The 44772-nt window shown below is 64.2% G+C and carries 39 protein-coding genes, 2 pseudogenes and 2 riboswitches; of the genes and pseudogenes, 23 read left to right on the top strand and 18 right to left on the bottom strand.

From position 1 onward, the window contains the following. Positions 1-69: 69 nt before the first annotated feature. A complete protein-coding gene (locus BMW49_RS16095) occupies positions 70-1158 on the bottom strand; it encodes a 3-deoxy-7-phosphoheptulonate synthase (protein WP_069519411.1) in 1089 nt (362 codons plus the stop codon). A gap of 269 nt (positions 1159-1427) precedes the next feature. After that, entirely contained in the window at positions 1428-1559 is a 132-nt protein-coding gene (locus tag BMW49_RS25350; RefSeq protein ID WP_256540660.1) for a hypothetical protein, read from the bottom strand. Between the two features lie 120 nt (positions 1560-1679). Here BMW49_RS25350 and BMW49_RS16100 point away from each other — a divergent pair, with 120 nt between their 5' ends. From BMW49_RS16100 to BMW49_RS16125, 6 genes are all read left to right on the top strand, one after another. Further along, positions 1680-2696, top strand: a complete 1017-nt coding sequence (locus BMW49_RS16100; RefSeq protein WP_069519448.1) for a magnesium chelatase ATPase subunit I — start codon at positions 1680-1682, stop codon at positions 2694-2696. 2 nt (positions 2697-2698) lie between these two features. After that, positions 2699-3430 carry a vWA domain-containing protein gene (locus tag BMW49_RS16105; RefSeq protein ID WP_083251758.1) on the top strand — a complete coding sequence of 244 codons (732 nt, stop codon included), beginning with the start codon at positions 2699-2701 and terminating at the stop codon, positions 3428-3430. 16 nt (positions 3431-3446) lie between these two features. Then, positions 3447-4208: a precorrin-6A synthase (deacetylating) gene (gene cobF, locus BMW49_RS16110; protein ID WP_069519413.1), complete on the top strand. Its 762-nt coding sequence runs from the start codon at positions 3447-3449 to the stop codon at positions 4206-4208. Positions 4209-4276: 68 nt separating this feature from the next. Further along, positions 4277-4621 carry a toxin gene (locus tag BMW49_RS16115; RefSeq protein WP_069519414.1) on the top strand — a complete coding sequence of 115 codons (345 nt, stop codon included), beginning with the start codon at positions 4277-4279 and terminating at the stop codon, positions 4619-4621. Further along, entirely contained in the window at positions 4618-4932 is a 315-nt protein-coding gene (locus tag BMW49_RS16120) for a helix-turn-helix domain-containing protein (RefSeq protein ID WP_069519415.1), read from the top strand. Before BMW49_RS16115 ends, BMW49_RS16120 begins: the two co-directional genes overlap by 4 nt. A gap of 306 nt (positions 4933-5238) precedes the next feature. Further along, complete coding sequence (locus BMW49_RS16125) at positions 5239-5646, top strand: hypothetical protein (RefSeq protein ID WP_208600974.1); 408 nt, start codon at positions 5239-5241, stop codon at positions 5644-5646. Between the two features lie 344 nt (positions 5647-5990). Here the strand turns inward: BMW49_RS16125 and BMW49_RS16130 are convergent, their stop codons facing one another. The 6 genes and pseudogenes from BMW49_RS16130 to BMW49_RS25165 all read right to left on the bottom strand — a co-directional run. Then, positions 5991-8132, bottom strand: a complete 2142-nt coding sequence (locus BMW49_RS16130; RefSeq protein WP_069519417.1) for a TonB-dependent receptor family protein — start codon at positions 8130-8132, stop codon at positions 5991-5993. Positions 8133-8218: 86 nt separating this feature from the next. Then, positions 8219-8497, bottom strand: a complete 279-nt coding sequence (locus BMW49_RS16135) for a helix-turn-helix transcriptional regulator (RefSeq protein WP_170829055.1) — start codon at positions 8495-8497, stop codon at positions 8219-8221. 8 nt (positions 8498-8505) lie between these two features. Continuing rightward, the gene (locus BMW49_RS16140; protein WP_069519419.1) at positions 8506-9825 is read right to left on the bottom strand and encodes a type II toxin-antitoxin system HipA family toxin; all 1320 of its coding nucleotides are present in this window, start codon (positions 9823-9825) and stop codon (positions 8506-8508) included. A 335-nt stretch (positions 9826-10160) separates the two neighbouring features. Further along, a complete protein-coding gene (locus tag BMW49_RS25155) occupies positions 10161-10562 on the bottom strand; it encodes a nucleotidyltransferase family protein (protein WP_244168359.1) in 402 nt (133 codons plus the stop codon). A gap of 58 nt (positions 10563-10620) precedes the next feature. Then, positions 10621-10785 (bottom strand): annotated as a pseudogene (locus BMW49_RS25160) (nucleotidyltransferase family protein); the annotation flags it as partial. Positions 10786-10873: 88 nt separating this feature from the next. Further along, positions 10874-11008 (bottom strand): annotated as a pseudogene (locus BMW49_RS25165) (hypothetical protein); the annotation flags it as partial. Between the two features lie 235 nt (positions 11009-11243). On the opposite strand from BMW49_RS25165, the gene BMW49_RS16150 reads away from it, so the two are divergent. Together BMW49_RS16150 and BMW49_RS16155 are read left to right on the top strand one after the other, a co-directional pair. Next, positions 11244-12671, top strand: coding sequence for a Fic family protein (locus BMW49_RS16150; protein ID WP_069519420.1), 1428 nt, complete (start codon positions 11244-11246; stop codon positions 12669-12671). Positions 12672-12768: 97 nt separating this feature from the next. Continuing rightward, a complete protein-coding gene (locus tag BMW49_RS16155) occupies positions 12769-13932 on the top strand; it encodes an ATP-binding protein (RefSeq protein WP_069519421.1) in 1164 nt (387 codons plus the stop codon). Positions 13933-14029: 97 nt separating this feature from the next. On the opposite strand, the gene cobJ is transcribed toward BMW49_RS16155, so the two are convergent. From cobJ to cobG, 4 genes are all read right to left on the bottom strand, one after another. Beyond that, complete coding sequence (gene cobJ, locus BMW49_RS16160) at positions 14030-15691, bottom strand: precorrin-3B C(17)-methyltransferase (RefSeq protein WP_069519422.1); 1662 nt, start codon at positions 15689-15691, stop codon at positions 14030-14032. A gap of 146 nt (positions 15692-15837) precedes the next feature. Beyond that, positions 15838-16590: a precorrin-2 C(20)-methyltransferase gene (locus BMW49_RS16165; protein ID WP_090391002.1), complete on the bottom strand. Its 753-nt coding sequence runs from the start codon at positions 16588-16590 to the stop codon at positions 15838-15840. Further along, complete coding sequence (locus BMW49_RS16170; RefSeq protein WP_069519424.1) at positions 16587-17213, bottom strand: precorrin-8X methylmutase; 627 nt, start codon at positions 17211-17213, stop codon at positions 16587-16589. Before BMW49_RS16170 ends, BMW49_RS16165 begins: the two co-directional genes overlap by 4 nt. Then, positions 17206-18561, bottom strand: coding sequence for a precorrin-3B synthase (gene cobG, locus BMW49_RS16175; protein WP_069519425.1), 1356 nt, complete (start codon positions 18559-18561; stop codon positions 17206-17208). Before cobG ends, BMW49_RS16170 begins: the two co-directional genes overlap by 8 nt. A gap of 94 nt (positions 18562-18655) precedes the next feature. After that, positions 18656-18855: riboswitch (cobalamin riboswitch) on the bottom strand. Positions 18856-18913: 58 nt separating this feature from the next. Between cobG and BMW49_RS16180 the strand changes: the two genes are divergently transcribed. From BMW49_RS16180 to BMW49_RS16210, 7 genes are all read left to right on the top strand, one after another. Continuing rightward, on the top strand, positions 18914-20116 hold the full coding sequence (locus tag BMW49_RS16180; RefSeq protein ID WP_069519426.1) for a bifunctional cobalt-precorrin-7 (C(5))-methyltransferase/cobalt-precorrin-6B (C(15))-methyltransferase: 1203 nt from the start codon (positions 18914-18916) through the stop codon (positions 20114-20116). Further along, on the top strand, positions 20113-20826 hold the full coding sequence (locus BMW49_RS16185) for a cobalt-precorrin-6A reductase (protein ID WP_069519427.1): 714 nt from the start codon (positions 20113-20115) through the stop codon (positions 20824-20826). Before BMW49_RS16180 ends, BMW49_RS16185 begins: the two co-directional genes overlap by 4 nt. Before the next feature lie 144 nt (positions 20827-20970). Beyond that, positions 20971-21672, top strand: coding sequence for a (2Fe-2S) ferredoxin domain-containing protein (locus BMW49_RS16190; protein WP_069519428.1), 702 nt, complete (start codon positions 20971-20973; stop codon positions 21670-21672). A 238-nt stretch (positions 21673-21910) separates the two neighbouring features. Next, positions 21911-22104, top strand: a riboswitch (cobalamin riboswitch). A 438-nt stretch (positions 22105-22542) separates the two neighbouring features. Further along, complete coding sequence (locus BMW49_RS16195) at positions 22543-24603, top strand: TonB-dependent receptor (protein WP_244168365.1); 2061 nt, start codon at positions 22543-22545, stop codon at positions 24601-24603. Continuing rightward, the gene (locus tag BMW49_RS16200) at positions 24603-25370 is read left to right on the top strand and encodes an ABC transporter ATP-binding protein (protein ID WP_069519430.1); all 768 of its coding nucleotides are present in this window, start codon (positions 24603-24605) and stop codon (positions 25368-25370) included. Before BMW49_RS16195 ends, BMW49_RS16200 begins: the two co-directional genes overlap by 1 nt. A 251-nt stretch (positions 25371-25621) precedes the next feature. Next, entirely contained in the window at positions 25622-26554 is a 933-nt protein-coding gene (locus BMW49_RS16205) for an ABC transporter substrate-binding protein (RefSeq protein ID WP_069519431.1), read from the top strand. After that, positions 26551-27570, top strand: coding sequence for a FecCD family ABC transporter permease (locus BMW49_RS16210; RefSeq protein WP_090391004.1), 1020 nt, complete (start codon positions 26551-26553; stop codon positions 27568-27570). The genes BMW49_RS16205 and BMW49_RS16210 overlap by 4 nt, the downstream gene beginning before the upstream one ends. 49 nt (positions 27571-27619) lie before the next feature. Here the strand turns inward: BMW49_RS16210 and cynS are convergent, their stop codons facing one another. Genes cynS through BMW49_RS16230 form a run of 4 tightly spaced genes read right to left on the bottom strand, consistent with a single transcriptional unit; the run spans position 27620 to position 31181 of the window. Then, a complete protein-coding gene (gene cynS, locus BMW49_RS16215; protein WP_069519432.1) occupies positions 27620-28060 on the bottom strand; it encodes a cyanase in 441 nt (146 codons plus the stop codon). Further along, the gene (locus tag BMW49_RS16220; protein WP_069519433.1) at positions 28053-28964 is read right to left on the bottom strand and encodes an ABC transporter ATP-binding protein; all 912 of its coding nucleotides are present in this window, start codon (positions 28962-28964) and stop codon (positions 28053-28055) included. Before BMW49_RS16220 ends, cynS begins: the two co-directional genes overlap by 8 nt. A 4-nt stretch (positions 28965-28968) precedes the next feature. Beyond that, entirely contained in the window at positions 28969-29802 is an 834-nt protein-coding gene (gene ntrB / locus BMW49_RS16225; protein WP_069519434.1) for a nitrate ABC transporter permease, read from the bottom strand. Between the two features lie 2 nt (positions 29803-29804). Then, positions 29805-31181 (bottom strand): CmpA/NrtA family ABC transporter substrate-binding protein, encoded by a 1377-nt coding sequence (locus BMW49_RS16230; protein WP_244168360.1) that lies wholly within the window; start codon positions 31179-31181, stop codon positions 29805-29807. 296 nt (positions 31182-31477) lie between these two features. Here BMW49_RS16230 and BMW49_RS16235 point away from each other — a divergent pair, with 296 nt between their 5' ends. From BMW49_RS16235 to BMW49_RS16270, 8 genes are all read left to right on the top strand, one after another. Next, positions 31478-33400, top strand: coding sequence for a sigma 54-interacting transcriptional regulator (locus BMW49_RS16235; RefSeq protein ID WP_069519436.1), 1923 nt, complete (start codon positions 31478-31480; stop codon positions 33398-33400). A gap of 77 nt (positions 33401-33477) precedes the next feature. Further along, on the top strand, positions 33478-35232 hold the full coding sequence (locus tag BMW49_RS16240) for a sensor histidine kinase (RefSeq protein WP_069519437.1): 1755 nt from the start codon (positions 33478-33480) through the stop codon (positions 35230-35232). Between the two features lie 144 nt (positions 35233-35376). Further along, positions 35377-36720, top strand: coding sequence for a sigma-54-dependent transcriptional regulator (locus BMW49_RS16245; protein WP_069519438.1), 1344 nt, complete (start codon positions 35377-35379; stop codon positions 36718-36720). A gap of 346 nt (positions 36721-37066) precedes the next feature. Beyond that, the gene (locus BMW49_RS16250; RefSeq protein ID WP_069519439.1) at positions 37067-38020 is read left to right on the top strand and encodes a TAXI family TRAP transporter solute-binding subunit; all 954 of its coding nucleotides are present in this window, start codon (positions 37067-37069) and stop codon (positions 38018-38020) included. Between the two features lie 207 nt (positions 38021-38227). Beyond that, on the top strand, positions 38228-40255 hold the full coding sequence (locus BMW49_RS16255; RefSeq protein WP_069519440.1) for a TRAP transporter permease: 2028 nt from the start codon (positions 38228-38230) through the stop codon (positions 40253-40255). Continuing rightward, positions 40252-40653 carry a DUF1850 domain-containing protein gene (locus BMW49_RS16260; RefSeq protein ID WP_069519441.1) on the top strand — a complete coding sequence of 134 codons (402 nt, stop codon included), beginning with the start codon at positions 40252-40254 and terminating at the stop codon, positions 40651-40653. The genes BMW49_RS16255 and BMW49_RS16260 overlap by 4 nt, the downstream gene beginning before the upstream one ends. 184 nt (positions 40654-40837) lie before the next feature. Continuing rightward, the gene (locus BMW49_RS16265) at positions 40838-41296 is read left to right on the top strand and encodes a GNAT family N-acetyltransferase (RefSeq protein WP_069519450.1); all 459 of its coding nucleotides are present in this window, start codon (positions 40838-40840) and stop codon (positions 41294-41296) included. A 65-nt stretch (positions 41297-41361) separates the two neighbouring features. Then, positions 41362-41886 carry a DUF3617 domain-containing protein gene (locus BMW49_RS16270; protein WP_069519442.1) on the top strand — a complete coding sequence of 175 codons (525 nt, stop codon included), beginning with the start codon at positions 41362-41364 and terminating at the stop codon, positions 41884-41886. 77 nt (positions 41887-41963) lie between these two features. Here BMW49_RS16270 and BMW49_RS16275 read toward each other — a convergent pair whose 3' ends face one another. Next, entirely contained in the window at positions 41964-42695 is a 732-nt protein-coding gene (locus BMW49_RS16275; protein WP_069519443.1) for a substrate-binding periplasmic protein, read from the bottom strand. 278 nt (positions 42696-42973) lie between these two features. Continuing rightward, on the bottom strand, positions 42974-44419 hold the full coding sequence (cls, locus tag BMW49_RS16280; protein WP_069519444.1) for a cardiolipin synthase: 1446 nt from the start codon (positions 44417-44419) through the stop codon (positions 42974-42976). Positions 44420-44772 lie beyond the last annotated feature (353 nt).

The following is a 44772-nucleotide window of genomic DNA, read 5'->3' on the forward strand; positions in this document are numbered from 1 at the left end:
CATTTCCGTTCTCCCGGGTGTCGCTGCGCTCGACCCAGGCTACGGTGTCGGTTGAGCGTGAGGCGAGGCTTACACCAGATGCCGCATGCGCACGGCCGCATCGACCAACATGCGCTCTGTGCCCTCCCAACCGAGGCAACCATCGGTGATCGACACGCCGTAGCGCAGTTCGCCGCCGAGGCTCTGGGCGCCGTCGAACAGGTGGCTTTCGATCATCACCGCGCGCAGGGCGCCGTCGCCGTCCAGGCGCTGGTCGAGCACGCTGCGCAGCACTTCGGGCTGGCGCAGCGGGTTCTTGCCGCTGTTGGCGTGGCTGCAGTCGACCATGATCCGTGGCGTGATGCCTTGGCGCTCCAGCTCGGCGCGCGCGGTGGCGATGCTGGCGGCGTCGTAGTTCGGCGCGCCATGGCCGCCGCGCAGTACCAGGTGGGTGTCCGGGTTGCCCTGGGTCTGTACCAAGGCCGGGTGGCCGTGGCCATCGACGCCAAAGTGCTGATGGGCATGGGCCGCCGAGCGCATGGCGTCGCAGGCGATGCCGAGGCTGCCATCGGTGCCGTTCTTGAAGCCCACCGGCATCTCCAGGCCGCTGACCAGCTCGCGGTGCACTTGCGACTCGCTGGTGCGTGCACCAATCGCCGCCCAGCCGAGCAGGTCGTCGAAGTAGCCCGCCACCAGCGGCTGCAGGATCTCGCTGGCCAGTGGCAGGCCCAGCTCCAGCAGACGCAGCATCAGTTGCCGCGAGCGACGCAGGCCTTCGCCCATATCGCCGCTGCCATCCAGCGCCGGATCGTATACCAGGCCCTTCCAGCCCACCGTGGTGCGCGGTTTTTCGACGTAGGCGCGCATCACCAGCAGCAGGCGATCACCCACCCGTTGGCTGAGGGCGGCCAGGCGCTCGGCGTATTCGAGTACGGCGGTATCGTCGTGCAGGGAGCAGGGGCCGACCACCACCAGCAGGCGCGGGTCGTGGCCATCAAGAATGGCGCGGATCGAGTGGCGCTGTTGCTGCACCTGGCGCGCGAGGGCGGCAGAAAGTGGCAGCGCTTCGCGCAACTGGCTGGCGCTGGGCAGGGGCGAGGTCTGGCGACGGGCAGGCGTGGCGACCAGGTGCAGGTCGACGGATTTGGCGGTGGAGCGGGCATTAGCGGCTACGGACATGTTGGTTTCCTCGGCCGGCGCGGACGTTACCGCGCGCGGCGCACTATCTGATTCGATGGGGTGTTCGCATAAGTGATTGGCCGGTGCGGCCGCCGGTAAATCGCCAGTCGTAGCGGTAATAGGATTGGTAGGTGGTGTATGCGGTCATGGTGAAATCCTCTGTGAAAATCTGTGTGCCAGAAAAAACAAAACCCCCGGTCGGGAGGCCGACCGGGGGTTTCGAGAAACTGTCTGGTGGCGACCCTGAGTGCTAGGGCGCCTGTGGGGTATCAGGCGCGCATGCGGCTAAACCAATACCCATAAAAATACGCAGCCGCTGCCACCACCAATACCTGGGCACGCGCAACCGCACTGCTCAGGGCAGCGAGGCGGGTGATCAGGAATAGGGTGCTGTGGGACATGGTTAACTCCGTGCGATGGCCAGACGTTACTGCATCGCGCCTGGCGGATCAAGCCACGCGCCGCAGCCAGATGCCGCGCTGCTTGTTACCATGGCCGCCTGCGTACTGGTGGACCCTTGCATGAGCGACATGACCCATTTTCCCCTGGCGGCCGTGGTTGCGGCTGACGACCTCAAGCTGGCGCTGTGCCTGGCGGCCATCGACCCGGCGATTGGCGGCGTGCTGATCGAAGGCCCGCGCGGCATGGCCAAATCGACCCTGGCCCGTGGCCTGGCCGACCTGCTCGATGGCGGGCGCTTCGTCACCCTGCCGCTGGGCGCGAGTGAGGAACGCATCGTCGGCACCCTGGACCTGGACGCCGCGCTGGGCGAGGGCCGCGCGCAGTTCTCGCCCGGTCTGCTGGCCCGCGCCGATGGCGGCGTGCTCTATGTGGATGAAGTCAATCTGCTGCCCGATCACCTGGTCGACCTGCTGCTCGATGCGGCGGCCAGCGGGGTTAACCATGTCGAGCGCGACGGCATTTCCCATCGCCACGCCGCGCGCTTTGTGCTGATTGGCACCATGAACGCCGAGGAAGGCGAGCTGCGCCCGCAACTGCTCGACCGCTTCGGCCTCAACCTGGCCCTGGATGCGCAACCGCAACCGGCCCAGCGCGCTGAAATCGTTCGCCGCCGTTTGGCCTTCGATGCCGACCCGCAAGCGTTTCTCGAGCGCTGGCAGGGCGAGCAGACCGAGTTGCACGAGCGCTGTCAGCGCGCCCGTCAGAGCCTGGCGGCGATCCCCCTGGATGACGCGGCCCTGGAGCAGATCAGCCAGCGCTGCTTCGCCGCCGCTGTCGATGGTTTGCGCGCCGACCTGGTCTGGCTGCGCGCCGCCCGCGCCCATGCTGCCTGGCGCGGCGCTGCATGTATTGAACCTGTGGATATCGACGCGGTGGCCGAGTTCGTTCTGCGTCACCGGCGCCGGCACACTCCGCCGCCGGCTGCGCAACCGCCACAAAACCAGCCCGAATCGCCGCCCAGCCATAACGCGCCTAGCGAGCAGCCGCAAGGCGAAGGCCAGTGGGGCGAGTTGCCCGCCCAGGCGCAAAGCCCAGGCCCTCGGCGTGAACCGCCGCGCTGGACAAAAAAGCCCTAGGCATCCGCCCGCGCAAAGCCCCAGGCGCGGATGCCCGGGCCGTTCCCGGAACCCTGGGCGGTGGTCGCAGCGGTGCCAGTCGCAGTGGTGCGGCTGGGCGTATCGACTGGCCGGCGAGCCTGCTTAAAGGCCGCCCGCGCAATCGTCAGGATCTCGTGCTGCGCCCCCGCAGCGCCAAGCCTGCGCAGCTGTGGCTGGTGATCGTTGATGCCTCGGCCTCGACCCGCCGCCACGGTGCCTTGAGCAAGGCCAAAGGGTTGCTTAGCGAAGTCTTCGAGCAGGCCCGCCGCCAGCGCGCACGCCTGGCCGTGCTGCACGCCACCGGGCGCCAGGCACAGTGGCTGTGGCAAGGGCAAAAAGCCTCCCAGGCGTTGCAGCACTGGCTGAATGAGCTGGGAGCGGGGGGCGGCACGCCGCTGTTCGACGCCTTGCAGCAAGCCGCCGATTGGCAAGCGCGGCGTCAGCGCCTGCGCCCGGCCGAGCGCCAGCGCGTGCTGATCATCACCGACGGCCGCTTGCGCGCCTGGCCCGCCCTGGCCCCCAGCGCCTGCCCGGCAGTGCTGGTGGATATCGAAAGCGCACCGATCCGCCTCGGCCGTGCCCGCCAGTTGGCGGACGAGCTGGGCGCCGACTATCACCACATCGACGAACTCCCACCCGGTAGAAGCCCGCTTGCGGGCGAGCCAGTGGACCGCACATTGATCGCCGGCAAGCCGGCTCCTACGGGTCTTTAGTTGTCTGGAGAATTGAATGAAAACCCTGCTGCTGGTCGGCATTGGCGCCGGCGACCCGGACTACATCACCCAACAGGCGATCAAGGCCCTGCGCCGTAGCGACGTGATATTCCTGCTCGACAAAGGCCCGGCCAAACACAAGCTCAACGCCCTGCGTCGGGAAATCTGCGCGCGTTTTCTCGATGGCCACAGCCCACGTTTCGCCGAAGCGCAGCAACCGGAGCGCGAACGCGATGCCGCCGACTACCGTGCCAGCGTCGATGAGCTGAACCGCGACAAACAGGCGGTGTTCGAGCAACTGATCGATGAGCAGATGAGCCACGGCGAAGTCGCCGCCTTGATGGTCTGGGGCGACCCCTCGCTGTACGACAGCAGCATCCGCATCGTCGAAGGCATTGTCGCCACACGGCGCGACTTCGATTATGAGGTGATCCCCGGCATCACCAGCCTGCAAGCCCTTACCGCACGCCACCGCATCCCGCTCAACCGCATCGGCCGCGCCGTGGAAATCACCACCGGCCGCCTGCTCGCCGACGGCTGGCCGCAAGGCGTGGACAGCGTCGCGGTAATGCTTGATGCCAAAGATACCTACCGCCGCTTTGTCGGCCACGGCCTGCATATCTACTGGGGCGCCTACGTCGGCACTGCTGATGAAATCCTGATTGCGGGTCCGTTGGATGAAGTGGCCGAACGGATTGCCAGTACCCGTGCCGAGGCGCGGGAGAGGAATGGGTGGATTATGGACAGCTACCTGCTGCGCAAAGACGGTAAGGGGTGAGGCAGTAGCAGCGATACCTGGCAACCTTGGCATTGCGCAAAGCTAGGCAGAGTGCCTACACTTTGGCCATGAAAGCGCTCTTTCTAGAAACCACCACGTTTACTGCTACCGTGGCTGATTACCTGACGGATGAGCAGTATCGCGAGCTACAGGCAGCGATGTTGGGCAACCCCTTGGCGGGTGATGTCATGCCGCGTACGGGTGGGTTTCGCAAGCTGCGCTGGACGGACAGTCGGCGTGCCAAGGGCAAACGCGGCGGGTTGCGCGTCATCTACTACTGGCTGTTGGGTGATGGCCAGTTCTGGATGTTCGCCATCTACGACAAGGACGAACTGGAAAACCTGACCGCCGAACAGGAAAGAGCCCTGAAGCACGCCATCACCCAAGAGCTGAAAGCGCGAGGTGCCCCATGAAAAAACGTGATCTGTTTGCCGAGATGATCCAGGGCGTGGCGCAGATGGCTGCCCATCGTGAGGGCAAGATCACCCTGCGCACCTCGACCCTGGAAGACAAGCCTGCGCCCGAGGTGTCGGCCGCGGAAATCGTCGCACTGCGCAAGAAACTGCGTATGTCGCAGGCGGTATTTGCACGACGCATCCGTACCAGCACCGAGACACTGCGTAACTGGGAACAGCAAAAATCCAAGCCCAACACCCAGGCTGCACTGCTGATCAAACTGGTCGAGCAGTACCCGGATATGGTGGAGCGGCTGGAGGCGGTGTGACGCCCAGGTGAGCCCCGGCTACCCGCGGGCGAAGTGGTCGAACTGCTGGCTTCACTCCAGGCAAAACGATGCCGGTTTTTCGGCAATGTCTGGCCGCTCTTCGCCGATCTATTGTCCGTATACGAAGCCTGTCCTCTGTTGTTCCTGCACACGATGAGCGCGGATACATAGGCAAAGTAAGGCCTCTGCTCATTGGATTGATTGGGTACACAGCCTTGGCGCAAGTTTTGCGAGGGATGGTCCTGTCATTAACGTGCCGGAGGCATGGTTTCGATGAGAGTTGATACAGGAATAAGCTACCCATACGTGAGTCAGCGCCAGCAGGCTTTATCCGCCGATCATTCAGTCGCGACGTCCTTTTCGGCCCCGCTGACTGCCCCGCAGGCCGGCGCTACCAATCAGAATAATTTCACCAGCATGACCCGTCAGGAAATGCGTGACTGGGTCAACACGCAAATCAGCAGCGGGGAAATGTCACTCGACGACAGCCGGCCTTTTATGGCGATGACCATGAAAATTTCGGTAGACAGCCTTGGCGGCGAGATGCCGGCCGAAAGCGATGCAACGCGGTACGACTTCACGCAGAAGATTCGTGATGGCATCGAGGGCGCGCAGTCACGCAATGACGAAACGACGTTGAAGATGCTGGAGTCTGCCATGCAAATCATCCAGCGGTCTCAGGGGCAGGCCACAAGGGTTGATGTGCGGGCCTAGGAGAAACGGAGATAAATGTAGCCGGTGGATAACCCGTATAGCGGTTTTGCTCGATTGACTCTTCAGGCTATTGGCTTATTTCAGAAATAACTAAAAGTAAAATAACGATAAACACAGCTATAAAAATAAAGCCAACCAAAATAGGTAGTGATTTCAGATAGCTGTTGTTTTCGGGGAATCTGCCAAACGTAATTACTCTAAGTATCCCAAGGCCAATTCGATACATAACGGTACTTAAAATAAAATCTACTATGAAATCCATAAAAGTCCCGTGGGTAATCAGCGAGTGTGTTCCCTAGGGCGTAGGGTGGAAACCGCACAGCGTTTTCCACCACCCCGGCGGCTTACAACCAACTCCACGAAACCCCCGTATACACCCCAAACCCTTCCCCCGGTGTGGAGCGCGCGGCGTCCGTACCATTGTCGTCATACGCCGGCGTAACGGTCGCCGCATAACGCTTGTTGGTCAGGTTGCGCAGGTCGAGCCAGGTTTGCCAGTCGTCCTTCGGTGATGCGTAGCCGAGGGTGGCGCCGAAGGTGACGTAGGCATCGGCGTAGTAGGAGTTGGCGTAGTCCACCGCCACCTTGGAGGCGTACTGGGTGTTGAGGCCGGCGTAGAAGCCGCTGGGGAAGTCATGGCGCAGTTCGGCCTGGTAGGTGTGGCGCGGCAGGCCGGGCAGGCGGTTGTCGCCGAATTGGTCGTCATCGCGGTAGTGGAAGTCACTGAAGGTGTAGGCCTGGCGCAGGCTCAGGGTGCCGGCGGTGCTTTGCCAGAGTGGGCTGCTTAGGCCGGCTTCGATGCCTTGGTGGATGGTCGGGCTGGCGTTGGATTCGGCGACCACGTTGGTCTCAATCTCTACGGCTAGCAGCTCGTGGCGCACCTGCGAGTAGTAGTAGGCCAGGTCCCATTGGCCGATGGCCGCATCGCCCCGGGCGCCGACCTCGAAGGTGGTGGCGGTCTGGTTATCCAGGCTGACGGCAGCGCGCTGGCGACCACTCCAGGGCTGATTGCTGGCCGGGAAACGCAGCGGCGAGCCCCAGAGCATCGACCAGGCATGGGGCGGTTCTACCGAACGGCTGAGATTGCCGTAGACCTGCACCTGCGGGTTGAGCCGATAACGCAGGCCGATACGCGGTGCGTAGTCCCAGGTGTGCTCGCTGATGCGCTCGGCGTTGCTCGGCCAGGTCACTTCGGCTTCGCGGCGGGTGTAGATCAGCGCCAGGCCGGTGGTCAGCCACAGGTCGGGGGCCAGTTCCAGGTCGTTGCTGGCGTGCAGCACGTTGTCCGAGCCCTGGTGGATATAGTCGCGCGTTTGGGTGCCGGCGGGGTAGGCGGTGGTTGGACCTCCGCTCGGGCCGACGCTGATTGGCTGGTAGGTTGTCTCCCGCGATTTTGTACTGGGCAGGTTGACCGTGCTGCGCCAGCCGATGGTGGTGTTGCTGTCCAGACCGAACAGGCTGTGCTGTCGCTTGTAGGTGAGGCTGCCGCTGACGTCGCTGTAGTCGACGCGGATGCGGTAGTTACTCTCCTTCAGGTCCATGGGGTAGTGATGGTAGGCCAGGCCGACTTCCAGGCTGCTGGCGTCGTCCAGTTGCAGGGTGGTTTTGTTCGCCAGCCAGGTGCTGCCGGGCTGGTCGCGCTGGGCGTCGATGCTGCGGTTGAAGGCGCTGGCCTGGCGCGGGTCGTCCTTGAGCTGGGCTTTGGTCAGGCGGCCGGGTGTTTCGTGCTCAGTCTCGCGGTAGCGCAGGTAAAAGCGCGTCTCCAGATTCTCGTTGAGGCGATAGCCGAAGTTGGCGGTCACGCCCTTGCCTTTACCCGACGCGTGATCCTGATAGCCGTCGGTATGGCTGTCGGTGAGGGCGAGGTAGTAGTCGAAATCGCCCAATACCTGGCCCGAGCTGATGCTGCGCTTCTGGTAGCCGTGGCTGCCGGCCTCGTAACGCAGTTGCAGTTTGGCCGCGTTGTAGCCGGTGCGGCTGATGTAGTCCACCGCGCCACCCAGGGCCAGGGCGCCGCGCTCAAAGCCGTTGGCACCGCGCAGCACCTCGGCGCGACTTATCCACAGGGGCTCCAGCAACTCATAGGGCGTACCGCCGGAGCCAGTCAGCGGCAAGCCGTCGAGCAGCACATGGGTGCCGGAGGCATGGGCGCCGGGGCCACGGTTGATCCCCGAGCCGCGGATGCTGACCTTCACCCCCTCGTTGCCCGGCGACTGAGCAAAAACCCCCGGCTGGTAAGCCAGCACATCGGCTACGCCGGCCACCCGGCCCTGCGCGACCTTGTCCATATCCACCACATTACTGGCGCCGGGCACCTGTTGCAGGGCTGCCTGTGCCTTGGCTGCCTCGTCCTGTTGCCCAGCGGTGACCTGCATGGCGTCGAGCTGCAACGGCTCTTCGGCGGCCAGCGCGTAGGGTGTGGCGGCGCAGGCCAGCAGCAATGGGGCCAGGCGCATGGGGCGGTTGGGTAATGGCAAAGAGGGCATGGTCAGGTCCGGTAAGCGGGTGTCGGCAGGATGGCTGTGTGATGAGGCGTGCGGGGGATTGGTCACCGCTGCGGCATGGCGGGCGATCAGTCGGGCAGCGTTACCGGCTTACGCCGCAGCGCGACGATGCCCACCTGCATGCCGAACAATTTGAACACGCTGTTGAGGGTGTCGACGGTCGGGTTGGCGGCGTCCTGCTCAAGCAAGCGCAGGGTACGCATGGAGAGTTTGCACATCAGGGCAAAGTTGGCTTGGTTGAGCCCGGTGACCTGGGTCCGCAGCCGGCGAATGGCTTCGCCGAAGGTGATGGATCCGTCCGCCAGTTGCTGGCGAATGTCCTCTAGCACGGTCTCGCGGTCTTGCATTGGCTTGCTCACATCAATCCCCAGCGGCGCAGTGTTTCGTCCAGGCGGTTCAGCACAATGGCGGGGGCCTTCCAGGTTTCTTGCGGGAGCCCCAGGTCGGTCAGCAGGTCGGGTAGTGCCCGCAGCAACTGGGCGTCCTCGTGCAAACGCGCCAACAGCCACTCCGGCTCAGCCCTGTGTGCCAGGCGTGCGCAGGCCGCTTGCCAATCAACCGTGTTCAAGCGCTCGATAGCGGCCGGCCATTTGCTGGTTCGCACAATCCCCTCAGGGTCCATCACCATCGGCGCCAGGTCGTAGATCGGGGCAAAGCGGATGCGCTCGTGGGTGCGCAGGATGGATAGGTTGCGGCCATGGTTGTCGGTGTTGCCGAGGATCTGGTTGATCAGATCCCGGCGCAGGTATTCGCTGACCATGGCGGGTATTTCATCCGCCTGGCCCGCGGCGGCCCAGGTATCTGCCAGGCGGTCGACGACGGCGAGATGGTCCATGCGACTTCCCGCACGGGTGACCCCGCACAGGGAATAGATGGACTCGACGGCGGTGCGTTCTACGCCATGGGGCGTCACCTGACGGTCAAAACGTGGCATCCACAGGCTGGGTTTTTCGGCCACTTCGTAGGCCAGGCCATCGCTGGCAATGGTGTCGATGCCCAGTTGGCCCAGTGCCCGGTAGTAGCAGTATTCGCTGTGCAAAATGTTCCGGTCTGTTGCGCCTGCAGCGTTGCGCGGGAACTTGATAAACCAGTGCCGGCGCACCTGCGCGTCCGGCAGTACGGCATCGGGATACAGATGCCCGTCGCCATCCTCGACCAGCAGCAGTTTCGGCGCCTCACCGCCAGCACCCGTGGCCCCGCCAATCGCTGCACCGCGTTCGTGGGCATAGTCGAGAAAGTGCGTATCGCGGCGAATAACTTCCTCACGGGGGAAGCCGATCACCTCGCCTTGGGCGAGGATGCCGTCGACAGATTCCTTGACCCGCAGATGGCCAATGGGCGCAGCACAGCAGCGCTGCAGCAGAAAGAATTCCTCAATGCTATCCAGCGGCACGGCCATTCTGGCCAGAATGTGCCGCCGCGCAGCCCCTGCGGGAATGATGTCATGCAGAAAGGCCGGCGCCAGGTCGCGGCGAACGTCCCAGGACAGGGGGAAGTCCGCGCTGATTGCCGGTGCTGTCACGCTGCCCATCTGCGCAATCAGCCCGGCCAGATACTCAGTGACATAGCTGGCGCTGCAACGGCTGCGCAGCCCGTGCTGCGGCTCGTCAAAACGCACCAGCATGGCATCGCGCCACTGGCCATCCAGATGGGCTTGCAGGGTGATCGATTCCATCGCGTGATCGGCACTAAAATGCCGCACTCCCGGTAAAGGCTTAAGCTGATGGGAACTATAGTGCCTATTTTTGCGGCTAGTAAGCTATTTATGGGTATTTTAATGCCGCTAATCCGGTGTAGGTGGTGCCGGTGCGCAGAATAGCCCCGGCGCCCTGCCGGCACACACCGCACCGTGCGCAGATGTACAAGCAGCATGCGCGGCTTGTGGGTAGCTATTTACGGAGCAAGAACGGTGGCGTTTGACGTTATTGAGGGGCAAGCACAGCGTTACTCACCCTACAGCGCCATCAAATCCGCGTAGGGTGGAAAACCGCGCAGCGTTTTCCACCATGGTTATCCGGGTTGCTTGCTTTGAATCGGCGCGCGCTTTTCATACGTCTGCGTGGAGTGCGTCGGTCTATGTTGTGCAGGACCAGGCACGACGCTCAGCCAAGGCCAGCGCTGCTGATAAGAGGCAGCTTTTTCTATAAACAGGGCTTCATGTGGGGTTAGTGGGTTCATGGTGAGCGTCCCTTCATACATGAGGTGAAGGCCGTTTGGCGCATAGACCTCACAAGCATTGATACCCACGCATGTTCCCGGAATCAAAAAGCGACTGATGCCTTCCTTAGCACTGCTCAAGGGTGCGTAGGGGTGGCCGAAATGCTCTTCGTACCAGCAATGAACCCTCGCTTGATTGGCAACTTCCACAGTGATGCATAAGTCTTTCAACACCATTTCTACGTGGCGTTGCATGGCAGCTTTCAGCTGCCTCGCTGAGGTCTGATGGGTCGAAGTAAAAGAAATCGTAGTCTTTGATCTTGCTCTCGGGGGGATGCCCGGAAAGCACGTTCCATACAGTTTGAAAGAGGCATCCGGCGACTAACCAGCCATCTATCAGATTCAATGCATCCCACCGCTCAATGATGTGTGCGTTGTTTCTATTTTGCAGTACATCGGCGATGAATTTTTCTTGCATGTTGATCTAACCGTTGGCTCATAAGTGGGCGTTAACACGCAGGGTCGGGCCATGCTGGGTGAGCGTAATGATCCCAGGCTCGCTCACCTTACCCCTGTGGATAACTCCTCGGCGTATACACCCACTCCCCACCCTCGGCACGCGGGAAGCGACACGTCTGGCTGGAGCCGATAATCACCAGGGTGCGCATATCGACCATCTCTGGCATCAATTCGCCGAGGGTAAGCGAAGGATTGGTCACCTGTATGGCTAGTGTTGCGCTGCTTCAGGGCTATGGATAGCGATCGGTTACACAGTCACGATGTGGATTAAGGAAGGCTTCCCAAAAAGCACGACAGATTGAGCGACATTTTTTATTGAAGCGCGACATTTTCCGCGACATATTGGTGTCGCGCTTTTTGTCGTGCTCTTGCCGCGCGTGACAATCGGCAGTCGATTGCTTTGCCCAAGGACCTGTCATGGCCAATTCCCGTCTGGACAACCAACTCAATGCCATCGAAGCACTAATCGCCGAGCGGCGCGATGGTATCGGTATTGCCGAGCTGGAGCGGTGTTTGGCCCAGCGTCTGTCCCTGACCCTGAATCGGCGTACCTTGCAGCGCCGATTGGAAAACCTGCTCGCGCAGCAGCGCATCCTGTCCAGCGGTGAAAGTGTTGCCCTGGTTTATCAGCCGCCGCAGCTCGGCTCTGGTGCAGCGCCGAGCGCAGTGGCGATCGGTGACTACGCTGACTTGGAACTCTATGTGCCCGTCTCCGCTGAGGGTGCAGCGATCCGCGATCAGGTACGCCGCCCCTTAATGCATCGCCGCCCGGTGGGCTACCAGCACGCGTTCCTTGAGCGCTACGAACCAGGGGTGAGCTTCTATTTGCCGGAGTCGCTGCGTGCGCAGCTGCATGAGATTGGGCGCACCGCACAGGCCGCGCGACCTGCCGGCACCTATGCCAGGGATATCTACAATCGGCTGCTGGTGGATCTGTCCTGGGCATCATCGCGTCTGGAGGGCAACACCTACAGCCGTCTGGATACGCAGAACCTGATCGAACTCGGACAGGTGGCGCAGGGCAAGGATGCCCAGGAAACCCAGATGATCCTCAACCACAAAGCCGCCATCGAGATGCTGATCGAGGATGTGGAGCAGGTCGATTTCAACCCGTTCACCTTCCAGAACCTGCATGCCATCCTGGCGGAAAACCTGATGGCCGATGAAGAGGCTTGCGGACGCTTGCGCCGCCGCCCGGTGGAAATCTCCGCCACCGTATTTCAGCCCCTGGCGTTACCCCAGGTATTGGAAGACTGCTTTATTGAGCTGCTGCACAAGGCGACGGCCATTGCCGATCCCTTTGAGCAGGCATTTTTCCTGATGGTGCAGCTGCCCTATTTGCAGCCATTCGAGGACGTCAACAAACGGGTATCGCGTATCGGCGCGAACATCCCGTTGATCCGTCATAACCTCTGCCCGCTGTCCTTTATCGATGTGCCAGAGCGCGCCTATGTGGAAGGCATTCTGGGTGTCTATGAGCTAAACCGCATCGAGTTGCTGCGCGACATATTTGTCTGGGCCTACGAGCGCTCATGCCAACGCTACCTGGCCATCAGCCAGAGCATGAGCGACCCCGACCCGCTGCGAATTCGCTACCGCACGGCGCTGATCGAGGCCGTGCAATGGGTGGTCAAACAGCGTTTGGCGCCCAGCGCTGAAGTGATCAGGCAACTGGCCCAGGACAAGGCGGCAGCAGAAGATCGGGATGCTTTCGCGCAACTGTTGAGCAATGCGCTTAAGCATCTGCACGAAGGCAGCGTGGCCCGTTATCGGCTTAGGCATTCGGAGTTTCTGGTTTGGCAACCGATTAGGGATAGGGTGGAGGTTGGTGGTGGGGGTCAATAAGCCACCTTTACCTGCGTAAGTAGCAAAATATAGGCGTGTATAGCTAAATTCACTATATTTACCTATGCTTTGCTAGAGATCAGTAGAGGCAAAAAATATGGATCCGTACCGCAACCCTTTTGCGCCAGGTGCAGGAAGTAGACCGCCTGAACTAGCGGGGCGCGATGCGACCCTTGAGGCCGCAAGGATCTCATGTGGCCGCGCCATTAAGGGGCGGAGCGCCCGTTCAATCATGCTCCTCGGCTTGAGGGGGACCGGGAAGACAGTCCTGCTTAATGAAATAGGGAAAATTGCACAGGAAGAAGGCCTTCTGGTTTCTAAGGTGGAGTCTCCAGAACGTGAAAGCCTTGCGCGTCTTCTCTACCCTGAAATGCGTAAGGTCATGCGCTCGCTTTCGGGCATCCAGGCAGCTAAGCAAATCGCCAATCGTGGATTGAAGGGCCTGCGCAGTTTTGCCTCAATCTTCAAGATTGATATTGCGGGTGTTGAAGTTGGCGTGGAGCCGGAGCCAGGTCTCGCTGATAGCGGGGACCTTCAGTACGATCTTCCGGACCTTTTTGATGTAATTGGTCGGGCAGCACAAGCCGCAGGTAAGGGGTGGATTCTTCTAATTGACGAGGTGCAGTACCTTTCCGAAGCAGATCTATCAGCACTCATCGTTTCCATCCACCGTATGTCTCAGGAAGGCCTCCCGGTACTTCTTGTCGGTGCGGGTCTTCCACAAGTCGCGCGGCTCGCAGGCGAAGCAAAGTCCTATGCAGAGCGGCTTTTTCTTTACCCGGCAATTGGTGCTCTCGATCAACCGTCTGCTATTCAAGCTGTTGAAAAACCAATTGTGGATGAGCAAGCCACTATTGAACCGACAGCACTCGGCGAAATCGTCGACCGCACACGCGGTTATCCCTTTTTCCTCCAAGAATGGGCCTCCATAGCTTGGAACAATGCCGAGGGCCCAGAAATTACCCTTGATGACGTGAGCCAATCCTATGCCGAGACTTTAGCGTCACTTGATGCAGGTTTCTTCAGGGTTCGTATTGATCGGCTGACAAAGTCAGAGGTTCAGTTCGTGAAAACCATGTCGGAATTGGGCGATGGTCCTTATGCAATGGCTGATATCGCCAAAGCAATGGGGCGAACCCAGTCATCGCTTGGGCCCACTCGGGCTAACATTATTTCTAAGGGTATGATCTACAGTACGGATCACGGCTATCTAAACTTTACTGTCCCCCTTTTCGCGGAATATATGCGACGGCAGGGGTGAGCTTTGCAGGAGGGTTCAGCATATCGATTCCCATACTGTGCTCGGCCCATCATCTGTGAACCACCAAACCCTGATGGATATCACAGGCTCAACCATCCTACCCCTGTGGATAACTCCGCGGCGTATACACCCACTCGCCGCCCTCAGCCCTCGGAAAGCGGCAGGTCTGGCTGGAGCCGATAATTACCAGAGTGCGCATATCGACCATCTCTGGAGTGAGTTCGCCGAGGGTAAGGGTGCGCAGGGTTTCGCCGGGGCGGCCGATGTCGCGGCCGAGGACCACCAGGGTTTCTGGGGTGCGTTGCTGGCGGACGATATCCAGCGCGCTGCCGAGTTGCCAGGGGCGGGCTTTGGAGATGGGGTTGTAGAAGGCCATCACCAGGTCGGCGGCGGCGGCGTGTTCTAGGCGCTTTTCGATAATGGCCCAGGGCTTGAGGTTGTCGGAGAGGGAGATCAGACAGAAGTCGTGGCCCAAGGGCGCGCCAGCCTTGGCGGCGGTGGCCAGCGCCGCTGAGACGCCGGGGAATATCTGCAAGTCGACGCGCTGCCATTCGGCGTCGGTCGATTTGTGCAGGGCTTCCAGCACGGCGGCGGCCATGGCAAAGACGCCGGGGTCGCCGGAGGACACCACAACCACGCGCCGACCGCTGGCGGCCAGCTCGAAGGCATGGCGGGCGCGCTGCATTTCCTCGCGGTTATCGGTGCAATGGCGCACCTGCTCCGGGCGCAGTGGGCCGGCCATCTTGATATAGGTTTCGTAGCCGAGCAGATCCTGCGCCTCGTCCAGCGCCTGGCGCGCGGCGGGCACCATAAACTCAGCAGCACCGGGGCCGAGGCCGATCACCGTCAGGCGACCACGGGGGCGACCGAGTTGCGTGGTGTCGATGGGATCAGTGGCCAACAGCAGGCGCAGATTGGCGTGCTGGCTATGCACTGGCGGTAATTGCGTGGCGTCGTCGATAAAGCGCAGCGGCAATTTGAGCTGGGCGGCGGCGTTGTGCAGTTCGGCGTTGGCCATCAATGCTGGGGCGGCCAGCAGGCAGGCCAGGCTGTGTGGGGCCAGGTTGCTGGCATGCAGCGCCTGCTGCAGTTCGCCAAGCAAATCGGCGTTGGCCTGTTCGACCCAAACGGCCACCTGCTGCGGGTGGATCAGCAGCTCATCGGCATTGGCCGCGCGGCGGTGCGGGCTGATGTGGATAACCCGGTTGGCCTGGTTATCCACAGGCAGTTTGGCTTGGGCCAGCCAGGGCGCGTCGCCCTCGATCCGCACCGCCTGGCCGCCGAGCAGGTCGCTGACAAAGCCTTTGCCGTGCTCAAGATCGGCCAGCACATAGCCGGCCGGCGGCTCCAGCAGGCAGGTGCCAAAGCGCAGTTCACCGCTGGTGGTTATTGCTGCGTTGACGCCCAGGTGCGCCGCCAGCTCCCGCGCCATCCGGTTGACCCCGCCGAGGCCGCCGAGCAGCGGCACCACGACGCTGCCATCTTCGGCCACGGCCAGCACCGGCGGCTCGCTGTCTTTCTCACCCAGTACAGCGGCCAGGCTGCGAATCACGATGCCAGCGGCGCACAGCACGATCAGCGGCGTACCGGCGCGGTAGAGCGCGCGCATGGTGTCGCCGAAGTCTTCATAAGTCCGCTCAACGTCCGTCACCCGGCTGTGCAGGCCGTGGATCTCGGCCTGTGGGTAAAGTGCCTGGATGCGCCGTGCGCAGGGCAGGGCGGAGGGGCCGAGGATGATGATGGCGGGGGAGTGGTTCATGCGGGTTCCATCTGTGCCGTGTGTAGGTTGGGTAGGGTGGATGACGCTTTCTTCATCCACCGTCGTGGTTGGTGGATGGGTGAAGCGTCATCCACCCTACGGGTCTGTCGCGGCTAAAGCCCCTCCCACGGGTTGTTTGCAGTTTGCTAACCGCGCCACTTTTCGCCGGGGATAACGATCATCGAGAAGTACGGCGAGGACATCGGCTCCACTTCATCCAGCGGCACGATGCGTTGGTTGCCCATGGTCGCGCGCTCGACGTAATGGGCGCGGCCGTCGATGCCCAGCTCTTGCAGCACGCGGCGGACCTTCTCGAAGTTACGCCCCAGCTTCATCACCACGGCGGCTTCGGCGTCGTGCAGGCGTTGTTTGAGTTCGGCTTCGGGCAGCACGCCGGAAAGCACGCTCAAGCTCTGGTTGCGGTACACCAGCGGGGTGCCGAGCACCGAGGCGCAGCCGAGCATAGAGCACACACCAGGCACCACCTCCACCTGGTACTGCGCGGCCAGGCGGTCGTGCAGGTACATATAGGAGCCGTAGAAGAACGGGTCGCCTTCGCAGATCACCGCCACATCGTGGCCGGCGTCGAGCTGGGCGGCGATCTGCACCGCGCAGGTGTCGTAGAAGTCGCTGATCACATCTTCATAGCTCAGCGGCGCGGCGAGTTTTTCCGTGGTCACCGGGTAGACCAGCGGCATGCGCAGCTGGGCGTCTGTGAGGTGCTGTTCGATAATGCCGAAGGCGTTGCCGCCGTGGCCCTTGTTGGCTTTGGCCTTGGCCACGAAGTAGCCGACCACAGCGGCCGACTGCAGCAGGCGCAGGGCCTTGAGGGTGATCAGCTCAGGGTCGCCGGGGCCAACACCGATGCCGAGCAGACGGCCTTTTTGTACCGTCATCACTCCACCTCCGTGGCCAGGGCGTTGACCGCCGCCACCGCCATGGCGCTACCGCCACGGCGGCCACGCACGATCACATAGGGCACGCCACGGCTGTCGGCAGCGAGAGCGTCCTTGGATTCCGCCGCGCCGATAAAGCCCACCGGCATGCCGATGATCAGCGCCGGTTTCGGTGCGCCGGCGTCGAGCATTTCCAGCAGATAGAACAGCGCGGTGGGCGCGTTGCCGATCACCACCACGCTGCCCTCCAGGTGCTCGCGCCAGTGTTCCAGCGCCGCTGCCGAGCGGGTGTTGCCCAACTCGCGGGCCAGCGCGTGGACATCGGCATTGTGCAGGGTGCAGATCACCGGGTTGTTCGCGGCCAGGCGCGGGCGGGTGATGCCTTCGGCGACCATTCGCGCATCACAGAGAATCGGCGCGCCCTTGGCCAGCGCGGCGCGGCCTGCGGCACCGGCACCGGGGGAGAAGCGCAAATCCTGCACCACATCGACCATGCCGCAGGCATGGATCACGCGCACGGCGAGCTTTTCCAGATCGGCCGGGATGGCACTGAGGTCGGCCTCGGCGCGGATGGTGGCGAAGGATTGGCGGTAGATTTCCTGACCGTCGCGGATGTACTCAAGCATCGCTGTTTCCTGTTGCGCAGTGGGTGGCGAACCAGTCGCCGGCCTCATCGATCGTTATGGCGTCGGCCAACAGCTGGCCGAAACCCGGTTGCTGCGGCGTGCGTTGATAGAGCTGGTAGTGGCCGGCGCTGCTGGCCAGCAAGGTAAAAGGCGCGACATGCGCAGCGGCGCAAGAGCGTGGGCAGGCACTCAGGTGCACCTGCGGCCTGGCGGTGCTGGTACGCAGGCGCTCGGCCAGGCGCAGGGCATCAGCCTTGCTGTCACTCAGGCCCTTGGCGCAGGCCGCTGAGCCGGTGCAGGCGATCAGTTGGCTGAGGGGCTCCTGGGCATCGGTCAGCAGGCCGAGGTCGGCCAGTTTTTTAACCAGCGCCTCTGCCGACTGCTCGGGGATATTCGGCAACAGCAGGCCCTGCCAGGGCGTCAGGCGCAGGCTGGCATCACCGTACTGCTCGGCCAGCTCGGCCACCGCACGCAATTGCCCGGCGTCGATCCGCCCCAGGCGTGCGCCGGCGGCGACCATGCACAGGCCGATTTGCTGCTGTGGATAAGTGCCCATAGGGGCGCGCTGACTGGCCGGTGCGCGTTGCCAGGTGGGCGGCGGTGCTTGCACGGCAAAGGGCAGGCGCGCTTGCAGCTGCTGCAGCAATTGGGGTGCAGGGAGTGCGCTGAGCAGCTGGCGCATACGGTTGTGCTCATTGCCCGCCAACTGGAGAAACAGCATCAACAGGTGTTCCACCAGCGCAACGGCCTGCTCGCCGTCGACCACGCCCAGCGGCGTGTCAGTCGGGCAGCCGGCCAGACCAAAGGCCAATCGTGCGGGCGTACCGGGTAGGGCGCTGAGCCAGATATCGTGGGGGTGTTCGCGCATCGCCAGGGCTTCGCCGCCGTCGAGCTGAAGGGCGAACTTAGCCGACAGCCCATGCAGCGCCGGGGTGTTTTGCAGCAGGTCGAGCAGCGCGGCGGCCAGCGGGCGGGTGTCGAGCAGGGCCTGGGGGTCGAGGCCGGCAGCGGGGCTCAGGAGCAGGTTGCGCACGTCATCAGCGGCGGGGTTGCTGGGGCCAAGATCGGCGGCCAGCAGGCGCTCGATCAACGCATCCTGCTGCTCGGCCAAGACGCCACGAATCTGCAGATTGCTGCGGTTGGTCAGCTCCAGCACGCCGCTGGCGCAGCGCTCGGCCGCCTCGGCAATCGCGCGGGCCTGCTGGCTGCTGAGCACACCACCTGCCAGCTTGACCCGACAGATGCCGCCGTCCAGCGCCTGAACGATACGCAGCAGGCCGGGGCACGCCGATACCGATTTTTCGGAGCGTGGGGCAGGCAAATCGACGGTGGTTGGACGGTCGCGCACAGTAATCACCAAACAAAGGCGCGGCGACCGGACCAGCGAAATCCGCCCACAGGGGGATTTCATGGCATCGGTACACCCCGCCCGATGTTGGCACTCGCGACTAGCGTCGTCGGCAGGTCTCCTGGCTGACAGGTCATCATCTGGCGCGGCCTTCCCGGTTTCCCAGTGGCACAGTGGCGGCAGACTCGCTGTTTACAGTTGCGGGGGCAGCTCGGTCACGATCAGCGGATCGCTCCGGATTCCCTCTTAGGCCCCCGCACCATGGCGGTGGGCACCGACGAAGCCTGTATTATGCCCGCTTTGTTCGATGCGCCGACACCCTAGCTTGTCGGGCGGGAACAGAGGAGTAGGTATGACAGCCTGGTTGAGCGTGGTGGGAATCGGCGAAGACGGCTATGCCGGCCTGGGCAAAGCCGCACGGCGGGCGTTGCTGGCGGCCGGCTGCATCGTCGGCGCGCCGCGGCAACTGGCGTTGCTGCCGCATTGCCTGGGGGCGCAGCGCGAGGCCTGGCCCAGCCCGTTCAGCCTGGAGCCGGTGCTGGCGCGGCGTGGTACGCCAGTGTGTGTGCTGGCCAGCGGCGACCCGCTGTTCTACGGCGTGGGCGCGAGCCTGGCGCGGCAGGTGGCGGCCGAGGAGATGCAGGTGTTTTCCGCGCCCTCATCCGTCTCGCTGGCTGCCGCGCGCCTGGGCTGGCCGCTGCAGGAGGTGACGGTGTTGTCGCTGGTGGCGCGGCCGTTGGCGGCGTTGCAGGCGCAACTGTTCCCCGGCGCGCGGCTGCTGCTGTTGAGCAATGACGGCGACAGCCCGGCGGCAGTCGCCGAGCTGCTGCGCGAGCGCGGTTTCGGGCCCAGCCGTTTGACCGTGCTGGAGCACCTGGGCGGCGATCAGGAACGGCGCATCGACGGCCTGGCGGCTGACTGGGCGTTACCGCGCGCGGCCGATCTCAATCTGCTGGCAATCGACTGTGCGGCGGGCGCCGATGCACGCCTGCTGCCGCTGACGCCGGGGCTGCGCGACGATCTGTATCAGCACGACGGCCAGCTGACCAAGCGCGATGTGCGCGCCATCACCCTGGCGCGCCTGGCGCCGCAACCCGGCGAGCTGCTGTGGGATGTTGGCGCCGGCTGCGGCTCCATCGGCATCGAGTGGATGCGTGCGCACCCCGGTTGCCGGGCGCTGGCCATTGAGGCCGATGCCGGCCGCCAGGTACATATCCAGCACAACCGTGATGCCCTCGGCGTGCCTGGCCTGCAACTGGTTGCCGGCCGCGCGCCCGAGGCGCTGGCCGGGTTGGCTGCGCCGGATGCGATTTTTATCGGCGGTGGCGTCACCGTGCCCGGCATGCTCGAACACTGCTGGGCCAGCCTGAAACCGGGCGGGCGTTTGGTGGCCAATGCCGTGACCCTGCAAAGCGAGGCGGCGCTGGTGGCCTGGCGCGAACAGGTGGGCGGCGAGCTGACCCGCATCTCTGTGGCTCAGGCGCAGCCCCTGGGTGGCTTCGACACCTGGCGCAGCGCCTTGCCGATCACCCTGTTGGAGGTGCGCAAGCCGTGAGTGCACGCATCCTGTTGCTCGGTGGTACCACCGAGGCGTTGCGTCTGGCGCGGCGGTTGAGTCCTGAGGCGATCTATAGCCTGGCCGGCCTGGGCCGGGTACCGGATGACTTGCCCTGTCAGGTACGCGTCGGCGGTTTTGGTGGGGCCGAAGGGCTGGCGCGGTTTATCCGCGAGCAGGGCATCGAACTGCTGCTGGATTTGACCCACCCTTATGCCGCGCAGATCAGTCACAACGCCGCCCGCGCCGCCACGTTGAGCGGGGTGCCTTGCTGGGCGTTGCGCCGCCCCGGTTGGCAGGCGGCTGAGGGCGATGACTGGCGTGAGGTGGATGACTGGGCCGGGTTGATGGCTGCGCTGGCGCCGTTCCACAGGCCCTTCTTCACCTCCGGGCGCGAGCCGTTGGCGCATTTGCATGAAATTCCCGCGCACCAGCACTGGACCGTGCGCTGCCTGACGGCGCAGCAAGGCGTGCCGCGCGCCGAAGTGATAGGTGCGCGCGGACCGTTCTCGCTGGACGAGGAGCGCGCGCTCTTTGCGCGCATCCAGTGCGACGTGCTGGTCAGCAAGAACAGTGGCAGCGCCTCCACCGAGCCCAAGCTGCAGGTGGCGCGAGAGTTGGGTTTGCCAGTGCTGCTGCTACGTCGGCCGCAGCTGCCGACGGTGGACCGTGAGTTTCTTGAGCCAGAAGCCCTGTGGGAGGCGCTTTAGCGGCGACGGGTCTGTCCGTAGTCGCGGCTAAAGCCCCTCCCACACGATCCCGTAGGGTGCGCCGCGCCGTTACAACCCGCGACCGCCCGGATTGCATCCGGCCCACGGCGCGCTGCTAGACTGCCTGCCCTTTTGGAGGTCCTGATGAGCCAAGCCATCTACGCCCGCGTGTTGTTTATCGGCCCCGGCCTGAGCCGTGGCGTGTCGGCTGAGCGTTTGCGCCAGCGCGTCGAAGCGCTGCTGGGAGAGGCGCATCTGCATGACAGCGATCAGGGTGCCGATAGTTTCTGGCAGGCCGTGAACGAGGCGCCGCGTCCCTTGTTGGTGGTCGATCTGGAGCCGCGCGCCGATGCTGCACACCGTGATTGGTTGCGTGAGCAGATCGCCACGCGCACCGATGGCGCCTCGGTGTTTGTGGTCTGTACGGCGCTGGAAGACGCCTGGCTGGATGGCCTGGCCACAGTGCTTGAGCGCGTCGAGTCGCATACGCCCTGCAGCGATGTACCCGCTGTGCCGGCGCACCACGCCTGGTCGCAGATCCCGCCGCACGCCCAGCGCCTGCTGCTGTGCAACGGCCCGCGCTGCACGCGCCAGGGCGCGCTGGGCCTGTGGAAAACTCTGCGTCAGCGGCTCAAGGCCGCTGGCAAGCTGGAGTGCGAGGGCGGGGTGCATATCACCCGCAGCCAGTGCCAGTTCCCCTGCGATCTGGGGCCGACCGCGAGCCTTTATCCACAGGGCGAGTGGTACGGCATCCGGGATGAAGCGGCGGTGATTCGCCTGGTCGATGAGCGTCTGGTGGCCGGCAAGGCGCTGCCTGAGTTGCGTATCGATCAGCAGGGCGGCTAAGCCAGGCTACGGGTTGTGGAAGGGGCTGGGGCGGCGATCTGCTTTTGGCCGCGATTGTCGGTGGCCCTTTCGCGGCTAAAGCCCCTCCCACAGCTACCCCCCACACTCCTGAACGGACTTCGCGCCTTGACGCCGCTAAAGCGCCTCCCACGCTGTCCAGTGCAGAATCTGTGGGAGGGGCTTTAGCCGCGACGGCATACTCGGGCCACGCGCCTTGACGCGGCGTGTCATGAATGGTCATATCCGCGCCGATTCAGGTGCCTTACGCCGCCGCGCGTGAGGTGAAACGGGAAGTCGGTGCAAGTCCGACGCTGCCCCCGCAACGGTAAGCGAGCGACCTCATCACTAGGCCACTGTGCAAATTTTGCATGGGAAGGCGATGACGTCATGACCCTCGCCAGCCCGGAGACCGGCCTGAATCTGGGAGTTGCTGTGATTGTGCGCGTTCGCGCTGCAACGGCCCCCCATTAGTCTGGCAACCCGCGGTGGGCGGGCGTTGACGCCGATTGCAGGTGCCTGCGCGCCTGCGTCTGCTGTTGCGCGTTTCCATCGGATTGCCGTGCCTTCTCTCTTTGCTATGGAAGCAATATGGCGCGCCATTTCCGTTTTAAGAACCTTCACCGGTCATCACTCCCTGCTGAACCCGGTCTTGCACAAGCGTGGCTGCGAAGTCGCATAATGTTATGTTATAACAATTACATTATGCCCCATGACCTAGCCTCTCGGTGGCCGCTCACGATCGGCGCGCAACCGGGCGAAGCGGTTGTGGGGCGGCCCGCCGTCCCTCTGCGCAACAACGGAAATTCTGCCGTGCAAGACTCTCTGCTGCCGTACTCCTTGCCGCTCGCTCTGCTGTTGGCCTCTTCGGCCATGGCCAGCGAAGCCCCTGTCGATCTCCCCGCCATCACTGTCCAGGCCAACGCCATGGAAGAGGGCGCGAGCGACCTGCATACGCCCACCCGCAGTGGCTCGCGGCTGGAGCTGTCGGCCCTGGAAACCCCGGCCAGCACCAGCAGCCTGAGTGGCGCCGAGGTACGCGGACGTAACAACCTGACTGTGCAGGACGCGGTCACGCGCACGCCCGGCATCAGCAGCATTGGCAACCCGGGCAACGGTGGCACGGCGCTGTCGGCGCGCGGTTTTACTGGCCACTCGGCGGTCATGCAGCTGTACGACAGCACCCGCCAGTACGTCGGGGCCGGTACCGTGACCTTCCCGGTGGACACCTGGTCGGTGGCGCGGGTTGATGTGTTGCGCGGCCCGGCCTCGGTGCTTTACGGCGAGGGCGCCACGGGGGCGGTGATTAACGTGGTGCCGAAAAAACCGTTCGCCGGAGAGGTCATCAACCACCTGCGCTTCGGCTATGGCAGCGACGACCGCCGCCAGGCCGCGCTGGACAGCGGCGGCTCGCTTAGCGATGCCCTGAGCTACCGTTTCACCCTCAACCAGCAGGCCAGCAATGGCTGGGTCGACCGCGGTGATTCCGAGAGCCTGGCGCTCAGCGCCGCAGTGCGCTGGGAGGCCAGCGAGGACCTGAGTTTTACCCTGTCCCACGACCAAGGGGACCAGAGCCCCGAGCGCTACTTCGGCACGCCGCTGGTCGCTGGCCAGTACCGCGAGAGCCTGCGCGACCACAACTACAACGTCGACAACGCCGACGTGCAGTACAACGACCAGCTCACCCGCCTGACCAGCGACTGGCGCATCAATGACGCGCTGACGGCCAGCAACCAGCTCTACTACATCAAGACCCAGCGCTACTGGCGCAACGCCGAGGCCTACCGTTGGCAGCCAGGTGATCGGGTCGAGCGCAGCGAGTTCTACAACATCAAGCACACCCAGGAGCAGGTCGGTGATCGCCAGACCTTCACCCTCGAGCACGCGCTGTTCGGCCTCGACAGCCTCACGGTGGTGGGTGTGGATTACAACCGTATTCACTTCGCCCGCCAGCATGATTTCGCCAGCAGCTTCAGCGACAGCGTGCCCCTGGCCGGCTCCGGCGGCGGCCAGTATCAAAGCACTGATCCGCAGGGCTACGGCCCGCGCGAACGCAACCTGGCCCGGCAATTCTCGCTGTTCGCCGAGAACCGCACGCAACTGACCGAGCGCCTGGCGCTGGTCACCGGGGTGCGCCGCGACCAGGTGCATATCCAGCGTGACAACCTGGTCGATGGCAGCAGTGCTGATCGCAGCCTGAGCGGCGACAACTGGCGCGCTGGCCTGGTCTTCGCGCTGACGCCCGAGCTGTCACTGTATGGCCAGTACGCCACCAGCACCGAGGGGGTGAATAACCTGCTGACGCTCAATGTCGGGCAGCAGCGTTACGACCTGAGCGAGGCCAGGCAAAGCGAGATCGGCCTCAAGCAGATGCTGATGGACGGGCGCGGCGAGTGGACCCTGGCCGCCTACCACATCGTCAAACAGAAGCTGCTCAGCCAGACCTCGCCTGGCGCTGCTGCCGAGCAGATCGGCCAGCAGTCCTCCGATGGCCTGGAGGCGACCCTGGAACTGGCACTGGGCCGGGGCTGGCAGCTGTCGGCCAATGCGGCCTTTATCCGTGCGCGTTATGACGACTTCAACGAAACCGCCGGCGCTGTGCTGATGGACCGCAGCGGCAATCGACCGATCAACGTGCCCAAACGCACCGCCAACCTGTGGTTGAACAAAGACCTGGGTCAGGGCGTGGACGCCGGCATCGGCGCGCGCTATGTCGATGCGCGCTACGCCGACACCGCCAACAGCGCCCAGGTGCCGAGCTACACGGTGGTCGATGCCAACATCGGCTGGCAGGTACAACCGGATGTGCGCTTGGGCCTGGAGCTGAACAACCTGTTCGACCGCCAGTACGCCACCACGGCCAGCAGCGATGGCCAGCAGTGGTACCTGGGCGCGCCACGCTCGCTGTTCGTCACTGCGGATTACCAGTTCTGATGCAGCGCCTGCGCATCCGCGAGCTGGCCTGGTCGCCCGATGGGGAGCGGCCGTTGCTCGACGCCATCGACCTGGCCGTCGATGACGGTGAGCTGGTGGGGCTGATCGGCCCCAACGGCAGTGGCAAGACCAGCCTGCTGCGCTGCGCCTACCGTTTTCAGCGGCCGAGTGCCGGCAGCGTCGAGCTGGACGGCGAGCCGCTGTGGCAGCGTTCGCCGCGCTGGTGCGCGCAGCGGGTGGCGGTGGTGCTGCAGGAGTTTCCCCAGGACTTCGGCCTTAGCGTGCGCGAAGTGGCGGCCATGGGCCGTACGCCGCACAAGGGCCTGTTCGATGGAGATGACAACGAGGACCGCCGCCTGGTGGATCAGGCCCTGGCCCGTCTGGGCCTCAGCGCGCTGGCGCAGCAGGCCTTCGCCCGCCTCTCCGGCGGCGAGAAGCAGCGTGCGCTGCTGGCCCGTGCGCTGGTGCAACAGCCGCACCTGCTGATCCTCGATGAACCGACCAACCACCTCGACCCGCGCTACCAGCTTGAGCTGCTCAAGCAGATCAAGGCCCTGGGCCTGGCGAGCCTGGCCAGCTTCCACGACCTCAACCTGGCGGCGGCCTTCTGCGAGCGCCTCTATGTGCTCGACCAGGGCCGCCTGGTGGCCGCCGGCACGCCTGCCGAAGTGCTCACTGCCGAGCTGCTGTTGCAGGTGTTCGGCGTGCAGGCGCTGGTCGATACCCATCCACTGGCGGGCCACCCGCGCATTACCTGGATTGTTTGATGAATACTGGCGAATACCTTGACTCCACCCCAGAGCTACATAGCGTCTATGAGTCGCGGCTAAAGCGGAACGCCGCCCGGCCCCTCCCACAGATTTGCGTTGCCGTTGTGGGAGGGACCTGGCTGCGTTTCGCTTTGGCCGCGATAGCGCGCTGCCGCCGCCCGCAAGAGCCGCGCTACGCCGTGGGAGGGGCTTCAGCCGCGACGACTCCACATCGCTCGCCGCTAAGGCAGAGCACCGTCCGGTCACGCTTGCTTGCGCTTCTGCTGCTGGCGTTGAGCACCCCCGCCTGGGCCGTCACCGTCACCAGCTGCGATCGTCAGGTGACCATCGACAAGCCGCCCCAGCGGGCGGTCAGCCATGACGTCAATATGACCGCCATGCTCCTGGCCCTGGGTCTCAAGGAGCGCATGGTCGGCTACAGCGGTATCAGCGCCTGGAAGACCCTCGACCCAGCGATGCAGGCGCAACTGGCCGACCTGCCTGAGCTGGCCGCGCGTTACCCGTCGATTGAGAACCTGCTCAACGCCGAGGCGGACCTGTTCTTTGCCGGCTGGAATTACGGCATGCGCATTGGCGGTGAGGTCACCCCGGCGAGCCTGGCGCCATTTGCCATCCCGGTGTACGAGTTGAGCGAGTCCTGCGCGCATATCCTGCCCAACCGGGTCGCCAGGCTGGACGACCTCTACAACGATCTACATAACCTCGGGCAGATCTTCGCCGTCGAGGCCCGCGCCGACGCCTTGGTCGACGCGCTGCAAAAACGGGTGGCGACGGTCGAGCAGCGCCTGGCGGGCGTATCAACGCGGCCCCGGGTGTTTCTCTACGACAGCGGCGAAGACACCCCCTTTACCGCCGGCCGCCTGGCCATGCCCCAGGCGCTGATCGAGGCCGCCGGTGGGCGCAACGTGATGGACGGCCTGCCCGCCAGTTGGCTGCGGGTCGGCTGGGAAGCGCTGGTGGAGCAGGACCCGGAGCTGATCCTGATCGTCGATTACGGTGAGCGCACGGCGGCGCAAAAGCGCGACTTTCTGCTGCACCACCCGGCGCTGCAGGGCGTCACCGCAATCCGCGAGCAGCGCTTTGTGGTGTTGCCGTACCTGGCGGTTACCCCAAGCCTGGACAACGCTGCCGCCATCGAGACCCTGGCCGCCGCGCTGCATCCCGAGGTGTTCGCACCATGATGCGCAGCCCGCGCCGCTATCGCCTGTTGTTGCTTGTTCTGGGCGCCGCGTTGTTGCTGTCTTGCGCGCTGTCGCTGGCCTTTGGCTCGGCGCAGGTGCCGCTTGAGCGAGTGCTGGCGATTCTTGCCCAGCGCCTGTTTGGCATCAGCCCGGAGGTGGCAGTGAACCTGGGCCATGACAGCATCGTCTGGCAATTACGCGCACCCAGGGTGCTGCTCGGTGCCTTGGTCGGCGCCGGCCTGGCGCTGGTCGGCACGGCGCTGCAGGCGGTCACGCGCAACCCCCTGGCCGACCCGCACCTGCTCGGCGTCAGCTCCGGCGCGGCCCTGGGCGCGGTGATTGTGGTGCTGTACCTGGGCGAATTCGCCGGCCTGCTCAGCTTGCCCCTGGCTGCTTTCGTCGGCGCCCTGGCAAGCATGCTGCTGGTGCTGGCCATCGCCAGCCGCAGCGGCCGGCTGGAGAGTGACCGTCTGCTGCTGGCCGGGGTGGCGGTGTCGTTCGTGATGATGGCGGCGAGCAACCTGCTGCTGTTTCTCGGTGACCACCACGCCGCCAGCTCGGTGCTGTTCTGGATGCTCGGCGGCCTCGGCCTGGCGCGCTGGGAGCTGCTCTGGCTGCCGGCCTTGTGCTTGCTGCTGGCGTTGCTGGTGCTGCTCGGCCTGGGTCGGGCGCTGAATGCGTTGATGGCCGGCGAGCACAGCGCCGTCAGCCTGGGCCTGGAGCCACGGCGGGTGCGCGTGCTGGTGTTTGTGGTGGCGTCCCTGCTGACCGGGGTGCTGGTGTCGCTGAGCGGCGCCATCGGCTTTGTCGGCCTGATGCTGCCGCATGTGGCGCGTTTTCTGGTGGGGGCCGAGCATCGCCGCCTGCTGCCGGTAAGTGCGCTGCTCGGCGCGCTGTTTCTGGTCTGGGTCGACGTCGCCGCGCGCACCCTGCTGGCCCCGCAGGACCTGCCTATCGGCATCGCCACGGCGGCCATCGGCGGGGTGTTTTTCGTCGCGCTGTTGCGCCGGCGCTGAGGGCTGACAGACCGTCGCCCGGCAGGTGCCGAGCGACTTATCCACAGGGCTACCAGCTGCGGTAGGGCAGGAACTTGCCGTTGAGGATGATTTGTACGCGGTCGCCTTTGGGGTCAGCGACACGGCTGATGTCCATGCTGAAGTCGATGGCGCTCATGATGCCGTCGCCAAATTCCTCGTGGATCAGTTCCTTGATGGTGCCGCCGTAGACGTTGATCATCTCGTAGAAACGGTAGATCAGTGGGTCGGTGGGGATGGCCTTGTCCCAGTGTTTGTGCGGGAAGGCCTGCAGCGCCTTGCTGACCTCGGCGGGCAGTTCCAGCACATCGCAGAGTTTGTCGGCGACCTCGGTTGGCATGCTGTTCATGCCCATGCAGGCCGAGGTGGTCCACACCGGTGACATGCCGATGCGCTCGGCAATGGCGGCCCAGCTCAGGTCGAGGCGGCCCTTGGCGGCGAGGATGGTGGTTTGCATGCTGGCTTTATCCATGACTGGACTCCTTCGAGGGGGACATTGAGGGTTTGCCTGGGTGCAGCGCGTCGAGCGCCAGGTCCAGGGCAGGGTTGATTTCGGTGGGGAAGCCGTCGGCCTCCGGTGCGGTGCCTTGCAGGGCCTTGGAGCGGTTGACCAGAAAGTCCACCAGGTGATTACGGATCTTGTAGAACGCCGGGTGGTGGATGATCTGGTCGCGCCTGCGCGGGCGCGGCAGGTCGATGTGCACGGCTTCGGCGATGCGCGCCTGGGGGCCGTTGGTCATCAGCAGGATGCGGTCGGCGAGCAGGATCGCTTCGTCGACATCGTGGGTGATCATGAACACGGTCTGCTGGGTCTCGCCCCAGACCTTGATCAGCTCGTCCTGAATGACCCCGCGGGTCAGGGCGTCGAGGGCGCCGAAGGGTTCGTCGAGCAGCAGCAGTTGCGGCTGGGTGGCGAAGGCGCGGGCGATGCTCACGCGCTGGCGCATGCCGCCCGACAGCTGCGAGGGCTTGCGCGCCTCCGAGCCCTTCAGGCCGACCATATGCAGATAGTCGAGGCTGTGCTGGCGGATCTTCTCCTTGCTCCACTGCGGGAAACGCGCACGCACGCCGAAGATCACGTTATCCAGGGCGCTGAGCCAGGGCATCAGGCTGTAGTTCTGGAACACCACGCCGCGCTCCAGGCTCGGCCCGGCGATCTCCTTGCCGGCCATGATCAGCGCGCCATCACTGACCTGGTCGAGCCCGGCGAGGGCGTTGAGGATGGTCGACTTGCCGCAGCCGGAGTGGCCGATGATGCAGACGAACTCGCCCTTCTGGATGCCGAAATTGACGTTCTCAAACACCGTCAGCGGTTCGCTGCCGGGCTGGGAAAAGCGCTTGGCAAGGTTGCGGGCTTCTACGAAGTAACGCGACATGGGCCTACTCCTGGTAGCTGACGAGGCGCGCCACGGCGCCGAGCATGAGGTCGAGGAGCATGCCGACCACACCGATCATGACGATGGAGAAGATCACGCTGGCCAGGTCGAGGTTGTTCCACTCGTTCCACACGTAGTAGCCAATGCCGGTGCCGCCAACGAGCATTTCGGCGGCGACTATGACCAGCCAGGCGATGCCCACGGAGATGCGCATGCCGGTGAGGATGGTCGGCAGCGCCGCCGGCAGGATCACCGTCAGGGCCGTGCGCAGCGGGCTCAGCTCATGGGTGCGGGCGACGTTGATCCAGTCGCGGCGCACCCCGGCCACGCCAAAGGCGGTGTTGAGCAGCATCGGCCAGATCGAGCAGATAAAGATCACGAAGATCGCCGAGGCTTCCGAGTCCTGAATGATGAACAGCGCCAGGGGCATCCAGGCCAGCGGCGAGATCGGCCGCAGGATCTGGATAAACGGGTTGAGCGCACGGTACATCAAGGGCGACATGCCGATCACGAAGCCCACCGGAATCGCCACCAGCGCCGCCAGGAAGTAACCGGTCAGCACCCGGTACAGCGAGTGGGCGAGCTGGATGCCGATGCCCTTGTCGTTCGGCCCGGCATCGTAGAACGGCTGGCTCAGCTCGCTGACCGCGTGCATGAACACCGCCGAGGGCGGCGGCACCCGCGCTTCCTGGCTGGTTGCGCCCATCAGCTGCGCGTACTCGTCATCCGCTGCAGCTGCGTTGCTGGTCGGGGCCTGGCAGAGAATCTCCCAGACGCCCAGCAGCACCAGCAGGATCAGCGCCGACAACAGGCCGGCCCGCAGTTTGGTTGAAGCCATCGTCAGGTTCTCCGAATGCTGAAGCTGTTCAGGTAGCCTTCCGGGTCGGCCGGGGTGAACGGTTTGCCCATCACGCTGAAGCTCTTGTAGGTGTCCGTCGGCACCTCCATGCCCAGCTCGCGCATGACCTTGCCGGCGTCGGCGGCGAGGTAGACCTGCTCGGCGATGGCGCGGTAATCGACGTCACCCTTGAGGTAACCCCAGCGCTTCATCTGGGTGAGGATCCACACCGCCATGGAGTGCCAGGGGAAGGGGTCGAAGTCGATGCGGTCCGGCTCGTCACGCACGTTGCCCAGGCCATCGGCGAAGCGCCCGCTGAGCACCTGCTGGATCACCGGTACCGGCTGGTTGAGGTAGTTGCGCGGGGCGATGGCCTCGGCAATTGCCACACGGTTTTCCGCCTGCGAGCTGTAGTGAGTGGCGTCGATCAGGGCGCGCAGCAACGCACCGTAGGTGTTCGGGTTTTGCGTGGCGAACTGTTGGCTGCAGGCAAAGGCGCAGCAGGGGTGGCCGGGCCACAGGTCCTTGGTCAGCACGTGAATGAAGCCGACTTTTTCCCACACGGCGCGCTGGTTGAAGGGGTCGGGCGAGAGGAAGCCGTCGATGTTGCCGGCGCGCAGGTTGGCGACCATTTCCGGTGGCGGAATCACCCGGATCTGGATGTCCTGATCCGGGTCCAAGCCGTGCTCGGCGACGTAGTAGCGCAGCAGGAAGTTGTGCATTGAGTAATCGAACGGCACGCCAAAGCGCATGCCTTTCCACTGCTTGGGGTCGCGCTTGTCGAGGTGCTGGTTGGCCAGAACGATGGCCTGGCCGTTGATGTTCTCGATGGCCGGCATGATGAACGGCGACTGCGTCGAGCCCAGGCCCAGGCTCATGGCCAGCGGCATGGGGGTGAGCATGTGCGAGGCGTCGTATTCACCAGCCAGAGACTTGTCACGGGCCACGGCCCAACCGGCGGTTTTCACCGTGGTCACGTCGAGGCCGTACTTTTTATAGAAGCCCATGGGCTCGGCCATGATGATCGGTGTGGCACAGGTGATGGGCACGAAGCCGATGTTCAGCTTGGCCTTTTCCAGCGGGCCTAGGTTGTCCTTGACCGCCGCCTTGATCGCCTCCATCGGCACGATGCTGGCGAGAATCGCCGCCAGGGTGCCGCCGCCGAGCATGCCCATAAAGCTGCGCCGCGAGACCTCGCTGTGGCCGAACATGCCGCGCACGATGGCGCTTTCGATGGCGCGGTCGAGCATCGCTTCCTGATCGAGCGGGGCACCGGGCACGGCTGTATGGGGCTTGGGCTGACAGGTTGCACAACTGCAGGCGCCGCTGTGGCTCAGGTTGCTGTCGGGGCTGAACGGATCGCCCAGGCTATTGCTCATCACGGCACTCCTTCTCGGTCAGGCATGGCGGACGCACCCTGCTGGGTCGCCCGCGCTGAAAATGCCCTGCGCTGATACGCAGCGGCTCTTGTCAGGTGCTAGAGCAGAAGCTGTGCCAGGTTAGTTCTATAAATCTAACCTTATGTTTTTAATGGGATTTATAGATTATTAGTGGTGCTGGAATAACTACGAAAAATCGTTTTTAACGCTATTTCGTAATTCTTTAATCCGAAAAATCGTAATTGGCACAGCACTTGATGCAGGTGGGTAGCCCCCTTCGCTGACGAGCCGTAGCCATGTCCGAATCCGCCCTGGCCCACCGCATGCTGCACGACCTGCACAGCGCCTGCCTGCTGATCGATCCCTTCGCCGACCGCCTGGTGTTTGCCAATCCCGCCGCCGCGACGCTGCTCGGCTGGCCGCTGGATGCGTTGCTGCAACAACGCGCCAGTCGGCTCTGGCGGCATGCCCTGGGTGAACTGCTGGTGCTCAGTGAGGAAGTCCTGCAGCACGGCAGTGCCTGGAGCGATGAGTTGGGTGTCAGTGGCGCCGAGGACGGTGTACTGGCTCTGGAGCTGAGCGTCAGCCGCATCGAGGGGGACAGCGGCCCGTTGCTGGGCATGCTGTTGCACGCGCGCAAGCAGCTCGACGGCCTGCGCGGGCTGGCTGAGGCGCAGCGCTATCAGCGCCAGGGGTTCGTCAAATGGCAGGGCGTCGAGCGTGTGTTTCGCGAGATCGAGCGGGAAAACCAGTTGATCCTCGGCGCCGCGGGTGAGGGCATTTACGGGGTCAACCACGAGGGCGTGACGACCTTCGTCAATCCGGCGGCGGAGCGCCTGCTTGGCTGGCAGGCGGAAGACCTGATCGGCCACAAGATCCACGACCTGATTCACCACCACCATGCTGACGGCAGCGAATACCACGGCCGTCATTGCCCGATCTACGCCGCCTTTCGCGATGGCGAAGTGCACCAGGTCGACGATGAGGTGTTCTGGTGCAAGGACGGACGCTCGATTCCGGTGGCCTACACCAGCACGCCGTTGCGCGATAACGGTGAGCTTATCGGCGCGGTGGTGGTATTCCGCGATATCAGCGACCGCAAGGAGGCTGAGCAGCGTTTGCGCCAGGCGCTGGCCGAGGTGCAGGCGCTGCAGCAGCGTCTGGAGCTGGAAAACGCTTATCTGCAGGAGGAGATTCGCGGTGAATTCGCCCATCACAGCCTGGTCGGGCGCAGCGCGGCGATCCAGCAAATCGTCCGGCAGATCGAGCTGGTCGCCCCCACTGGCGCCAACGTGCTGATCACCGGTGAGTCGGGCACCGGCAAGGAGCTGATCGCCCGCGCCATTCACGACAGCAGCGCGCGCCGCCAGCGCCCGCTGATCCGCGTCAACTGTGCGGCGGTGCCGCGTGAGTTGTTCGAGAGCGAGTTTTTTGGTCACGCCAAGGGCGCCTTTACCGGCGCCCTGGCCGAACGGGTCGGGCGTTTCGAGCTGGCCGATGGCGGCACGCTGTTCCTCGATGAGGTCGCGGAGATTCCCCTGGAGCTACAGAGCAAGCTGCTGCGCGTGTTGCAGGAGCAGCAGTTCGAACGGGTTGGCGAGAACCACACGCGCCAGGTCAGCGTGCGGGTAATTGCCGCGACCAACCGCGATCTGCGCCAGGCGGTGCGCGATGGCACGTTTCGCGAGGACCTGTACTTTCGCCTGAATGTCTTCCCGCTGGAGTCGGTGCCGCTGCGCCAGCGCCTGGATGATGTGCCGCTGCTGGCGCAGCATTTTATCGGCCGCGCCTGCCGCACCCTCAACCGCGCCGAGCCGAGCCTGCGGGTGGCCGATATACAGCGCCTGCAAGCCTACGCCTGGCCGGGCAATATCCGCGAGCTGGAAAACGTCATCGAGCGCGCGGTGATCATCTCTGCAGGCGGTCGTTTGCGCATCGACCTGCCTGACCCGCAGCCCGGCGCGCCGCTAGCGAGTACCCGCGATGTACCGGAAGAGGGCGGCGGCATCCTGACCGATGACGAGCGCCGCCAGCGCGAACGCAACAATCTGCTGGCAGCCCTGCGTGCTTGCAACGGCAAGGTCTTCGGTCGTGCCGGCGCGGCCAGCTTGCTCGGGGTCAAGCCGACTACCCTGCGCTCACGCCTGGAGCGCTTTGGCATTGAGCCGCGGGCGTTTCGTCAGCGCCGGTTGAGCGACTTATCCACAGCCGCAGAATGAGCCTCAGCTGTTTTCGCGAGGCGAGGCGAGGCGCCGGCTTTGCTACCATGGCGCGACTGTCTGATTGCGAGTTGCACATGCCTGTGTTCTTCCAGCGATATCGCGTCGTCCTCACGGCGTTGCTGATCGGCCTCGGGCTGCTGGCAAGCATCTGGCTGGCCGGGCGCTATGCCGAAAGCCGTGCCTGGGAAGAGCGCAGCGGCGAGGCGCGTGGCCAGTTGCAGCTGTATGCGCAATCGATCCACACGCTGGTCGAGCGCTTTCGTTCGGTACCGGAGCTGCTGGCGCTGGACAGCGACATCAAGCGCCTGCTGCGCAGCCCCGACGACCAACTGCTACGCGACCTGCTCAACCGCCGTCTGGAGCAGCTCAATGCCGCCGCCGGTTCCAACGTGCTCTACCTGCTCGACGGTCGCGGTCACACCCTGGTGGCCAGCAACTGGCGCGACTGGAGCAGTTTCGTCGGCAACAATTACGCCTTCCGCCCGTATTTTCAGGACGCCCTCAGGCAGTCCGCGGGGCGTTACTTTGCGGTGGGCGTGACCACCGGCATTCCCGGTTATTTTCTCTCCCATGTGGTGCGCGACCTCGATGGCAGCGTGCTCGGCGTGCTGGTGGTCAAGCTCGAACTGGAAGAGCTGCAGCGCGAGTGGGCCGGCCAGGCCGGGGTATTGCTGGTGGCGGACAGCTACTCGGTGGTGATCCTCAGCAACCGTCCGGCTTGGCGTTTTCGCGCCCTGGAAGACCTCGGCGAAGCGGCGCGGGCCGAGCTGATCGAGGTGCGCAAGTATGCCGAACAGGCCCTCCAGCCGCTGCCCAGCGAGGTGCGCCGGCAGATCGACGTGGACGCCGATTGGCGCCGGGTGGACGGCCCCGATGGCCGGCGCGACTACCTCTGGCAGCGCCTGGACATGCCCGAGGAAGGCTGGACCCTGCACCTGCTGCTCGAGCCCCTGAGCCTGGCTGGCAACGTGCGCACCTACCGCCTGGCTGCCGCCGGGGTGTGGATGACCCTGGCTTTTCTGCTGCTGTTTCTCGCCCAGCGGCGCAAGACCCAGCGCTTGCAGACCGGCATCCGCGAGCGCCTTGAGCAGGAGGTGAGCGCCCGTACCGCCGAGCTGCGTGAAGCTCAGGAAGGCCTGGTGCATGCGGCCAAGATGGCCGCCCTAGGGCAGATGTCCGCGGCCATGGCCCACGAGATCAACCAGCCGCTGACGGCCATGCAGATGCAGTTGGGCAGTGTGCGTCTGTTGCTCGATACCGCGCGCCCGGAAGAGGCGCGCAACGGCCTGGAGCGCATCGACAACCTGCTGCAGCGCATTGCCGTACTTACCCGGCACCTCAAGACCTTCGCCCGCAAGAGCCCAGCCGGGCTGAGCGAGCGTGTGCGGTTGGCCGATGTGCTGGAGCAGGCGTTGCTGCTGCTCGACGCGCGTATCCGCCGCGACGAGGTGCTGCTCAGCTGTGAGATCGACGCCGAGGCGCTGGTGGCCGGCGATGCGATCCGCCTGGAGCAGGTGCTGGTCAACCTGCTGCACAACGCCCTGGATGCGATGAGCGCTGCGCCGGTGCGCCATCTGCAGGTGCGCATTGCCCGTGAGGATGACCAGTGTGTCTTGCAGGTCAGCGACAGTGGCGGCGGGATTGCCGCCGAGCACCTGGCCCAGGTCTTCGAGCCGTTCTACACCACCAAGCCGGTGGGCCAGGGCCTGGGGCTGGGCCTGGCGGTGTCCTATGGCATCGTGCGCGAACTGGGCGGTAGCCTGGAGGTGGCCAATGGCGAGGATGGGGCGGTGTTTACCCTGCGTCTGCCCGCAGCTCCCGACCCGTAGGGTGCGCCGCGCGCACCGACTTGTAGATCGGGCATCCACCCTGCTTAGTGCATCGAGGGCATTGGTGCGCACGGCGCACCCTACGGGCGTGACTAACGATATTGCTTCCGGGCTACACTGCCCGCCGATTGATCAGGAGGTGATATGTCCGGGCAGGTAATAGTCGTCGACGACGAGGCGGCGATTCGCGAGGCGGTGCAGCAGTGGCTGGAGCTGTCCGGTTTCAGCGTGCAGAGCTGTGCCAGTGCGGCCCAGGCGTTGGCGCTGGTTGATCGCGACTTTCCGGGGGTGATCATCAGCGATGTGCGCATGCCCGGCACTGACGGCCTGCAATTGCTCGATACGCTGCTGGAGCTGGACCGTGACCTGCCGGTGATCATGGTCACCGGCCATGGCGACGTGCCCATGGCGGTGCAGGCGCTGCGCCAGGGCGCCTATGACTTTATCGAGAAACCCTTCACCCCCGAGCGCCTGCTCGACAGCGTGCGCCGCGCCCTCGACAAGCGCCGCCTGGTGTGTGAGAACCGCCAGTTGCGTCAGCAGTTCGCCTTCAAGGATCACATCGAGTCGCAGCTGCTCGGTGTGTCCCGGGCCATGGAAAACCTGCGTCGGCAGATCCTCGAGCTGGCCGGCACCTCGGTGAATATCCTTATTCGCGGGGAAACCGGCAGCGGCAAGGAGCGCGTTGCGCGCTGCCTGCATGACTTTAGCGCGCGGGCTGGCAAGCCTTTCGTCGCGCTGAACTGCGCGGCCATCCCGGAGAGCATTTTCGAGAGCGAGCTGTTCGGCCATGAAAGCGGCGCGTTCACCGGGGCCCAGGGCCGGCGCATCGGCCGGATCGAACATGCCGACGGCGGCACGCTGTTTCTCGACGAGGTGGAAAGCCTGCCGCTGGCGCAGCAGGTCAAGCTGCTGCGGGTGCTGCAGGAAAAGACCCTGGAACGCCTGGGCTCCAACCGCAGTATTCAGGTCGACCTGCGGGTGATCAGCGCGGCCAAGCCCGACCTGCTCGACGAGGTGCGTGGCGGGCGCTTTCGCGAAGACTTGCTGTACCGCCTCAATGTCGCCACGGTGCGCATCCCGCCGCTGCGTGACCGGCGTGAGGACATTCCCCTGCTGTTCGAGCACTTTGCTCATGAGGCCGCCAAACGCCATGGCCGCGTCTCGCCGGCCTTGGCGCCGAGCGAGCTGGCGCGATTGCTCGGGCACGACTGGCCGGGCAACGTGCGGGAGCTGATCAATGCCGCTGAACGCCATGCCCTGGGCCTCAGTACACCGAGTGATACGGTGGCCAACCAGTCCCTGGCCGAGCAGATGGAAGCCTTCGAGGCGCAGTGCCTGCACCACGCCCTGGTGCGCTGCCAGGGCAGCATTGCCCAGGTCATGGAGGTGTTGCAGCTGCCCAGGCGTACGCTCAACGAGAAGATGCAGCGTCATGGTTTGCAGCGCAGCAGATACCGGCCAGCGGGTAGTGCGGACGAAGAATAAGCGGCTATCCGCCTATCTTTGGTCAGGGTGTGAGCGAAAACCCGCCTATTTATTCCTTGTTAGACGCCTCAAACGCCCATGGGTGGGCGTTTTAACAGCTGGCACGTCTTCTGCTATACCCAGTACAGCCATGCGCGCCCGACGCGCAGGCGACTGATAAGAAAGACAAGAGGTCAGCACCATTTGCCGCTCTGCCTGCGCGAGTTCGCCTCGCCCTCTTGCACATCCGCGCGTACGCCGGGTGTGGGGTTTTCCCGCTTTCCTGAACGACACCGATGAGCACTGCCTGTCGGCGTGTTCACGGTCACAGTCTGCATAAAGCCATAACAATGACGGAGACTCATCCATGCACCTGACCAAGCGTTTCAGCCTGTTCGCCGCTGCAGCGGCCCTGACTGCCAGCACCGCCGTGCTCGCGGCACCGACCTTTATCAACGTCCTCACCGGCGGCACCAGCGGGGTCTATTACCCCATCGGTGTGGCCCTGTCGCAGCTCTACGGCAACGGCATCGAAGGCTCGAAAACTTCCGTGCAGGCCACCAAGGCCTCGGTAGAAAACCTCAACCTGCTGGAAGCCGGGCGTGGCGAACTGGCCTTCGCCCTGGGTGACTCGGTCGCCGATGCCTGGGAAGGTGTCGAGGAAGCTGGCTTCAAGGCCCCGCTGAAGAAGCTGCGCGCGATTGCCGGGACCTACCCGAACTACATCCAGATCGTCGCCAACAAAGAGTCGGGCATCACCACCCTGGCCGACCTCAAGGGCAAGCGCATTTCCGTGGGCGCGCCGAAGTCCGGCACTGAGCTGAATGCTCGCGCCATCTTCGCTGCCGCCGGCCTGAGCTATGAAGACATGGGCAAGGTGGAGTTTCTGCCGTACGCCGAGTCGGTCGAGCTGATCAAGAACCGTCAGCTGGACGCCACCCTGCAGTCCTCGGGCCTGGGCATGGCGGCCATCCGCGACCTGGCAGCGACCCTGCCGATCAACTTCGTGGCCATCCCGGCCGAGACCACCGCGAAGATCAACAACGCCGCCTACCAGGCCGCGACCATCCCGGCCGGCACCTACGATGGCCAGGACAGCGATGTCGCCACCGTGGCCATCAACAACATTCTGGTCAGCCATGACGGCGTCTCCGACGAGGTGGCCTACCAGATGACCAAGCTGATGTTCGACAACCTCGAGCGCCTGGGCAACGCCCACTCGGCGGCCAAGGACATCAAGCTGGAGAATGCGGCCAAGGACCTGCCGATTCCGCTGCACCCGGGTGCCGAGCGCTTCTATAAGGAAGCTGGCGTTCTGTAAGCCTGTTGCAGGGTTAGGCGTGTAGCCTGGGCAGCCGCGAGGCGAACGCCCAGGCTCGGCTGAGAGGACGCGCCGTGCGGCACGTCCTTTTCAGACCGCCACCATGGGTCATCCCGTAGGTAGAGTTGCGAATAAAACCGGCGTCCATGGACGGTAGGTTTTGTTGGCGACTCTGACGTATCGCAGTAGTCACGAGGTTCGCGCTCCATGAGTGATTCCAACCAAGGCCTGGCGGCCAATCCCGGCGAGTGGCCCAAGGCGCTGTTCGCCGTTGCGCTGCTGTTCTCGATCTTTCAGATCGTCACGGCCGCGTTCCACCCCGTTTCCAGTCAGGTGCTGCGTGCCGTGCACGTTGGCTTCCTGCTGCTGGTGGTGTTCATCAGTTTTCCGGGGGCCGGCAAGGGCCAGCCCTGGCAACCGCTGGCCTGGCTGATCGGCCTGGTCGGCATGGGCACCGCTGCCTACCAGTGGTATTTCGAGGCGGACCTGATTCAACGTTCCGGCGACCTCACCAGCCTGGACATGGCCGTGGGCCTGGTGCTCACCGTGCTGGTTTTCGAGGCGGCGCGCCGGGTCATGGGCATTGCCCTACCGCTGATTTGTGCACTGTTCCTGGCCTATGGCCTGTTCGGCCAGTACCTGCCCGGCGACCTGATGCATCGCGGTTATGGCATCGACCAACTGGTTAACCAGCTGGCATTCGGCACAGAAGGGTTCTACGGCACGCCGACTTATGTTTCGGCTACCTATATCTTCCTGTTCATCCTGTTTGGCGCCTTCCTCGAGCAGGCCGGGATGATCAAGCTGTTCACCGACTTTGCCATGGGCCTGTTCGGCCACAAGCTTGGCGGTCCGGCCAAGGTGTCGGTGGTGTCGTCGGCGTTGATGGGTACCATCACCGGCTCCGGCGTGGCCAACGTGGTCACCACCGGTCAGTTCACCATCCCGCTGATGAAGCGTTTCGGCTATCGCCCGGCATTTGCCGGTGGCGTCGAAGCGACCTCGTCGATGGGCAGCCAGATCATGCCGCCGATCATGGGCGCTGTGGCGTTCATCATGGCCGAGACGATCAACGTGCCCTTTATCGAAGTGGCCAAGGCCGCGCTGATTCCGGCGCTGCTGTATTTCGGCTCGACCTTCTGGATGGTTCACCTGGAAGCCAAGCGCGCCAACCTGCGTGGCCTGCCGAAGGACCAGTGTCCGAACCCCTGGGCTGCCGTGCGTGAGCGCTGGTACCTGCTGATCCCGCTGTTCATCCTGATCTACCTGCTGTTCTCCGGGCGCACACCGCTGTTCTCCGGCATGGTTGGGCTGGCCCTGACGGCCATCGTCATTCTCGGCTCGGCGATCATTTTGCGGGTGTCCTCGTTCGCTTTGCGCATCGCTTTCTGGGTCGCCCTGGGCCTGCTCTGCGCGGGCTTCTTCCAGCTCGGTATCGGCGTGGTGTTTGGTGTGGTCGCGTTGCTGGTGGCGATCTGCTTCTTCATTAAGGGCGGCCGCGAAACCCTGACCATCTGCCTGCATGCGTTGGTCGAAGGCGCGCGCCATGCGGTGCCGGTGGGCATCGCCTGTGCGCTGGTCGGGGTGATCATCGGCGTAGTGTCGCTGACCGGGGTGGCCTCCACCTTCGCCGGCTATATCCTCGCCGTGGGCCAGGACAACCTGTTCCTCTCGCTGCTGCTGACCATGCTCACCTGCCTGGTGCTGGGCATGGGTATCCCGACCATCCCCAACTACATCATCACCAGCTCGATTGCCGCGCCGGCGCTGCTGGACCTGGGCGTGCCGCTGATCGTCTCGCACATGTTCGTCTTTTACTTCGGCATCATGGCCGACCTGACGCCGCCGGTGGCCCTGGCCTGTTTCGCGGCCGCGCCGATCGCCAAGGAAACCGGGCTGAAGATCAGCCTGTGGGCCATTCGTATCGCCATTGCCGGCTTTATCGTGCCGTTTATGGCGGTGTACGAGCCGGCGCTGATGCTGCAGGGCGATAGCTGGCTGGCCACGCTCTATGTGGTGCTCAAGGCGTTTGTCGCCATCGGTATCTGGGGTGCGGTGTTCACCGGCTACCTGCAGGCCAAGCTGAGCTGGTGGGAGCGTGCCCTGGGCTTTGCCGCAGGCGCCAGCCTGATCCTGGCCACACCGGCCAGTGATGAAATCGGCTTTGCCCTGGCGGCGTTGTTTATCGCTCAGCACTTCTGGCGTGCACGTCGTGCCCAGGTGGCAGCGGCGTGATGGGCCTGTGCCTGGGGTTGGCGGGGGTTGTCTGGGCACAGGTGCCCACCCCGGCCTTTACCCTGGCCTGGACCCATACGATCGAGAAGATCCGCTGGGAAGAAGATTACCGCGTCACCGCCGAGGGTTTGCTGCTCGGCGAGGCGCGGGTCAAGGGTTCTGGCGCCGGCATGGAGATTCCGGACGGCGCCGAACTGCGCGAGGGCAGTTGGCATTACCAGCGCCAGCTACCGCCCTTGCAACCGCTGCGTGTGGGGCGAACCCCCGAAGCAGGGGATTACCAACTGTGTTTCAACCAGCGTTGCCACTCGATGAGTGAATGGCTCGGCCCGCCACAAGCAGCCCAGCCCGCGTTGGAACTCTGGAGCTGTGAGCAAAGCCCCCCGGAACCCGCCTAGGCGCGTACCGGCCAGGACCACGTTCGGCGTGCGTCCGCTCCCTGCGCCACAAGCGCGGGCGACCCTGAGGAAAACCCCCATGCGACGTTGTCGGTGGGGGTTTTGTTCGTTAGGGTTTCGACCATCTACCCTGTCCCTGGAGCTCTTTGTGTCAGCGCCGACCTTTGTCACCTATTACCTGGAGATGCGCGACCCCGCCGCGCTGCGCAGCAAGCCCTTGCCGCCGGAGCTGACGGTGGTCGAGTGCCAGATCAAGCAATTCCCGTTCAACCGCTTCCTCTACCAACTGGTCGGCGGCCCCTGGCAGTGGACGGATAAGCTGAGCTTGAGTGACGCCCAGTGGCGCGACCTGGTCGAGCACCCTGGGCACCGCACCTGGGTGGCCTACCATCAGGGCGCGATTGCCGGCTACTACGAGCTGCAGCGGGTCGGCAATGATGTGGAAATTCTCTACTTTGGCCTGGTCGAGGCGTTTTTCGGCCGCGGTTTCGGTGGCCCGCTGCTGAGCCACGCGCTGGCATCCGCCTGGGCCTGGGCGGGCACAGAGCGGGTCTGGGTACACACCTGCAGCCTCGATCACCCCAGCGCCCTGGGTAATTACCAGGCGCGCGGATTGCAGCTGTATCAGCAGGTCGAGGAATAAAACAGCGGGACGATAACGAGCGGTTGTGGTCTATCCAGCATGCCCTTCACTGCGAGATGCCTGCCATGACCACCGCCTTGCGCTCCTCCTTGCTGCTCGCCCTTGGCCTGACGCCGCTGCTCGCAGCCGCTCAACCGCAACCCCTGCAACCAGGCCTATGGGAGCTGAGTTCCAGCGACATGCAGGTCGACGGCCAGGCGTTGCCCGACGTCAACCGCTTGCTCGAAGGCCTGCCCGCCGCGCAACGGCAGATGCTCGAAGGCGCCATGGCCGAGCAGGGCGTGCAGTTTGGCGGCCAGGGCGTGCAGGTGTGCATGACCCAAGCGCAGATCGACTCCGGCCAGATCCCCCTGCAAGACCCCAAGACCGGCTGCAGCCAGCGCATTACCGAGCGCAGCGCCGAGCGTTGGGCTTTTACCTTCAGCTGCCCCCAAGGCCAGGGGCAGGGCGAAACCCAGTTTCTCAGCGATCGCGAGTTCCTAACCCGCCTCAACGGCACCTTCACCCACAACGGCCAGGCCCGCGAAGGCAGCCTGCAAACCCGTGCGCGCTGGGTGGCGGCGGATTGCGGCAGTCTGCGAGGGAACTAGCTCCGATCATCCTGCGCTCAAGCGGCTTAGGTGGTGTTGCAGAAACACCTGATCTACTGCGAGATTTTCTGGTTTTGTCAGAGGCCGTGGCGCGCGCGGATCTGGGTGATCTGCTCAGCCTGCTCGCTGAGGAAGCGGTTGAACTCGGCGATCAGTTGCGGATGGCGGATGCCCGACAGGTAGTAATGGTCTTCCATATGGTCGAGCTGCGGGTCGAAGACCAGGGTATCCGCCGGCAGGTTTAGCTGGTGCAGGCGGTAGGCGACCACCTTGGGGTTGAGGTAGGCCCCGTCGATTCTGTCATTTATGACCATTTGCAGCAGCGAGTCGACCTGGTTGGCCTGAATCAGTTTGATGCGCCCGGCGCGGATTTCCTTCAGGTAGGGCCAGGGGGTGAAGCCATTTTGCGTACCCAGCAATTGCAAGGTGGCCGCGCTCTGGCCGAGGCGTCCGGGCTTGACCAGGACTCCATCGATATAAGGCACCGTGGGCTGGCTGTAATGCACGGTATGGCCGGCCTTTTGCGTGGCATTCCATTGCGGATGATCGGGGTATTTGAGGTCCACCCGGCCAGCGAGGAAGTCGCTTAGCAGACGGCGTACGGGCAGCGGCACATAGGTGAATCGGTAACCGCGATCGGCAGCGAAGGCATCGAGCAGGTCGCGGGCATAGCCCTGATAGTGACCGTCCTGCACTGCCGAATAGGGCGGATAGGACTGCAGCTCCACGCCGACGCGAAAGTGCTCCTGGGCCTGGGTGGATGGCGCGTACAAGTTAAGGCAGAGCAGTAGGGCGAACAGGCTTCTCATAAGACGATGTTCCAATTGGCTGTTGCAACCCTGTGCAGGCTATAACCGCAATACGTGTGTGAGCCACCGAATACGGTAGGAGCCCCGCCTCGGGGCGAATCGATTGCAGCCATTCAGTGACCTCGGCGTTGCCCATGGCATTCGTGCGCGGAACGCGGCTCGCACAAAAGCATCGTCGCTGTGCCGCACGGTGGGGCATCGCCGTTCATCGCGTCTCGGCGGTAATCGGCACGGCCACATGGGATGACAGCGAGCAGCGTTGTAACCATAGCCACAGATCAGAGAATCGGCGAGATCAGCCGCGCCACACGCATGCCCAGTTGCTGCAGGCGATGGGCCTGCTTGCGGTCGGCGCCGACCAGCTCGCGGCTGTGGCTGAAATCGCGTTCGAGCATCTGCGCGACCTCGCCGGCGAACACCCGGTCGACGGTCAGCAGGCTGACTTCAAAATTCAGCCGCAGCGAGCGGTTGTCCAGGTTGGCGCTGCCGATCAGGCACGCCTCGTCATCGATCAGCACCACCTTTTGGTGGAGGAACCCCGGCCGGTAGCGAAACACCCGCACCCCGGCGCGCAGCGCCTCCAGTGCATACAGGCTGGAGGCGGCGTAGACCACCTTGTGGTCCGGGCGTGATGGCAGCAGCAAGCGCACATCCACGCCGCGCAGTACCGCCAGACGCAGGGCGCTGAACAGCGCTTCGTCGGGGATAAAGTACGGGCTGGTCAGCCAGAGCCGCTCGCGGGCCGAGTTGATTGCCTCGACGAACAGCAGCGAGCAGGTTTCCTGGGCATCGGCCGGGCCGCTGGCGATCAACTGGCAGCGCATCGACTCCTCCGGGTAGACCGAGGGCAGCAGCAATGGCGGCAGCGTGCGGGTGGCCCAGTACCAGTCCTCGGCAAAGGACTCCTGCAGCGCCGCGACCACCGGGCCGTGTACCGCCACATGGGTATCGCGCCAGGGCGCCAGGGGCGGCTTGAGGCCCAGGTATTCATCGCCCACGTTGAGCCCGCCGAGAAAGCCTACCTCGCCATCGACCACCACCACCTTGCGGTGATTACGGAAGTTCAGCTGGAAGCGATTGAACCAGCCACCGCGCGTGGGGAAGGCATGTACCTCGACGCCGCCCTCGCGCAAGCGCTGCAGGTAGGCGCGCGGCAGCGCATGGCTGCCAATCCCGTCGTAGAGGAAAAACACCTGCACCCCGGCCGCTGCCCGCGCCAGCAGCAGGGCCTGCAGGCGCCGGCCGAGGGCGTCGTCGTGGACGATGAAGAACTGTATCAGGATCACCTCGCGGGCCTGCTCCAGTGCCTCGAACAGGGCGGCGAAGGTGGCCTCGCCATCGATCAGCAGTTGTACGCGGTTCTGCCCCAGGCAGGGCAGGCGACCCAGCCGCGGCAACGCGGCGAGGCGATCGTAGGCCGGTGCATCGCCAGGCTGCACCGTGGCTTCGACCCAGGGTCGCCAGTCGAGGTCGGCCACGGCACTGTGCATCTGCCGGTCGATGTCGCGGCGCGCGGCAATGTAGGCATCGAAGCGGCTGCGGCCGAAGACCAGGTACGGCAGCAAGGTCAGGTAGGGCATGAAGAACAGCGACAACGCCCAGGCAATGGCGCCCTGGGCGGTGCGCACAGTCAGCACAGCATGCACAGCGGCGATTGTGCCCAGGCCATGGATCAGGGCGATCAGCCAACCCAGCAGGTATTCATAGGGTAGACCTGAAAACATCCGAACTCCTAGGGTCTGTTCCCGTTTCGTTCGCGGCCGCGCCGGAGCCAGTTTTAGCGCGAGGCAAGGCACGAGATGCGAAGTTTAGCGGGCTAAATGAGCCATCGAGAAACGCAGCATCGCGCTAAAACGGGCCCGGCCCTTCGGGTGGGGCCGCCTAGGTTGCGCGCAAAATCTCGCCATGCGTTGTTGGAGGACTTGGCAAGGGAACAACCATTCCCTGCGTCCTCCGCCTAGCGGAACGCCGCCCGGCCTGGCGAGATTTTTCGCGGCAACGCGGCTTGCGACGAAACGGGAACAGACCCTAGCGCTCATGGTGGCTCTGATACAGACAGTACGGGGGCTCCAGGGTT

It is taken from the genome of Pseudomonas cuatrocienegasensis (genome assembly GCF_900110925.1).
Taxonomy (GTDB): domain Bacteria; phylum Pseudomonadota; class Gammaproteobacteria; order Pseudomonadales; family Pseudomonadaceae; genus Aquipseudomonas; species Aquipseudomonas cuatrocienegasensis.

Excerpts from the sequence above, each read along its gene's own strand:
- BMW49_RS16095 (WP_069519411.1), bottom strand. The coding sequence starts at position 1,158 with ATGTCCGTAGCCGCTAATGCCCGCTCCACCGCCAAATCCGTCGACCTG.
- BMW49_RS25350 (WP_256540660.1), bottom strand. The coding sequence starts at position 1,559 with ATGTCCCACAGCACCCTATTCCTGATCACCCGCCTCGCTGCCCTGAGC.
- BMW49_RS16100 (WP_069519448.1), top strand. The coding sequence starts at position 1,680 with ATGAGCGACATGACCCATTTTCCCCTGGCGGCCGTGGTTGCGGCTGAC.
- cobF (WP_069519413.1), top strand. The coding sequence starts at position 3,447 with ATGAAAACCCTGCTGCTGGTCGGCATTGGCGCCGGCGACCCGGACTAC.
- BMW49_RS16115 (WP_069519414.1), top strand. The coding sequence starts at position 4,277 with ATGAAAGCGCTCTTTCTAGAAACCACCACGTTTACTGCTACCGTGGCT.
- BMW49_RS16120 (WP_069519415.1), top strand. The coding sequence starts at position 4,618 with ATGAAAAAACGTGATCTGTTTGCCGAGATGATCCAGGGCGTGGCGCAG.
- BMW49_RS16130 (WP_069519417.1), bottom strand. The coding sequence starts at position 8,132 with ATGCCCTCTTTGCCATTACCCAACCGCCCCATGCGCCTGGCCCCATTG.
- BMW49_RS16135 (WP_170829055.1), bottom strand. The coding sequence starts at position 8,497 with ATGCAAGACCGCGAGACCGTGCTAGAGGACATTCGCCAGCAACTGGCG.
- BMW49_RS16140 (WP_069519419.1), bottom strand. The coding sequence starts at position 9,825 with ATGGAATCGATCACCCTGCAAGCCCATCTGGATGGCCAGTGGCGCGAT.
- BMW49_RS25155 (WP_244168359.1), bottom strand. The coding sequence starts at position 10,562 with ATGCAACGCCACGTAGAAATGGTGTTGAAAGACTTATGCATCACTGTG.
- BMW49_RS16150 (WP_069519420.1), top strand. The coding sequence starts at position 11,244 with ATGGCCAATTCCCGTCTGGACAACCAACTCAATGCCATCGAAGCACTA.
- BMW49_RS16155 (WP_069519421.1), top strand. The coding sequence starts at position 12,769 with ATGGATCCGTACCGCAACCCTTTTGCGCCAGGTGCAGGAAGTAGACCG.
- cobJ (WP_069519422.1), bottom strand. The coding sequence starts at position 15,691 with ATGAACCACTCCCCCGCCATCATCATCCTCGGCCCCTCCGCCCTGCCC.
- BMW49_RS16170 (WP_069519424.1), bottom strand. The coding sequence starts at position 17,213 with ATGCTTGAGTACATCCGCGACGGTCAGGAAATCTACCGCCAATCCTTC.
- BMW49_RS16180 (WP_069519426.1), top strand. The coding sequence starts at position 18,914 with ATGACAGCCTGGTTGAGCGTGGTGGGAATCGGCGAAGACGGCTATGCC.
- BMW49_RS16190 (WP_069519428.1), top strand. The coding sequence starts at position 20,971 with ATGAGCCAAGCCATCTACGCCCGCGTGTTGTTTATCGGCCCCGGCCTG.
- BMW49_RS16195 (WP_244168365.1), top strand. The coding sequence starts at position 22,543 with ATGGCCAGCGAAGCCCCTGTCGATCTCCCCGCCATCACTGTCCAGGCC.
- BMW49_RS16200 (WP_069519430.1), top strand. The coding sequence starts at position 24,603 with ATGCAGCGCCTGCGCATCCGCGAGCTGGCCTGGTCGCCCGATGGGGAG.
- BMW49_RS16210 (WP_090391004.1), top strand. The coding sequence starts at position 26,551 with ATGATGCGCAGCCCGCGCCGCTATCGCCTGTTGTTGCTTGTTCTGGGC.
- cynS (WP_069519432.1), bottom strand. The coding sequence starts at position 28,060 with ATGGATAAAGCCAGCATGCAAACCACCATCCTCGCCGCCAAGGGCCGC.
- BMW49_RS16220 (WP_069519433.1), bottom strand. The coding sequence starts at position 28,964 with ATGTCGCGTTACTTCGTAGAAGCCCGCAACCTTGCCAAGCGCTTTTCC.
- ntrB (WP_069519434.1), bottom strand. The coding sequence starts at position 29,802 with ATGGCTTCAACCAAACTGCGGGCCGGCCTGTTGTCGGCGCTGATCCTG.
- BMW49_RS16230 (WP_244168360.1), bottom strand. The coding sequence starts at position 31,181 with ATGAGCAATAGCCTGGGCGATCCGTTCAGCCCCGACAGCAACCTGAGC.
- BMW49_RS16235 (WP_069519436.1), top strand. The coding sequence starts at position 31,478 with ATGTCCGAATCCGCCCTGGCCCACCGCATGCTGCACGACCTGCACAGC.
- BMW49_RS16240 (WP_069519437.1), top strand. The coding sequence starts at position 33,478 with ATGCCTGTGTTCTTCCAGCGATATCGCGTCGTCCTCACGGCGTTGCTG.
- BMW49_RS16245 (WP_069519438.1), top strand. The coding sequence starts at position 35,377 with ATGTCCGGGCAGGTAATAGTCGTCGACGACGAGGCGGCGATTCGCGAG.
- BMW49_RS16250 (WP_069519439.1), top strand. The coding sequence starts at position 37,067 with ATGCACCTGACCAAGCGTTTCAGCCTGTTCGCCGCTGCAGCGGCCCTG.
- BMW49_RS16255 (WP_069519440.1), top strand. The coding sequence starts at position 38,228 with ATGAGTGATTCCAACCAAGGCCTGGCGGCCAATCCCGGCGAGTGGCCC.
- BMW49_RS16265 (WP_069519450.1), top strand. The coding sequence starts at position 40,838 with ATGCGCGACCCCGCCGCGCTGCGCAGCAAGCCCTTGCCGCCGGAGCTG.
- BMW49_RS16270 (WP_069519442.1), top strand. The coding sequence starts at position 41,362 with ATGACCACCGCCTTGCGCTCCTCCTTGCTGCTCGCCCTTGGCCTGACG.
- BMW49_RS16275 (WP_069519443.1), bottom strand. The coding sequence starts at position 42,695 with ATGAGAAGCCTGTTCGCCCTACTGCTCTGCCTTAACTTGTACGCGCCA.
- cls (WP_069519444.1), bottom strand. The coding sequence starts at position 44,419 with ATGTTTTCAGGTCTACCCTATGAATACCTGCTGGGTTGGCTGATCGCC.